This is a genomic window from Streptomyces sp. NPDC001204 (assembly GCF_053598035.1).
Genome location: NZ_JBSFJL010000002.1, coordinates 476478 through 534148, shown reverse-complemented (window position 1 = coordinate 534148; position 57671 = coordinate 476478). Strand labels below are relative to the sequence as shown.

The window sequence follows — 57671 nt, the reverse complement described above, 5'->3', positions numbered from 1 at the left end:
CGATTTCACTCGTATCGTCGTTTGTGACGCGGACACGGGGTCCGTACTCAGGCAGGGATTCGCGCCACATCCGGTGGAGACCCCGGAGGGCGGGGGGCGCTCCGCCGACGTCGATCCGCAGGCCTGGCTGCTGTCCCTCGGGGAGGCCGCGGGCGGCGGGCTCCTGGAGGGCGTGCAGGCGATCGGCGTCTCGGCCCAGCAGAACGCGCTGATCCCGATCGACGCCCAGGGCGCCACCGTGCGGCCCGCGCTGGTCGGCGGCGACCGGCGGGCGCAGGTCGCCGCGGCCGACCTGATCGACTCGCTCGGCGGCCGGGAGGCCTGGGCGCGGGCGGTCGGCTGTGTGCCGCAGGCCCCGCTGCCGGTGACCAAGCTGCGCTGGTTCGCCAAGAACGAGCCCGAGGCCGCCGGGCGCACGGCGCTCCTGCTCCAGGCGCACGACTGGCTGGTGTGGCAGCTGCTGGGGCGGCCGATGCGCCGCACCACCGACCGCGGCGGCGCCTCCGGCACCGGCTACTGGTCCGCCGCCACCGGCGTCTACCGGCCCGACCTGGTCGAGCTGGCGCTCGGCCGGCAGGCCGCGCTGCCCGAGGTGATCGGCCCGGCCGAGGCGGCCGGCACCACCCCGGAGGGACTGCTGATCTCGGCCGGGACCGGGGAGACCATGGCCGCCGCCTTCGGGCTGGGGCTGGGCCTGGGCGACGCGGTCGTCTCCCTCGGCGCCTCCGGTTCGGTGATGGCCGTTCACCCCGAGGCGCTCGTCGACCAGACGGGGATGATCACCTCGCTCGCCGACGCCACCGGCATGCACCTGCCGGTCGTGACCACGCTGAACGCGGTGCGGGCGCTGCGCGGCACCGCCGAACTGCTGGGCGTGCCCGACCTGGAGGGCCTGTCGGACCTGGCGATGAAGTCGACGCCGGGCTCGCACGGACTCGTGCTGCTCCCCTACCTGGAGGGCGAGCGGACGCCCAGCCTGCCGCACACCGCCGGGATGCTCGCCGGGCTCCGGCGCGAGTCGATGAAGCCGGAGCATGTGGCACGGGCCGCGTTCGAGGGCATGCTGTGCGGGCTCGCGGACGCGCTCGACGTGCTGCGCGGCCGGGGCGTGGAGGTGCGCCGCGTCTTCCTGCTCGGTCCCGCCGCGGAGCTGCCCGCCGTACAGGCCGTCGCGCCCCCGGTGTTCGGCGCGCAGGTCGTCGTACCGCAGCCGGCCGACTACGCCGCGATCGGCGCCGCCCGGCAGGCCGCCTGGGCACTCGGCGCCTCCCAGGGCACCCTGGACCCGCGCACCCCGCCGGCCTGGCAGGGCGCGGTGGCCCAGATCCTGGAGCCCGGCGAGGATCTGGCGGTGGGCCAGGCGGTGCGCCAGCAGTACGTGTCGGTGCGTGAGCAGGTTCACCCCGGGGCCTTCCTGGGGTGACGACCACCCTCACGAGCCCTTCTGTCCGCGCAAGCATTTTCCGGCTTATCGAACATAAGGGTCGGCCGTGCTGCCCATAAAATGCATCCTTACGAGGGCATTTGAGACATAACGGTTCGCTCGTGCGGTGGGTCCGACGACGTGGGGTCGAGGGGCGACCCGGCCTCGGCCGTTGACCCGCGGCCGAGTTAATCGGTTGAGGTAACGCGGGTGGAGTGTTCGACGATAGGTGCCAGGGGACATCGACCGCCCCCACCGCCGATCCGAGAGACCCAGCGTGCTCATTCGACTCCTGCGGACCTATCTCAGGCCCTACAAGAAACCCATAGCCCTCCTGGTGCTGCTGCAGTTCCTGCAGACCTGCGCCACGCTCTACCTGCCCACCCTGAACGCCCACATCATCGACAACGGTGTGGTGAAGGGTGACACCGGTTACATCCTGACGTTCGGCGCCGTGATGATCGGCATCTCGCTCGCGCAGGTCGTGTGCAACATCGGCGCCGTCTACTACGGTGCCCGCACCGCCTCGGCGCTCGGCCGGGACGTACGGGCGGCGGTGTTCGACCGTGTGCAGTCCTTCTCGGCCCGCGAGGTCGGCGGCTTCGGGGCGCCCTCCCTCATCACCCGCACGACGAACGACGTGCAGCAGGTCCAGATGCTGGCCCTGATGACGTTCACCCTGATGGTGTCGGCGCCCATCATGTGTGTGGGCGGTGTCGTCCTGGCGCTCGGCCTGGACGTGCCGCTGTCCGCGGTGCTGGTCGCCGTCGTCCCCGTGCTCGGCATCAGCGTGACCCTGATCGTGCGCCGGCTGCGTCCGCTGTTCCGGTCCATGCAGACCCGTCTGGACACCGTGAACCGGGTGCTGCGCGAGCAGATCACCGGCAACCGCGTGATCCGCGCCTTCGTCCGCGACGAGTACGAGAAGGACCGCTTCCGCGGGGCCAACGGGGACCTGACGGAGATGTCGCTGGCCACCGGCCGGCTGCTCGCACTGATGTTCCCGATCGTGATGACGGTGGTGAACCTGTCGTCCATCGCCGTGGTGTGGTTCGGCGCCCACCGCATCGACAGCGGCGGGATGCAGATCGGCGACCTGACCGCGTTCCTCGCCTATCTGATGCAGATCGTGATGTCGGTGATGATGGCCACCTTCATGTTCATGATGGTGCCGCGCGCGGAGGTGTGCGCCGAGCGGATCCAGGAGGTGCTGGACACCGAGTCCAGCGTCGTGCCGCCCGTCGCGCCCGTGACCGAGCTGCGCCGCCACGGCCATCTGGAGATCCGCGGCGCCGGCTTCCGCTACCCGGGCGCCGAGGAGCCCGTCCTGAGGGCCGTCGACCTGCTCGCCCGCCCCGGCGAGGTGACCGCCGTCATCGGCTCGACCGGCAGCGGCAAGTCCACCCTGCTCGGCCTGGTGCCCCGGCTGTTCGACGCGACCGACGGTGAGGTCCTCGTCGACGGCGTGGACGTACGCACCGTGGAGCCGGAGCTGCTCGCCAGGACGGTCGGCCTGGTGCCGCAGAAGCCGTACCTGTTCGCGGGCACGGTGGCGACCAACCTGCGCTACGGCAACCCGGACGCCACCGACGAGGAGCTGTGGCACGCGCTGGAGGTGGCGCAGGCCAAGGACTTCGTCAGCAAGCTGGAGGGCGGCCTGGACGCGCCGATCGCCCAGGGCGGCACCAACGTCTCCGGCGGCCAGCGCCAGCGCCTGGCCATCGCCCGCACCCTGGTGCAGCGCCCGGAGATCTACCTCTTCGACGACTCCTTCTCGGCCCTCGACTACGCCACCGACGCGGCCCTGCGGGCGGCGCTGGGGCACGAGACCTCCGAGGCGACCGTCGTCATCGTCGCCCAGCGCGTGGCGACCATCCGCGATGCCGACCGGATCGTCGTCCTGGACGAGGGACGGGTCGTCGGCACCGGCCGCCACCGCGAACTGATGGCGGACAACGAGACCTACCGGGAGATCGTGCTCTCCCAGCTGACGGAAGCGGAGGCTGCCTGATGGCCGGGCCGATGGGGCGGATGATGTCCGGGGCCGGGCCCGACAACCGCTCGATGGATTTCAAGACGTCGGGCAAGCGGCTCGTCACCCAGTTCAGACCCGAACGGATCACGATCGGCGCACTGGTGCTGTGCGTGGTCGTGAGCGTCACGCTCAGCGTGATCGGGCCGAAGATCCTCGGCAAGGCCACCGACCTGGTCTTCGCGGGGATCGTCGGCCGGCAGATGCCGGCCGGGGCGACCAAGGACGAGGTCCTCGCCTCCATGCGGGAGCGCGGCGAGGGCTCGATCGCCGACATGCTGAAGAGCGCCGACTTCACCCCCGGCAAGGGCATCGACTTCGGTGCCGTCGGCGAGGTCCTGCTGTTCGCGCTGGGTACGTTCCTGGTGGCCGGCCTGCTGATGGCGGTGGCGACCCGGCTGGTGAACCGTTCGGTGAACCGGACCATGTTCCGGATGCGCGAGGACGTGCAGACGAAGCTGTCGCGGCTGCCGCTGTCGTACTTCGACAAGCGCCAGCGCGGCGAGGTGCTCTCCCGCGCCACCAACGACATCGACAACATCGGGCAGACCCTGAACCAGTCGATGGGCCAGCTGATCAACTCGCTGCTGACCATCATCGGCGTGCTCGTCATGATGTTCTACGTCTCCTGGATCCTCGCGCTGGTCGCGCTGGTGACCGTGCCGCTGTCGTTCGTCGTCGCCACGCGCGTGGGCAAGCGGTCGCAGCCGCACTTCGTGCAGCAGTGGCGCTCGACGGGCCGGCTCAACGCGCACATCGAGGAGATGTACACCGGGCACACCCTGGTGAAGGTGTTCGGGCGGCAGGAGGAGTCGGCGAAGCAGTTCGCCGAGCAGAACGATGCGCTGTACGAGGCCGGGTTCAAGGCGCAGTTCAACAGCGGCGTGATGCAGCCGCTGATGATGTTCGTCTCGAACATCAACTACGTGCTGGTGGCCGTCGTCGGCGGTCTGCGGGTCGCGTCGGGCACGCTGTCCATCGGCGACGTGCAGGCCTTCATCCAGTACTCGCGGCAGTTCTCGATGCCGCTGACCCAGGTGGCGTCGATGGCGAACCTGGTGCAGTCCGGCGTCGCCTCGGCCGAGCGCGTCTTCGAACTGCTGGACGCCGAGGAGCAGACGGCGGATCCGGTGCCGGGCGTGCGGCCGGAGGAGCTGCGCGGGCGGGTCGCGCTGGAGCACGTGTCGTTCCGCTACGACCCCGACAAGCCGCTCATCGAGGACCTGTCGCTGACGGTGGAGCCGGGCCACACGGTCGCGATCGTCGGCCCGACCGGCGCGGGCAAGACCACGCTGGTCAACCTGCTCATGCGGTTCTACGACGTCACCGGCGGGCGCATCACGCTCGACGGCATCGACATCGGGAAGATGTCGCGTGACGAACTGCGGTCCGGGATCGGCATGGTGCTCCAGGACACCTGGCTGTTCGGCGGCACCATCGCGGACAACATCGCCTACGGCGCCTCCCGCGAGGTCACCCGCGGCGAGATCGAGGAGGCGGCGCGGGCCGCGCACGCCGACCGGTTCGTCCGTACGCTGCCCGACGGCTACGACACCGTGATCGACGACGAGGGCTCCGGGGTGAGCGCGGGTGAGAAGCAGCTCATCACCATCGCGCGGGCGTTCCTGTCCGACCCGGTGATCCTCGTCCTGGACGAGGCGACCAGCTCGGTCGACACCCGTACCGAGGTGCTGATCCAGAAGGCGATGGCCAAACTCCAGCACGGCAGGACGTCGTTCGTCATCGCGCACCGGCTCTCCACGATCCGGGACGCGGACACGATCCTCGTCATGGAGAACGGCTCCATCGTCGAGCAGGGCGCCCACGACGAGCTGCTGGCGGCCGACGGGGCGTACGCGCGCCTGTACAAGGCGCAGTTCGCGCAGGCGGTCGCCGAGGTGGACTGACCGTCGGTGCTTTTGCCAGGGGCCGCTCGCCCGGGGTGAGCGGCCCCCGGGGTCAGTCCAGGTAGCCGCGGAGCTGGTCGGCGAAGGCGTGGTCGCGCAGCTTGTTGAGGGTCTTGGACTCGATCTGGCGGATCCGCTCCCGCGTCACGCCGAAGAGGCGCCCTATCTCCTCCAGCGTGCGCGGGCGCCCGTCGACGAGCCCGTACCGCAGCTGCACGACCTTGCGCTCCCGCTCCCCCAGCGTGGACAGCACGGCCTCCAGGTGCTCGCGCAGCAGCAGGAACGCCGCCGACTCCACGGGCGAGGCGGCGTCGCCGTCCTCGATCAGGTCGCCGAGGGCGACCTCGTCCTCCTCGCCGACCGGGGCGTGCAGGGAGACGGGCTCCTGAGCGAGCCGCAGGACCTCGCTCACCCGCTCGGGCGGCAGGTCGAGGTGGGCGGCGACCTCCTCGGGGGCCGGCTCGTAGCCCCGCTCCTGGAGCATCCGCCGCTGCACCCGTACGACCCGGTTGATGAGTTCGACGACGTGCACGGGCACGCGGATGGTGCGGGCCTGGTCGGCCAGGGCGCGGGACATGGCCTGGCGGATCCACCAGGTGGCGTAGGTGGAGAACTTGTAGCCGCGGGCGTAGTCGAACTTCTCCACGGCCCGGATGAGCCCGAGGTTGCCCTCCTGCACGAGGTCGAGCATGGTGAGCCCGCGGCCGACGTACCGCTTCGCCACGGACACCACGAGCCGCAGGTTGGCCTCGATGAGCCGGCGCTTGGCCATCCGGCCGAGGACGACGATCCGGTCCAGGTCCAGAGCGAGCCGGCCGTCCAGGTCCGGGGTGGTGGTCAGCTTCTCCTCCGCGAACAGGCCGGCCTCCACACGCCGGGCCAGTTCGACCTCCTCGGCCGCGGTGAGCAGCGGGATCCGGCCGATCTCCCGCAGGTACTGGCGGAACAGGTCGGAGGAGGGACTGCCGCTCTCGGTGCGGGCGGGAACCGGCTCGGGAGCCTCGGACGGGGCCTCCGGCTCCACCTCGGGGTGGTGCGCGCCCCGGCCCCGCGGGGGTACGGCCGGGACTTCGTCGGCCTCCCCCATGTCCGGGTCCGGACCGGTGAGGCCCGGGCCGGTGGCGATGTCGGTCTGGGTGAGGGTCTGGGTCTGCACGGGGGCGACCTCCAGGATGATCGCTGCTGAGGTGTGCGGCAGCGGTACTGAGGGGGCGGAGTCGGCGGCCTCGCCGCCGTCCGTCCCGTACGCGAGGAGCACAGCCGCTCAGGTGTGGGACCCGTGGGGGACTCAGCGCTCCGAGGACTCAGGCAACCGGACCCAGTGTGGGGTACGACACATCGCCGCCACGAGGGGCGTGCGATGACTTTTTGCGTCCGGTCCGTGACCGGCCGGTTACTCGGACCGTCCGACAGTCGGGCCGACGCTCACAGCGCCGCCGTGCCGCGCTCCCGCAGAGCCTGGTCGTACTGCTGGAGGATCCACAACTCGTTCTGGGCAGAGGCCAGTTGTGCGGGGTCGCCGCCGGTGCCGAGGCGGGCGACCGTGCTCTGGAGGTCGCGGATGCGGCGTTCGACCGCGCGGCGGCGGACCGTCACCAGCTGGGCACCCGCGTAGGCGTCGTCGACCTCCCGGCGGAGCAGGATCGCCTCCACCGCCAGCTCGGTGACCATCGCGCGGACGGTGTCGTCCGGGGCGGCCTCGCGGACGCGGGCCAGGTACTCCTGCGGGTCGCCCACGCCGTACTCGGCGCCGCCCGCGTCCAGGACCGCCTGGCGTACGGCGGCGTAGGGCGGGGCGGTGAACTCGTCCACGCCGTAGGCGTCGAAGGCCGGCGAGACCAGCTCCGGGCGCTGCAGGGCGAGTTTGAGCAGTTCGCGCTCGGTGGCGAAGACCGGGTTGCGCAGGTTGAGCGCCGGGCCCCGGGACGCGGGACGCGTCGGCGCGTACTCCTGCTGCGGGCCCCGCTGCCGCTGGTCCGGCGCCGGGCCGCGGCCGCCGCGCTCACGTGCCCAGCGGGCCAGCTGGGCCACCCGCTTGACCACGAACTGGGTGTCGAGGATGCCGAGCAGTCCGGCGAGCTGCACCGCGACCTCGTGCTGGGCGCCGCTGTTCTTGATCCGGGCGACGACCGGCGCGGCCTCGTCCAGGGCGGCGGCGCGGCCGGCCGGGGTGTCGAGGTCGTAGCGGGCCACGATCTGGCGCAGCGCGAACTCGAAGAGCGGGGTGCGCGGTTCGACCAGGTCGGCGACCGCCTCGTCGCCCTTGGCCAGGCGCAGGTCGCAGGGGTCCATGCCGTCGGGGGCGATGGCGATGTAGGTCTCGGCGGCGAACTTCTGGTCGTCCTCGAAGGCCCGCAGGGCCGCCTTCTGCCCCGCCGCGTCGCCGTCGAAGGTGAAGATCACACGCGCCGAGCCGTTGTCCATCAGCAGCCGGCGCAGGATCTTGATGTGGTCGCCGCCGAACGCCGTGCCGCAGGTGGCGATGGCGATGGGCACGCCGGCCAGGTGGCAGGCCATGACGTCGGTGTAGCCCTCGACCACCACGGCGCGGGAGGTCTTCGCGATCTCCTTCTTCGCCAGGTCGATCCCGTACAGCACCTGGGACTTCTTGTAGATCGCCGTGTCGGGGGTGTTGAGGTACTTCGGCCCGTTGTCCGCCTCGTACAGCTTGCGCGCGCCGAAGCCCACCACGTCGCCGCCGATGTCGCGGATCGGCCACATCAGCCGGCCCCGGAAGCGGTCGATGGGGCCGCGGCGGCCCTCCTGGGCGAGGCCGGAGAGGATCAGCTCCTTGTCGGTGAAGCCCTTGCCGCGCAGAAAGCGGGTGAGGTGGTCCCAGCCCTGGGGGCTGTAGCCGACGCCGAAGTGGACGGCGGCGCCCTGGTCGAAGCCGCGCTCGGCGAGGAAGACCCGGCCGGTCTCGGCCTCGGCGGAGGCCGCGAGCTGCTCGGCGTACCAGTCGGCGGCCAGCTTGTGGGCCTCCACCAGGCGGATGCGCTCGCCGCGCTGGTGAGCGGGGTTGTACCCGCCCTCCTCGTAGCGCAGGGTGATGCCGGCCTGGGCGGCCAGCCGCTCGACCACCTCCGAGAAGGAGAGGTGGTCGATCTTCATCACGAACGTGATGGTGTCGCCACCCTCCTGGCAGCCGAAGCAGTGGAAGAGTCCCTTGCTCGGACTGACCTGGAAGGACGGCGACTTCTCGTCGTGGAACGGGCACAGGCCCTTGAGGTTGCCCCCGCCCGCGTTCCGCAGCTGGAGGTACTCGGACACCACGGCGTCGATCGGGACCGCGTCCCGTACCGCCTTCACGTCCTCGTCGTTGATCCGTCCTGCCACGCCAGAAGTCTACGGTGGTCCGCCGAGGCTCCCGTCCGGCTACGGGACCAGGCCGTCCAGCGGCACGTGCGGGTCCGCGAGCGCCTCCGTGTCCACGCGTGCCCTCGTGCGGATCAGGCGCTGGATCGGGTCCGTGACGTCCCACACGTTGACGTTCATCCCGGCCAGGACACGGCCCTCCTTCACCCAGAACGCGATGAACTCGCGCTTTCCGGCGTCCCCGCGGATCACCACCTCGTCGTACGAGCCGGGGGGTGCCCAGCCGCTGTACTCCATGCCCAGGTCGTACTGGTCGGTGAAGAAGTAGGGCACGCGGTCGTACACGGTCTCCTGGCCGAGCATCGCGCGGGCCGCGGCCGGGCCGCCGTTGAGCGCGTTGGCCCAGTGCTCCACCCGCAGCCGGGTGCCGAACAGTCCGAGCGGGAAGGAGGCCACGTCGCCGGCCGCGTGGATGTCCGGGTCGGACGTGCGCAGCCGCTCGTCCACCTTGATGCCGCCGCCGTGGGCCCGGTCGGCCAGTTCCAGGCCCGCCGACTCCGCCAGGGCGAGGCGCGGCGCGGCGCCGATCGCGGCGAGCACGTCGTGGCAGGGGTGCTCCTCGCCGTCGTCGGTCCGGACGGCGAGCACCATGCCGTCCTGCCCGACGATCTCGGTCAGCCGGGCGCCGAAGTGGAAGCGGACGCCGTGCTCGCGGTGCAGGTCGGCGAAGAGCTGGCCCAGTTCGGGGCCGAGCGCGCCGTGCAGCGGGGTGGCGGCCGGCTCGACGACGGTGACCTCGGCGCCGTACTCGCGGGCCGCCGCCGCGACCTCCAGGCCGATCCAGCCGGCGCCCGCGATGACGAGGTGGCCGTTGTTCCGGCCGAGGTGGGTCAGGACGTGCTTGAGGCGCTCGGCGTGGGCGAGGCGGCGCAGGTGGTGGACGCCGGCGAGGTCGGTGCCGGGGATGTCCAGGCGGCGCGGTTCGGCGCCGGTGGCCAGCAGCAGCTTGTCGTAGCGCACATGGGTGCCGTCGTCCCCGTAGTGGACGGTCCTGGCGGCGCGGTCGATCGCGACGACCGTCTGGCCGAGGTGCAGCTCGATGTCGTTCTGCGCGTACCAGGCGGGCTCGTGCACGAAGACGCTGTCGCGCTCCTCCTTGCCGAGCAGGTAGCCCTTGGACAGCGGCGGCCGCTCGTAGGGGTGGTCGCGCTCGTCGCACACGAGGATCACGCGGCCGCTGAAGCCCTCCGCGCGCAGGGTCTCGGCCGCCTTCGCGCCGGCGAGACCTCCTCCGACGATGACGAATGTCTGATCCGCGTCGACCACTTGATGCCTCCTCGTAAGGGTGCCGCCACATGGGAGCGTCCCGCACGGAGCGTGGTGCGGGAAGGGGGAGTGGCCCGATCAGGCCACGGAGGGTCACCTGGGGACCCGGTCGGGGTCACTGGGTTCACTCGGGTCCCACCCGTACCACGGGTGTCCGTAAACCTGCTGTCAATGTCATGCGCGCTCTCCCGAAGTCATGCGTGCCCTCTCAGACGCGCGTGAAGCGAACGGGCCGAGGCGTCGGTGAGGGAGGCGATCTGGTCGACGAGCACGCGCTTGCGCGCACGGTCGTCGGCGGCCTGGTCGAACAGGGCGCGGAACTGGGGGTCGAGGCCGTAGGGGGCGCGGGCGGTCAGCGCCTCGGCCAGTTCGGCGACCACGATCCGCTGGTCGGCGCGCAGCCGCTCCTGCTCGGCGCGCTGCATGACGTACCGGTCGGCGACGGCCTTGAGGACCGCGCACTCCATTCGGGTGGTCCGGGGGACGACGAGCTCCGCGCCGTAGCGCGTGAGACCGCCGCTGCCGTACGCCTGCCGGGTGGCACCCTCGGCGGCCAGGCAGAAGCGGCCGATGAGCTGGCTGGTGGCGTCCTTCAGACGGGCCTGGGCGACGGCCGACCCGTCGTACCCGTGCGGCCACCACTCCTGGTCCAGGAGGCGGTCGAGGGCCTCGGCGAGTTCCTCGGGGTCGGTGCCGGCCGGGACGTAGCGGCCGACGGCGACCGCGAACACCTCCTGCCGCTCGGGTTCGGCGTGCAGGCAGCCCGGGTCGATGTGGCCGGCGTGCAGCCCGTCCTCCACGTCGTGCACCGAGTACGCCACGTCGTCCGCCCAGTCCATGACCTGGGCCTCGAAGCAGGTGCGGGTGCCGGGCGCGTCCTTGCGCACCCAGTCGAAGACCGGCCTGTCGTCCTCGTAGACACCGAACTTGGGCGAGGCCGGGTCGGTGGGGTGGGCGCCGCGCGGCCAGGGGTACTTGGTGGCGGCGTCGAGGGCGGCGCGGGTGAGGTTGAGGCCGACGCTGACGAGTTCGTCCGTGGCGGCGTCGACGACGAACCGCTTGGGCTCGATGCGGGTGAGCAGGCGCAGGGACTGGGCGTTGCCCTCGAAACCGCCGCAGTCCCGCGCGAACTCGTTCAGCGCCTGTTCGCCGTTGTGCCCGAAGGGCGGGTGGCCCAGGTCGTGGGAGAGGCAGGCCGCCTCCACCAGGTCGGGGTCGCAGCCGAGGGCGGCACCCAGCTCACGGCCGACCTGGGCGCATTCGAGCGAGTGGGTGAGCCGGGTGCGGGGGCTGGCGTCCCAGGCCTGCCCGTACTCGCCGGGTGTGACCACCTGGGTCTTGCCGGCCAGCCGTCTGAGGGCCGCGGAGTGCAGTACGCGCGCGCGGTCGCGCTGGAAGGCGGTACGCCCCGGCCGCTTGTCCGGCTCGGTGGCCCACCGCTCGACGGCCGGCGCCTCGTAGCCGGCGGGCGGCATATGGTTCTCGGGCGGCCGGGGGGTGTGCTCGCGCGGCCGGGCTGCTTCGGATGCGGTCCCTTCCATGATTCGACAGTAAGCGCAGGTACCGACAATCGGGATGTCACCGTCCGTCTCCGGTCCGCGACGGTGTGCGTGTCCCGCCCGCCGGGCCCTGGCGGGCGCGGGCCGCCGCCCGGACTCCGCTGCTGTGTCTGCTCTGTCTGCCGTATCCGCCGCACCCGCCGCACCCGCCGTGCTCGCCGTCACGAGAATGGGGGCAGGGGCGGGTGAACCTGGGTGGCGTGCGCCGCGTCCTTGCTGATCGAGGGCCGTGGGGCCGCCTGGGGAGGGGACTGACCGATGCGCCTGACGCATACGCCGCGCCTGCCGCGCCGACCGTCGTGGACACGTCCGCGCCTGCCGCGCACCCGTGCCGGGCGGCGGCTGCTGGTGCGGGCGGTGATGGCCGGGTGCGTGCTGGCCCTGCTCCCGGCGACCTGGATGTACGTCGTGGCCGGCGACCGGCTGCGCACCACGGCGGACGCGCCGCGCACCGACGTGGCCGTGGTCTTCGGCGCGGGCCTGTGGGACGGGGAGCCGTCACCGTACCTGGCGCACCGGCTGGACGCGGCGGCGAAGCTGTACCACGAGGGCCGGGTCAAGGTGCTCCTGGTGACCGGCGACAACAGCCGCGAGGACTACGACGAGCCGGACGCGATGCGCACGTACCTGACCGAGCGGGGTGTGCCCGGTATACGGATCGTGAGCGACTACGCCGGCTTCGACACCTGGAACTCCTGCGTCCGCGCGAAGAAGATCTTCGGCGTGGACCGGGCGGTCCTGGTCACCCAGGGTTTCCACGTCCGGCGCGCGGTCGCCCTGTGCGACGCGGCGGGCATCGACTCCTACGGTGTCGGCGTCGACGCCAAGCACGACGTCACCTGGTACTACGGCGGCACCCGCGAGGTGTTCGCGGCCGGCAAGGCGGCCCTGGAGGCGGTGTTCCAGCCGGACCCGAAGTTCCTGGGCCGCACGGAGCACGGGGTGGCCAGGGCCCTGGCCGACGCCGGGTAGGGCCCGCCGCAGGACGGGCGGACGCGGCACGGCGGGCAGACGCCGCAGGGCGGACGGACGCCGCACGGCCGAGCGGACGCCGCACGGCGGACGGACGCCGCAGGGCCGGGCGCCTGTCGGCCGGGGGTGAACCGGCCGGCGCCGAGAGGGACTTCCCGCACGCCATGCTCCTGCCCACGGCGGGCGGTCTTCGCACCCGGAAGGTCGCCGACCCGGCCCCCGGCCGCGTCGCCGTCCGTCAGACCCGGTGCCGCGCGTGCCGCGCTCGCCAGTCCCCGCCCTCGATGCGCACGCCCTCGGTGCGCAGTTGCCGGGTGACGGACGGTCCGGCGACGTAGACCCAGGCGCGTACGGTCGCTCCGTCGGTCTCGCGGACCACCTCGCGCTCGATGCGCTCGTAGAGGCTGCGCGGATCGCCGGCCACGTAACCCTCCAACCGGTCCAGGGCGGTGAGCACCTCGCCGTACTCGTCCGGCCGGGCGGCGACGAGGTCGCCCCGCACCAGCCCGCCGGGTTCCTCCACGGCGTAGGGATAGCCGGGTCCGTCGTAGAGCACCACGCCGGACAGCCGGGCGGGCTCCTCGGAGCGGGTGCGGCCGCGCAGGAACAGGCCGTGGTTGCCCTCGCCGGGGCGCAGGGTGCCGTAGACGAAGAACGGAAGCGGTGCGGGCGGCGGCGTCGGAGCAGTCGAAGTCGTCACGGAAACGATTCTCTCTCCCCACACACCCATCCTGTGGACGCTATGGACATGACATGTCATGAGCACTTAAATCTCTGGGAAATGCCAGCGCAACCCCCAAGCGCCCCCCGGGGCGCCCGCGCTCAAGGAGACCGATGAGTCGGACACGGCACATCCGAGCTTCCCGCCTTGCCACGGCCGGCGTGGCCGCCACCACCGCCACCCTGCTGGCCGCAGCCCTCTCCCCCGCCGCGCACGCGGAGGGCAGACCCGACCGGGCCGCCGCGATCCACAACGCCGCGTCGGCGCTCGTGAACCACTCCACGGCCCTGGGCCTCACCTCCGCCGAGGCCACCACCGTACGGGACGTGATCGTCGACGAGAACGGCGCGCAGCACGTCCGTTACGACCGTACGTACCACCAACTACCCGTGCTGGGAGGTGACTTCATCGTCCATCTGGCTGCGGACGGCAGCTACCGCGGCGCCAACCGGGCCTCGAAGGGCACGGTCTCCCTCGCGAGCACCACGCCCCGGCTCCCCGCTCCGAAGGCGGCCGACCTCGCGGTGAACGCGCTGCGCACGGAGAACCAGGGAACGAAGCTGCAACAGGTCAAGGCCAAGCCGGAGTTGATCGTCGACGCCCTGCACGGCGCCCCGCGCCTGGCCTGGCGCACCAACGCGGTCGGGCTGGACTCGCTCGGCAACCCGGTGGCCCGTACGGTGCTGACCGACGCCCGCACGGGCGCGCAGATCGACGCCTGGGACAGCATCGAGACGGCGACGGGCGACGGCCAGTCGCTCTACAGCGGAACGGTGCCCCTGGAGACCACGCTCTCGGGCTCGACGTACCAGCTCAAGGACCCGACGCGGGGCAACACGTACACGGGCGACGCGGAGAACAAGACCGACCTGTGCTTCTTCGGCGTCTGCTTCCAGCGCGCCCCCGCAACGCTGTTCACGGACGCCGACAACCACTGGGGCACGGGCACGACCGCGGACCGCGCGACGGCGGCGGTCGACGCGCAGTACGGCACCAACGAGACCTGGGACTACTACAAGAACGTCCACGGCCGCAACGGCATCGCGGGCGACGGCAAGGGCTCGTACAACCGCGTCCACTACGGCAGCAACTACAACAACGCCTTCTGGGACGACAGTTGCTTCTGCATGACGTACGGCGACGGTGACGGCACCACGTTCGGCCCGCTGGTCGCCCTCGACGTGGCCGGACACGAGATGAGCCACGGCGTGACGTCGAAGACGGCGGCACTGACGTACTCGGGCGAGTCCGGCGGTCTGAACGAGGCCACCTCGGACATCCTGGGCACGCTGGTGGAGTGGTACGCCGACAACCCCTCGGACCCCGGGGACTACCTGATCGGCGAGAAGATCGTCCGCTCCGGCTTCGGCAAGTCGGCCCTGCGCTACATGGACAAGCCCTCCAAGGACGGCAGTTCGGCCGACTGCTGGAGCAGTTCGGTGGGCAACCTCGACGTCCACTACTCCTCAGGCGTCGCCAACCACTTCGCCTACCTGCTCGCCGAGGGCAGCGGCACCAGGACCGTCAACGGCGTCGCCTACGACTCCCCCACCTGCGACAACTCCTCGGTGACGGGCATCGGCCGCGACAAGCTCGGCAAGATCTGGTACCGGGCCCTGACGGTCTACATGACGTCCTCCACGAAGTACGCGGGCGCGAGGACGGCGACCCTGAACGCCGCCAAGGACCTCTACGGCGCCGGCAGCACCGAGTACAACGCGGTGGCAGCGGCCTGGAGCGCGACCAACGTGAACTGACCGCCCCGTTCCAAGCGTCACGGCCGCCCCCGCCTTCCCGGCCGGGGCGGCCGCAGCCGGGTCACGCCGCATGACCGTACGGCTGGTCGTGCTGCCGGACGAGGGCCCCGGCTCCACCCTGCCGGCGCAGGCGGACGGGCGTCCGGGCCTGCCCGGAGCCGGTCAGGCCCTGGTGATGTTCCTGCCCGGCATCGGCTCCGCGAGTGCCGTCCGCCATTCGGGTGCGCCGAAGGCGTCCGCGAAGTACTGCGTCTCGTGCACCACTTGTCCGTGGACGAACTCCATGATGCTCACCGAGTAGGTGGGCACCCCGTCGTAGGTGATGACACACTCGCTCACCCACAGAGTCCCGGTGCCGGTGATCCGGTGGACGGTGAAGTGCCGACTGGCGGGGTGCCCGCCACGCTGCGCCGAGATCGTCGCGCGGCCCCGGAACCGTTCACCCGACTGGGGGTAGTCGAGGATCGCGTCCGCGGCGTAGATGGCGTGCTCGGCTTCGGTGTCCCCACGTTCCGACGCCCGCCAGTGTTCCTCGATCGCGGCCCTGGTCCAGATGTCAGGAGCCATCGCATCGTCCCTTCCTCGGGCGGCCGGAGCGATCCGGGTACCCGGGAACGCTTCGAGGCGTACTCCCAGGGCGCTCGGCCGTCGAACGTCATGGGCAACGGTGGCAGCGTAGACCGCCCGGCGCGGCGACCCGGGGACCCTGCGCGTGGCGCTGGGAGTCAGGGGGTCACGGCGCCCGTGGGCGGCACCCGTTCACCCCCACGCGCCGCGCCCTTCCGGGTGGTCTCCGACGCGCCGTCAGCAGATCGGCCCTGGCCTGCGGAAATGTCGACCGCGGGGCGGTCCGGGGCGGGTGGTCCGGCCACCCGTTCGCCGCATTTCTGACGGACCTTCAGCAAGCGGGAACGGCGCCGGGCCACTTACCTCGTCAGGGCAGGGGCACGGCCGACGGCGGCACACCCGGGTGTCGCGGGCCGTCGCCCCACCGCAGAGCCCGGAGGAGCACCGATGCGACGTATCGCCCGCCGGCCGGCCAGGGCCGTGGCCGGGGCCGTGCTCACCGCGGCCGCCGTGGGCGGTCTGGCCGCGCCCGCGTACGCCGCGGCCGGTGGCCGCCTGGAGGTGAATCCGTACTCGGTCCAGCCGGGCGCCCAGGTCACGGTGAACACCACGGGGTGCGGCAAGAAGGCGTCCGCGGCGGGTGACGCCAGCGCGGTCGGCGCGGGTCCCTTCACGCTGGTGCCCAGCGCGCGCGAGGGCGAGGCGGTCGGGCGGTTCCGGGTTCCGGAGAGCGCGCAGCCGGGGACGTACGAGATCGTCGCGCAGTGCGCCGAGGGCGACCAGGAGGTCAGGGGCGACCTGGTCGTCACGCTGATGGCCGCGCAGGGGCAGGTGGAACCCCGGGGAAGCATGAAGACAGGGGTCGGCGGCGCGCAGGACCGCGACCCCGTGAAGACCGCGGCAGGTGTGGCGGCTCTCGCCGTCGCCGCCGCGGGCGGTACCTGGCTCCTGCATCGCCGGGCGAGAGGCGACGGGATCTGACGGACACCCTCCGCTGTCCGTCCGCCGGTACCGCATGTCCCCGCCCCCTTCCGGGTGCGACGCCCCTCGCGGCCCGGAGGGGGGTGCGGGACACCGAGTCCGGGAGGGGTCCCAGGGGCCGAAAGGGGGGCCGGAAGGAATCCCGCGGGGTTCCGAGAGGGGTCGTCCGTATGCGCATAGGCAACACCGCGATAGCGACCGTCACCGTGGTCGCCTTCTGCTCCGGCGCCTGGCTGCTGCACAGCGGCGCCGAGACGCACGCCCCGCCCCAGCCCGGTGCGGCGGAGGGCGTGCTCGACCCCGGTGAGGAAGCCCGCGCCGCCCCCGCGCTGCCGCCGTCCCCGCCCCTGCGCATACGCATCCCCTCCATCCGGATCGACGCCCCCCTGACCGGCCTCGCCCTGACGAAGTCCGGCAGCCTCGAAGCCCCGCCCGCCGACAACAAGAACCTGGCCGGCTGGTACGAGGCCGGCACCACCCCCGGTGAGCGGGGCACGGCGATCGTCGCCGGCCATGTCGACAACGCCCGGGGACCGGCCGTCTTCTACAACCTCGGCGCCCTGAAGAAGGGCAGCACCGTCGAGGTGGACCGCCGGGACGGCGGGGTCGCCGTCTTCACCGTGGACGCCATCGAGGTCTACGAGACCGAGGACTTCCCCGACGAGAAGGTCTACGGCGCCGCCAAGCGCCCGGAACTGCGCGTCATCACCTGCGGCGGCGGCTACTCGAGGACCACCGGCTACCGGGGCAACGTGGTCGTCTTCGCCCACCTGACCGGCAGCCGCTGAACCCGGCGCCGGGCGCCGGCCGGTGCCTGTCGGGGTACTAGGCCACCCACTGCTGGTAGGCCATGTTCGCCACCAGCGCGAACACCACCGTCAGCAGCACGATCCGGACGAAGCCGCTGCCCTTCTTCAGCGCGGTGTGCGCGCCCAGGGCGCCGCCCGCCAGGTTGAACACCGCCAGGACGGCCGCCAGTTGCCACAGGATCGCGCCCTGCCAGGCGAAGGTGGCCAGGGCGCCCGCGTTGGTGCAGCAGTTGACGATCTTGGCGGTGGCGGAGGCGGTCACCAGGTCCAGGTGCAGTACGGCGGTCAGCGCCAGGACGAGGAACGTGCCGGTGCCGGGGCCGATGAGGCCGTCGTAGAAGCCGATGCCGAGGCCCGCGAGGCCGATCGCCGCGAGGATCCGGCGGCGGGTGGCCGGGCCGGGCGCCGGGGCGGTGCCGAACGAGGGACGCAGGATCACGAAGGTTCCCACCCCGAGCAGCACCACCATGATCACCGGCTTGAGCACCTCGGTGCTCATCCCGGCCGCGAAGAACGCCCCGGCGGAGGAGCCGGCGAGCGCGGCCAGCCCGATGCGGACGGCGGTGCGGACGTCCACGGGCGCCCGGCGGACGTAGGTCACGGCCGCGCCGGTGGTGCCGACGATGGCGACCGCCTTGTTGGTGCCGAGCGCGGCCGCGGCCGAGGTGCCGCCGGGCAGTCCCAGCAGCAGCGCCGGCAGCAGCAGGAGCCCGCCCCCGCCGACCACGGCGTCGATCCACCCGGCCGCGAACGCGGCGAGGCACAGAAGGACGACCATGGTCAGCGATATGTCGGGCATGATCGCGACCCTAGGCAGGGATCCGTGCGCGGTCCACGTATCTGAGGGACTTTTGAGGTCCGAGGGGTGTGTGAGGTGCGGCCTGGTCAGTCCTCTGAATGCTTCAGCCTTCAGGACGCCTCAGTCCTCCAGGGCGCCTCAGCCCCTCAGGACGCCTCAGTCCTTCAGCGCGTCGTACGACACCCCGGTGAGCCGCTCGGACGCCTCCCAGAGCAGTCGGCCGCCCCTGTCGTCGAGGGTCCAGGGCGCCCGCCAGGACGGGGCCGGGGCGCCGCGCCACATGGCGAAGGACGGGCCGTGGAAGGAGTCGGGACGCACCCCGGGGGCGGTGGCCGCGTACAGCGTGGGCAGGGCGCCCGCCTCGGCCCGCTGGGCGAGGACGAGGTTGCCGGCCTCCATGAGCCGTTCGGCCGTCCGGCGGCCCTCGGCCCGGGGTCCCGCGGTCTGGAGGTTGGTGGCGGCGTAGCCGGGGTGGGCGGCGGCCGCGACCACGTCGGACCCGGTGGCCGCGAGCCTGCGCGCCAGCTCGTGCGTGAAGAGCAGGTTCGCGGTCTTGGAACGGGCGTAGGCGATCCAACGGCGGTAGCGGCGCTCGCTGTTGAGGTCGTGCAGATCGACGTTGGCCAGCACGTGCATCATGCTGGAGACGGTCACGACGCGGGCGCCCGGCGTGTCGAGCAGCCTGGGCAGCAGCAGTCCGGTGAGGGCGAAGTGCCCCAGGTGGTTGACCCCGAACTGGGTCTCGAACCCGTCCGCCGTCGTCCCGTGCGGCGGCGCCATCACCCCGGCGTTGTCGACGAGCAGATCGAGCCGCTCGTACGGGTACGCGTCCGCGAACTCCCTTACGGATAACAGGTCTCCGAGATCCAGTCGCGCGAACTCGACTTCCGATCCCGGTACTTCACGCGTCACCAGGTCGGCCGCCGCCCTCCCCCGCGCCTCGCTCCGGCACGCCAGCACCACCCGGGCGCCCCTGCGCGCCAGTTCACGCGCGGTGACGAGACCGAGCCCGCTGTTGGCCCCGGTGACGACGGCGGTACGGCCGCTCTGGTCGGGCATGTCGTGCGTGTTCCAGCCGGGCATGGACGGCTCCCTGGTGAGGGTGGGACGGCGGACACCTGAGATCCAACGTAGGAGAGGGGCGGCACCCCCGCACGGGATGCCGCCCCTCTTCTTTCGCGGACCGGAGTCCTCGTCGCAATCGGTAGTGAGGGTCGGGGACCACGACGAGGACTCCGGGGTCTTTACCGGTGGTCGCTGCCCTCCGCCTCGACCGAGGCCCGGCCGGCCTCCAGGCGTGCCACCGGGATACGGAAGGGGGAGCAGGAGACGTAGTCCAGACCCACCTCGTGGAAGAAGTGGACGGACTCGGGGTCGCCGCCGTGCTCGCCGCAGACGCCGAGCTTGAGATCCGGGCGGGTGGCCCGGCCGGCCTGGACGGCGGACTTCACCAGGGAGCCGACGCCGTCCTTGTCGATGGTCTCGAACGGCGACACCCCGAAGATGCCCTTCTCCAGGTAGGCGGTGAAGAACGACGCCTCGACGTCGTCGCGGCTGAAGCCCCACACCGTCTGGGTCAGGTCGTTCGTGCCGAAGGAGAAGAACTCCGCCGCCTCGGCGATCTGGCCCGCGGTCAGCGCGGCGCGCGGCAGCTCGATCATCGTGCCGATCGCCAGCTTGAGCCGCGTACCGGTCGCCGCCTCGACCTCGGCGATGACCTGGTCGGCCTCCTCGCGGACGATCTCCAGCTCCTGGACGGTGCCGACCAGCGGGATCATGATCTCGGCGCGCGGGTCGCCCTTGGCGGCCCTGCGCTCGGCGGCCGCCTCGGCGATGGCGCGCACCTGCATGGTGAACAGGCCGGGGACGACCAGTCCGAGGCGTACGCCGCGCAGTCCGAGCATCGGGTTCTGCTCGTGCAGGCGGTGCACGGCCTGGAGCAGGCGCAGCTCGTTCTCGTGCGGCTCCTGGCGGGACTCGGCGAGGGCCACGCGCACCGACAGCTCGGTGATGTCGGGCAGGAACTCGTGCAGCGGCGGGTCGAGCAGGCGGACCGTGACCGGCAGGCCGTCCATGGCCTCGAACAGCTCCACGAAGTCCTTCTTCTGGAGCGGCAGGAGCTGCTTGAGGGACTCCTCGCGCTCGGCCTGGGTGTCGGCCAGGATCAGCCGCTCCACCAGCTCGCGGCGGTCGCCGAGGAACATGTGCTCGGTGCGGCACAGGCCGATGCCCTGGGCGCCGAAGCGGCGGGCGCGCAGCGCGTCCTCGGCGTTGTCGGCGTTGGCGCGCACCCGCAGGCGGCGCTTGCGGTCGGCGAAGGCCATCATCCGGTGGACCGCCTCGACGAGTTCGTCCGCGTCGTCGGCGCCCGGGTGCATCCGGCCCTCGAAGTACTCGACGACCGGGGACGGGACGACCGGGACCTCGCCGAGGTACACCTTGCCCGAGGAGCCGTCGATGGAGATCACGTCGCCCTCCTCGACGACGTGCCCGCCGGGGACGGTCATCCGGCGGCGCTTGGTGTCGACCTCCAGGTCCTCCGCGCCGCAGACGCACGTCTTGCCCATGCCGCGGGCGACCACGGCGGCGTGGGAGGTCTTGCCGCCGCGGGAGGTCAGGATGCCCTCGGCCGCGATCATGCCGTCCAGGTCGTCGGGGTTGGTCTCCCGGCGGACCAGGATGACCTTCTCGCCCGAGCGGGACCATTTGACGGCGGTGTACGAGTCGAAGACCGCCTTGCCGACCGCCGCGCCCGGGGAGGCGGCGATGCCGCGGGCGACCTGCTCGACCTTGGCCTGCTCGTCGAACCGCGGGAACATCAGCTGCGCGAGCTGGGCCCCGGTGACCCGCTTCAGCGCCTCGGCCTCGTCGATCAGGCCCTGGTCGACGAGCTGGGTGGCGATGCGGAACGCGGCGCCGGCGGTCCGCTTGCCGACGCGGGTCTGCAGCATCCACAGCTGCCCGCGCTCGATGGTGAACTCGATGTCGCAGAGATCCTTGTAGTGGTTCTCCAGCGTCTCCATGATCTGCATCAGCCGGTCGTACGACTTGCCGTCGATCCGCTCCAGCTCCGCCAGCGGGACGGTGTTGCGGATGCCCGCGACCACGTCCTCGCCCTGCGCGTTCTGAAGGTAGTCGCCGTAGACGCCCTGCTGGCCGGAGGCGGGGTCGCGGGTGAAGGCGACGCCGGTGCCGGAGTCGGGGCCGAGGTTGCCGAACACCATCGAGCAGATGTTGACGGCCGTGCCGAGGTCGTGCGGGATGCGCTCCTGACGGCGGTAGAGCTTGGCGCGCTCGCCGTTCCAGGAGTCGAAGACCGCCTTGATGGCGAGGTCCATCTGCTCGCGCGGGTCCTGCGGGAAGTCCCGGCCGGCCTCCTTCTTGACGATCTTCTTGAAGGTGGTGACCAGCTTCTTCAGGTCGGCGGCCTCGAGCTCGGTGTCGACGGTGACCTTCTTGGTCTCCTTGGCCTTGTCGAGGGCGTCCTCGAACAGCTCGCCGTCGACGCCGAGGACGGTCTTGCCGAACATCTGGATGAGGCGGCGGTAGGAGTCCCAGGCGAACCGGTCGTCGCCGGCCTGCTTGGCCAGACCCTGGACGGACTTGTCGGACAGGCCGATGTTCAGGACGGTGTCCATCATGCCGGGCATGGAGAACTTCGCGCCGGAGCGGACGGAGACCAGCAGGGGGTCGTCGGGCTGGCCGAGCTTCTTGCCCATCTTCTGCTCGAGCGCGTCGAGGTGCGCGCTCACCTCGTCACGGAGTGCCGCGGGCTCCTCGCCGCTGTCGAGGTAGACCTTGCAGGCCTCGGTGGTGATCGTGAAGCCCGGCGGGACCGGAAGACCCAGGTTTGTCATCTCGGCCAGGTTGGCGCCCTTGCCGCCGAGGAGGTCCTTGAGGTCCTTGTTGCCCTCGGTGAAGTCGTAGACGAACTTCACGCCCTCAACACTGTTGCCGCGATCGGCTACCTGGAGATCTTTGTTTTCCGACACGGGTCTCGACTCCTCGAGGACGCGGTGGCTGCCCTGACGGCGAGGAACATACCCAGATCAAAGGCCGATGGGTACGTCCACTTGTGGGTCATGCGCCCGTAACCAGTCGTCCGCCAGCGGATCGAAAGTCAAGGCTTGGCAAGCCGTCGGGTGCAGATGTTTTCACTTCTTGAACGAATCAACGCTCGCAGACTCGCCCAGCCGCTCAAATGAGCGACTCCCAGCACGTCTGTTTTCGATCGATGAACGATCAAGGTGTGGCACTGAGTGCCACACCTTGGAGAAGTGCAGCCGCTCAAGATCCGCTCATCTGAGCGCAACCCTTATCAAGGGTGGCGAGAATCACGCTGCCACAGGCGCTCGGATTTCACCATGCGGACGGCTCCCTGCCCCTCGGTCGGGGCTCCGTTTGCCGGGTGTTTGCCCGGCACCGGTGAACACGGGTGAGGGCCCGGCCGTACGGGAGTGCGGTGGGGGGCCCCAGCGTGGCCCACCTCCTCAGCGACGCCGCGCACGGAAGGACCTTCGGGTGCCTCAGCACACGGATACACGCCAGTCATCGGGTGCACCATCGGACCCGGCCGGAGAACCGGCGTCGCACGGAGGCGGGACCGAGGCGGCCGCTCTGCACCCGGCGGAGGCGGAGGCGGGCGCGGAGGCGGGGGGCGCCCAGGCGGACGCGGGCACTGAGACGGGCGCGGGCGCGGAGGCGGACGCGGGCACTGAATCGGGGGCGGACGCGCAGATCGAGCCGGGGTCCGAGGCGCCCGCTGCCGCACCGGCCCGGACCGCCGGGTCCATCCCCGTCCCCGCCGCGCGCAAGCCGGGGGCAGCGGAAAACGGAACCACCGAAGCCCCTGCTCCCCCGACGCAGGAAGACGCAACCTCCCGGGCCGCCGATTCCCTCGCGTCCTCGGGCGAAGGCGCGGTGTCCGCCGAGGACACGCACGACGCCGCATCCGCCAGGGCCGACGAACCCACCCGGGCCGCCGGACCTGCACAGCGCGCCGAACCCGCCGAACCCATCGAATCCGCCCAGCCCACCGAACCCGCAGAACCCGCAGAACCCACCGAACCGACCGACGCCACCGACTCCGCCGAACCCGCCCAGCCCACCGAACCCCCAGAACCCACCGAACCGACCAACGCCACCGAACCCGCCGAGGCCTCCGCATCCGGCGCACCCCCGGCAGGGGCCCCCGCCTCTCCGTCCCTCCCCCTCCGTGTCCTGCGGGCGATACGGCCCCGGGCCGTTCGCAGGGTCTGGCGTGGCTGGAAGGGGGCGCATCCCGTGGCCGCGCGAAGGGTGTCCCACGGGGGCACCCTTCTCGCGGTCCTGCTCGTCGCCGTCGCGCTTCTGCTGCCGAACAAGGAGGCGCAGTTCCAGGTCGCGGCGTTCACGCGGCTGCCGGTGGAGGGGCTGCTCCTGGCGGCCGTGCTGCTGGTGCTGCCGCGCCGGCCGCGGGTGGCCGTGGCGGTGCTCGGCGGGCTGGCCCTCGGCGGGCTGACCGTGCTGAACCTGACGGACATCGAGTTCAACCAGTACCTGGGCCGCAGCTTCAACGTGGTCCTCGACTGGGAGCTGCTGGACGACGCCCAGTCGTACCTCGCGGACACCCTCGGCGGAACGACGGCCCTGCTCGCCGCCGCCGGGGTCGTCCTCCTCGTACTGGCGGTGCTCGCCGTGATGGCCCTCGCGCTCGTGCGCGTCGGCGACTTCCTGGGCCGCGACAAGGCCCGCTCGACGCGCGGACTGCTGCTCGCCAGCGTGGTGTGGATGACGTGCTCGGCGCTGGGCGTCCAGGTCTCCGGCGTCCCGGTGGCCTCCGAGCACACGGTCGCCATGGTCAAGTACCACGAGGAGGCGCTGCGCTCCACGATCCGGGACGAGCGGGAGTTCGCGAGGACGGCGGAGGCCGACCCGTTCCGCGACACCCCCGGCAGCGAGCTGGTGCCGGACCTGCGCGGCAAGGACATGATCTTCACGTTCATCGAGAGCTACGGCCGCACCGCGATCGAGGACCCGATCACCGCGCCGGGCGTCAACAAGACCCTGGACGCCAGTACGCGGGCCCTGGCCGAGGCGGGCTTCCACGCCAGGAGCGGCTGGCTGACATCGGCGACGTACGGCGGCGGCAGCTGGCTCGGCCACTCCACGTTCATGTCGGGCCTGTGGGTCGACAACCAGAACCGCTACCGCACGGTGACCTCCGGCGACCACCTCACCCTGACCGAGGCGTTCAGGAAGACCGGAGCCTGGGACACGGTCGGCGTCATGCCGGGCGTGCAGAAGGGCTGGCCGGAGGCGAAGTGGTACGGCCTGGACAAGGTCTACAACGCCTTCGGGATGGGGTACGAGGGGCCGAAGTTCAGCTGGTCGACCATGCCCGACCAGTACGCGCTGGAGGCCTTCCAGCGTCTGGAGCACGGCAGGAAGCGCGACAAGCCGCTGACCTCGTTCCTCATCCTGACCTCCAGTCACCAGCCCTGGGCGCCGGTACCGGAGATGGTCGGCTGGGACCAGCTCGGTGACGGCTCGGTCTTCAAGGGCATCGAGGCGGCAGGCACCAGGCCGGCGGACATCCTCACCAGCTCCACCCGCTCCCGCGAGGGGTACGGCAAGTCGATCGAGTACTCGGTGACCGCCCTGACCCAGTGGCTGGAGCGCTACGGCAAGGACGACACCGTGCTCGTGGTCCTCGGCGACCACCAGCCCAACGCCCGGGTCAGCGGCGACCACGCCAGCCGTGACGTGCCCTGCGCGATCCTCGCCAAGGACCCCGAGGTCCTGGACAAGATCGACGACTGGGGCTGGACCGAGGGCCTGCGCCCCGACCACGACGCGCCGGTCTGGAAGATGAGCGCCTTCCGCGACCGCTTCCTGACGGCGTACGGCTCCACCCCGCACCCGTCGAAGGGCTGACGGCGGGCGGGAGGCGCGACGGTGCGGGCCGGGCTCGGTCCTGGTGCCCCAGCGGCAACGTTCGCACCGTCGCGGCGGTCGAGACCGTCAGCCGCCGGAGGTGTCCAGTTCGGCGTCCTCGCCGACGCCCGCGCAGTCGTAGGGGTCCTTCAGCCAGCCGTCCGGCAGTACCACCCGGTTGTTGCCGGAGGTGCGGCCGCGGGGCCCGTCGGCGCCGGCGGGCCAGGGCTGGTCGAGGTCCAGCTCGTCCAGGCCGGCGCGCAGCTCCTCCAGCGAGGAGGTGACCGCCAGCCGCCTGCGCATCTCGGAGCCGACCGCGAAGCCCTTCAGGTACCAGGCGACGTGCTTGCGGAAGTCGACGACACCGCGCGACTCGTCGCCGATCCACTCGCCGAGCAGCGTGGCGTGCCGGACCATGACGTCCGCGACCTCGCGCAGGGACGGGCGGGCCAGGTCCTGGACCCGCCCCTCGAACGCCGCCACCAGGTCGGCGAACAGCCACGGCCGGCCCAGGCAGCCGCGGCCCACGACCACACCGTCGCAGCCGGTCTCCCGCACCATCCGCAGCGCGTCCTCGGCCGACCAGATGTCGCCGTTGCCGAGCACCGGGATCTCGGGCACGTGCTCCTTGAGACGCGCGATGGCGTCCCAGTCCGCCGTGCCGCCGTAGTGCTGGGCGGCCGTGCGGCCGTGCAGCGCGATCGCCGTCACGCCCTCCTCGACCGCGATCCTTCCGGCGTCGAGGTAGGTGATGTGGTCGTCGTCGATGCCCTTGCGCATCTTCATCGTGACCGGCAGGTCGCCGGCCCCGCTGACCGCCTCGCGCAGGATCGCCCGCAGCAGGTTGCGCTTGTAGGGGAGGGCCGAGCCGCCGCCCTTGCGGGTCACCTTGGGCACCGGGCAGCCGAAGTTGAGGTCGATGTGGTCGGCGAGGTCCTCCTCCGCGATCATGCGGACAGCCTTGCCGACCGTGGCCGGGTCCACGCCGTACAGCTGGATGGAGCGCGGGCGCTCGCTCGCGTCGAACCTGATGAGCTGCATGGTCTTGTCGTTGCGCTCGACCAGCGCCCGGGTCGTGATCATCTCGCTGACGTACAGGCCCTTGCCCTGGCTGAACTCCCGGCACAGGGTGCGGAAGGGCGCGTTGGTGATACCGGCCATGGGGGCCAGCACCACGGGCGGCCGGACGGTGTGCGGGCCGATCTGGAGGGGGGACTCGGGCTTGGGCATTCCCTCATTGTCGCGTATCGGCACGGATCATGTAACAGTCATTAGTTAACCGCACTATTGAAATCCCGTACCATGGGACGCATGCCCGAGCTCAGCCACCGACGACGGCTCCTGGTTCTCGCGATCTGCTGCATGAGCCTGCTGATCGTGAGCCTCGACAACACCGTTCTGAACGTCGCTCTGCCCTCGATGCAACGCGAGCTGCACGCGAGCACCTCCGGCCTTCAGTGGACGATCGACGCGTACACGCTGGTGCTCGCCGCGCTGCTGATGCTCGCCGGTTCCACCGCCGACCGGATCGGCCGCAAACGCGTGTTCATGGCGGGTCTGGTCGTCTTCGGCATCGGCTCCCTGCTGTGCTCCCTCGCCCCGGACCTGGAACTGCTGGTCGTGTTCCGCATGGTGCAGGCGGTCGGCGGCTCGATGCTCAACCCGGTCGCCATGTCGATCATCACCAACACCTTCACCGACCCGCGCGAGCGCGCCCGCGCCATCGGGGCCTGGGGCGCGGTGGTCGGCATATCCATGGCCGCCGGTCCGCTCGTCGGCGGCCTGCTGGTGGAGTCGGTCGGCTGGCGCTCGATCTTCTGGGTCAACCTGCCGGTGGCCCTGGCCGCGCTGGTGCTCACCGCGCGCTTCGTCCCCGAGTCCCGCGCCCCGAAGGCCCGCCGACCCGACCCGGTCGGCCAGATCCTGGTCATCGCCCTGTTCGGCGCCCTGACGTACGCGATCATCGAGGCCCCGGTCTCCGGCCTCGCCACGGTCCTGCCCTTCGCCGTCGTCGCGCTCGCGGCCCTGCTCGGCCTGCTGTGGTACGAGCCGCGCCGCACCGAACCGCTCATCGACCTGCGCTTCTTCCGCTCGGCGCCGTTCAGCGGGGCGACCGTCATCGCGATCAGCGCGTTCGCGGCGCTCGGCGGCTTCCTGTTCCTGTCCACGCTGTACCTGCAGAACGTGCGCGGCCTCGACGCCCTGCACGCCGGCCTGTGGATGCTGCCGATGGCGGCACCGACCTTCCTGTGCGCGCCGCTGTCCGGGCGACTGGTCGGCACGCGAGGGCCGCGGCTGCCCCTGCTGATCGCCGGAACGGCCATGACGGTGAGTTCGGTGCTGTTCGCCGCGTTCGAGGCCGAGACCTCCGACGTCACGCTCGTCGTCGGGTACGTCCTGTTCGGCATCGGCTTCGGCTTCGTCAACGCGCCGATCACCAACACGGCCGTCTCCGGGATGCCGCGCGCCCAGGCCGGGGTCGCCGCCGCGGTCGCCTCCACCAGCCGCCAGCTCGGGCAGACCCTCGGGGTCGCGGTGGTCGGCGCGCTGCTGGCCGCGGGCGTCGGCTCCTCGTCCTACCGGGACGCGTTCGTCCCGGCGGCCCGGTACGGATGGTGGGTGCTGGTGGTGTGCGGCGCCGCGGTCCTGGCACTGGGCGCGGTCACCAGCGGCCGGTGGGCCCGGCGGACCGCCGAGCGCACGGCCGAACGGCTCCAGGAGCACGAGGTGCGGCAGGCGGCGGGCGTCGGCGCCTGAGCTCCCTGAACGCGCGAAAGAGGGGCCGGCGGTCACGTCGAAAAAGCCCCCGAGAACCGCTTACGTATCGTACACGCATGTTTGCGGGGCGTGAGAACCGGTTCGGAGCGGGGCGCCGCCGGAGAGCTTGGTAAGAAAGAAGTAAGCGCGATCAAGCCCGCTGAGCTGCGGATTCTCATCAAAGCGCCGCTCGCTCACCGCCTCGCGTTACTCCTCCCGAGTCGCCGCGCGGGCGATCAGAGGCAAATCTGGAGAAGCGCGATGAGCCCCCTGCGGGGCACGCGTGACACAGGGGGGAACCACCAACGGGAGACCACCATGCATCTCACACTGCGCCGCTGTGCCCGTGGAGTCGCCGCGGGCGCCCTGTCCGCCGCGCTGGTGTCGGCCGGTTCTGCCGGAGCCTTCGCCGCGACCAGTCCGAGCCCGATGCCGACCCGCACGCACAAGGCCATGCCGACCAAGGCGGCCGCGTCGATCACGGTCAGGGCCAGCCACTCCTCGATCAGGTCCGGGGAGAGCGTGACACTCACCGGGCGCACCGCGCACCTGGCGGCCGGCACGAAGCTGACCATCCAGCACCTGAACAACGGCAAGTGGACCACGCTGCGCGAGACCACCGCGGTCAAGAAGGGCGACACCTTCACGGTGTCGACGAAGCTCGCGCTCAAGGGCAAGCAGGAGCTGCGAGTGGTGCACGGCGACACGCACTCCAAGACGGTCACCGTGAACGTGACCTGACCCGGGAGATGACGGTGCTAACGGGCTCGTAGCCCGCCCAGCACCAGTTCGAGCACCGCCTCGAACTCCTCCTCGATCACCGGCCGCTTCCACTCCCGGGCATGACCCGGGTCGTGGAAGCGGCCGGTGGCATGAAACAGGGCCCGGGCCGCGACGGCCGGGTCGGCGGCCGTGAAGGCACCGGCCGCGACGCCGTCCCGGACGATGCGGGCCAGCTGGCCGGTCAGGTCGGCGATGTGCTCGCCGACCGCCACGCCGTTCTCCCCGGTGAGCACCGAGTACGTGGCGAACAGCTCGGGGTCGTCGCCCGCCTTGCGGCGCTTGGCCTCGAACAGCCCGCGCAGCCAGTCGCGCAGCCGCGCCTCGGGGTCACGGTGCTCGGCGGCGATGCCGGCGAGGGCGTCGGACGTGCGGTCCAGCCACCGTTTGGTCACCGCCTCGCGCAGCGCGGCCTTGGTACGGAAGTGCCGGTAGACGCTGCCGTGACTGACACCGAGCGCGCGGGCCACGTCCACCACGGTGGCCTTGGCCGGCCCGTGGCGGCGCAGCACCTCCTCGGTCGCCTCGAGGATGCGCTCGGCGGTCAGGGTCTCGGTGGTGGGTGGCATGCCCTAGACCGTACCCGGCGGCCGGGTCAGCCCTCGCTGTCCAGGTGGGCCATCTGCGCCTCGGGGTAGCGCGCGCCCGCGGCCGCGTCCGCCGGGACGGCCTCCTCGATGGCCGCCAGGTCGGCCTCCTCCAGCGTGACGGCCGTGGCGCCCAGTGCCTCCGCCAGCCGCTCCCGGGTGCGGGCGCCGATCAGCGGGACGACGACCGTGTCGTGCCGCGGGCCCCGGGAGAGCACCCAGGCGATGGCGGTCTGCGCGACCGTGACGCCCTTGCCCTCGGCGACCTTGCGCAGGGCCTCGACGAGGTCCAGGTTGTGCTGGAGGTTCTCGCCCTGGAAGCGGGGCGAATGGGCCCGGAAGTCGTTCGCGGCGAGCTTCCGGTCGCGGGCGAAGTGCCCGGAGATCAGACCGCGCGAGAGCACCCCGTACGCCGTGATGGCGATGCCGAGTTCGCGGGTGGTGGGCAGGATCCGGTCCTCGACGCCACGGGAGACGAGCGAGTATTCGATCTGGACGTCCGAGATCGGCGCGGTGGCGGCGGCCCGGCGGATCGTGTCGGCTCCGACCTCGCTGAGGCCGATGTGCCGGACGTGCCCCTTCTCGACGAGTTCCGCGATGGCGCCGACCGTCTCCTCGATCGGCACGTCCGGGTCGACCCGGGCGATCCGGTAGACGTCGATGTGGTCGACGCCGAGGCGCTGGAGGGAGTAGGCGGCGAAGTTCTTCACGGCGGCCGGACGGCCGTCGTAGCCGGCCCAGTTGCCGTCCGGATCGCGCAGGGCGCCGAACTTCACGCTGAGCAGGGCCTGTTCGCGGCGGGCCGCGGGGGCGGTGCGCAGCGCCTCGCCGACCAGCATCTCGTTGTGGCCCATGGCGTAGAAGTCGCCGGTGTCGAGCAGGGTCACGCCCGCTTCGAGAGCGGCGTGCACGGTGGCGATGGACTCGGTCCGGTCCGCCTCGCCGTACAGCGCGGACATGCCCATGCAGCCGAGGCCGAGGGCGGAGACCTGGGGGCCGGTGGTTCCGAGGTGGCGGGTGTCCATGAGGGAGGGCTCCTTGGGGGCTCGGAGTGCGGGTGGGACGGGTACCCCGAAACAGCCTGACATGACAGCTGACAGATTTCAATATCTGTCAGCTGTCATCTGTCACACGAGGCGACGCCCAGCGGTGCGGCGATTTGGTCCAGACCTATTGACGAGAGGTCTGGACCACGAGCACTGTCATGCCTACGACACCTCACCGCACCCCCACCGGGAGGCTCCGCATGATCCGCCGCAGACTGCGTCTGCTCGCCGCCGCCCTGGCGACCGCCTGTCTCACCCAGCTCTCCGTCGCCCTGGCCCCCACCGCCTCCGCCGCCGACACGTGCGCCGTCAAGTCCCGGCCCGCCGGCAAGGTGCTCCAGGGCTACTGGGAGAACTGGGACGGCTCCGCCAACGGCGTCCATCCACCCTTCGGCTGGACACCGATCACCGACTCGCGCATCGCCGCACACGGCTACAACGTGATCAACGCGGCCTTCCCGGTCATCCGCTCCGACGGAACGGCCCTGTGGGAGAACGGCATGGACACGGGCGTGAAGGTGGCGACGCCCGCGGAGATGTGCGCGGCCAAGGCGTCCGGACAGACGATCCTGCTGTCCATCGGCGGCGCGACGGCCGGTATCGACCTCAACTCGACGGCCGTGGCGGACCGGTTCGTCGCGACGATCGTCCCGATCCTGAAGAAGTACAACTTCGACGGCATCGACATCGACATCGAGACGGGCCTGACCGGCAGCGGGAACATCGGCCAGCCGTCCGCGTCCCAGGCCAACCTGATCCGGATCATCGACGGAGTCCTCGCGCAGATGCCGTCGAACTTCGGTCTGACGATGGCCCCGGAGACCGCCTACGTCACCGGCGGCAGCGTCGCCTACGGCTCGATCTGGGGCGCGTACCTGCCGATCATCAAGAAGTACGCCGACAACGGCCGCCTGTGGTGGCTGAACATGCAGTACTACAACGGCAGCATGTACGGCTGCTCCGGCGACTCCTACCAGGCCGGCACGGTGGCCGGCTTCACCGCCCAGACCGACTGCCTCGCCAAGGGCCTGGTGATCCAGGGCACGACGATCAAGGTCCCCTACGACAAGCAGGTCCCGGGCCTGCCCGCCCAGCCCGGCGCGGGCGGCGGCCACATGGCGCCCGCGCTGGTCTCCGAGGCCTGGCGCCACTACGGCACCAGTCTGAAGGGCCTGATGACCTGGTCGATCAACTGGGACGGGTCGAAGAACTGGACCTTCGGCGACAACGTGAAGGTCCTGCAAGGCCGTTGAGCAACGGCGAACGCCGGACGGCCGCCGAGTGAGATCTCGGCGGCCGTCCGGCGCTGAGGGACTGCCGGGTTACCGGGTCAGCAGCCGACGAGGCGGCCGGCCAGGTAGCCCTCGATCTGGTCGAGGGAGACGCGCTCCTGCTTCATGGTGTCGCGCTCGCGGACGGTGACCGCGTTGTCCTCGAGGGTGTCGAAGTCGACCGTGACGCAGTACGGCGTGCCGATCTCGTCCTGGCGGCGGTAACGGCGGCCGATGGCGCCGGCGTCGTCGAACTCGATGTTCCAGTTCTGGCGCAGGGTCTGGGCCAGGCCCTTGGCCTTGGGCGACAGCTCCGGGTTGCGCGACAGGGGCAGCACCGCGACCTTCACCGGGGCCAGGCGGTGGTCCAGGCGCAGCACCGTGCGCTTCTCCATCTTGCCCTTGGCGTTGGGCGCCTCGTCCTCGACGTAGGCGTCGAGCAGGAAGGCGAGCATCGCCCGGCCGACACCGGCCGCCGGCTCGATGACGTACGGCGTCCAGCGCTCGCCGGCCTCCTGGTCGAAGTAGGAGAGGTCCTGGCCGGAGGCCTTGGCGTGGGAGGAGAGGTCGTAGTCGGTGCGGTTGGCGACACCCTCCAGCTCGCCCCACTCGCTGCCGCCGAACTGGAAGCGGTACTCGATGTCGGCGGTGCGCTTGGAGTAGTGGGAGAGCTTCTCCTTCGGGTGCTCGTACCAGCGCATGTTCTCCTCACGGAGACCCAGGCCGGTGTACCAGTTCCAGCGCTGCTCCATCCAGTACTCCTGCCACTTCTCGTCCTCGCCCGGCTTGACGAAGAACTCCATCTCCATCTGCTCGAACTCACGGGTGCGGAAGATGAAGTTGCCCGGCGTGATCTCGTTGCGGAACGACTTGCCCATCTGGGCGATGCCGAACGGAGGCTTGCGGCGCGAGGTGGTCTGCACCTGGGCGAAGTTGGTGAAGATGCCCTGGGCGGTCTCCGGACGCAGGTAGGCGACGGAGCCGGAGTCCTGGGTGGGGCCGAGGTGGGTGGAGAGCAGGCCCGAGAACTGCTTGGGCTCGGTGAACTGGCCCTTGTTGCCGCAGTTGGGGCAGTTGATGTCCGCGAGACCGTTCTCCGGGGCGCGGCCCTTCTTCTCCTCGTAGGCCTCTTCCAGGTGGTCGGCGCGGAACCGCTTGTGGCAGGACGTGCACTCCGTCAGCGGGTCCGTGAAGGTGGCGACGTGACCGGAGGCGACCCAGACCTCGGGCGCCAGGATCACGGACGAGTCGATGCCGACCACGTCCTCGCGGGACGTCACCATGTAGCGCCACCACTGACGCTTGAGGTTCTCCTTGAGCTCGACACCCAGAGGCCCGTAGTCCCAGGCGGCACGCTGACCGCCGTAGATCTCACTGCAGGGGAATACGAAGCCACGGCGCTTGCTCAGGCTGACGATGGTGTCGATCTTGTCGGCGGCCACGGTGCTCTCTTCATTACGACGACGGGCGACGAAGCGAGACGCTTCACGAGCGAATGCTTCAGGGTACCGGCGGTGGCTCCCCCTCGACCAAATCGGTGCCGGGTAAGGGCCCTTTTCGGGCTTGTCGCGAGCCTTGTTGACAACGGTTTCCATCTTCGTTGAAAATGAGTGTCATGAACGTACGACGACGCCTCATATCCGGTTCCACGGCCCTGACGGTCACCGCTCTCGGCCTCGGAGCGCTCTCCGCCTGTTCCTCCGCCGGCGCGGCCGGCGGCAGCGGCGGGAAGTACGACGTCGTCGCGTCCTTCTACCCGATGGCCTTCCTCGCCGAGCGGATCGGCGGGAGCCACGTGCACGTCACCAGTCTCACCCAGCCCGGCCAGGAGCCGCACGAGCTGGAGATCAGCGCCCAGCAGACCGTGCAGCTCGAGAAGTCCGACGCGGTGCTCTACCTCAAGGGCCTCCAGCCCAACGTCGACAAGGCCGTCGCCCAGTCCGGGATCGCGACGAAGGTCGACGCCGCGTCCCTGACCACGCTGGAGGAGCACGGCACCGACGTCGGCGGCCACGCCGACGAGCACGACGCCCACCACGACGAGGAGCACGGCGGCAAGGACCCGCACGTCTGGCTCGACCCGGTGCGCTACGCGCAGATCGCCGAGGGCGTCGGCAAGGCCTTCGAGAAGGGCGACCCGGACCACGCGGCCGACTACCGCAAGAACACCGCGGCCCTGGTCAAGGAGCTCGGCGAGCTCAACACCCGGTACGAGACCGGGCTGAAGGACGCCAAGAGCAAGGTCTTCATCACTACCCACGCCGCCTTCGGCTACCTCGCCGAGCGCTACGGCCTGACCCAGGAGGCCATCAACGGCCTCGACCCCGAGTCCGAGCCCAGCGCCGCCCGGGTGAAGGACCTCCAGGAGACCGCGAAGTCCGACGGGGTCACGACCGTCTTCTACGAGACGCTGGTCAGCGACAAGACCGCGAAGACCCTCGCCGAGGACGCGCATCTGAAGACCGACGTCCTCGATCCCCTCGAGGGCATCACCGACAAGTCCCGCGGCACCGACTACTTCCAGGTCATGGACGCCAACCTCGAGGCGCTGCAGAAAGCCCTGGGCGCCAAGTGAGCGCGCCGGAGGGCGTCATGGACGCCGGGAGCGAACCCGCCGAACCCGTCATCTCCCTGCGCGGTGTGCGCGCCGACCTGGGCTCGCGTCCCGTCCTGCGCGGCATCGACCTCACCGTGCGCCGGGGCGAGGTCGTCGCGCTGCTCGGCGCCAACGGCTCCGGCAAGTCGACGGCCGTGCGCAGCGTCATCGGCCAGGTGCCGGTGAGCGCCGGTGAGATCGAACTGTTCGGCACCCCGCACCGCCGCTTCCGCGACTGGGCGCGCGTCGGCTACGTACCGCAGCGCACGACCGCCGCGGGCGGCGTCCCGGCGACCGTCACCGAGATCGTCTCCTCGGGCCGGCTCTCCCGTACCCGCTTCGGGGTCTTCCGCAAGGCCGACCACGCGGCCGTACGGCACGCCCTGGAGCTGGTCGGCATGGCGGACCGCGCGAAGGACTCGGTCGACGCCCTCTCCGGCGGTCAGCACCAGCGCGTGCTGATCGCCCGCGCCCTCGCCGCCGCACCCGAGCTGCTGATCATGGACGAGCCGATGGCCGGCGTCGACCTGGCCAGCCAGGAGGTGCTGGCGAGCACGCTGAAGGAGCAGGTGGCGGCCGGGGCGACGGTGCTGCTCGTGCTGCACGAGCTGGGCCCCCTGGAGCCCCTGATCGACCGGGCGGTGGTGCTGCGCGACGGCTGCGTCCTGCACGACGGGCCGCCCCCGAAGGCCGTGGGCCAGCATGCCCTGCCCGGCCACGACCACGTACACCCCCACGACGCCACGGGCGCCGATCCGATCCGCACGGGACTGCTGAGCTGATGGACCTGTTGAACTACGCCTTCATGCAGCGGGCCCTGCTCGCGGCCGTCCTGGTCGGCATCACCGCCCCCGCCGTCGGCATCTACCTCGTCCAGCGCCGCCAGGCCCTGATGGGCGACGGCATCGGCCACGTCGCCATGACCGGCGTCGGCCTGGGCTTCCTGCTGTCCACCTCCCCGGTGTGGATGGCGACGGCGGTCTCCGTCCTGGGCGCGGTCCTCATGGAGCTGATCCGCTGGTACGGCCGCACCCGCGGCGACATCGCCCTCGCGATGCTCTTCTACGGCGGCATGGCGGGCGGCGTCATGTTCATCAACCTCGCCCCCGGCGGCTCCAACGCGAACCTGACGTCGTACCTGTTCGGCTCGCTCTCCACGGTCTCGCAGTCCGACGTCACCGCGATCTGCCTGCTGGCCGCCTTCGTCGTACTGGTCACCCTGGGCCTGCGCCGCCAGCTGTTCGCGGTCAGCCAGGACGAGGAGTTCGCCCGGGTGACCGGGCTGCCGGTGCGCGCCCTGAACCTGCTGACGGCGGTCACCGCGGCGGTGACGGTGACGGTCGCGATGCGCGTGGTCGGGCTGCTGCTGGTCAGCGCGCTGATGGTGGTCCCGGTGGCCGCGGCCCAGCAGCTCAGCCGCAGCTTCGCCGCGACCTTCGCCATCGCCGTCGCCATCGGGGTGAGCGTGACGATCGGCGGCACGGTCACGTCGTACTACCAGGACGTGCCGCCCGGCGCGACGATCGTGCTGCTCACCATCGCCGCGTTCATCGCGCTCACCGCACTGGCCACGCCGCTGGCCCGGCGACGCGCGCGGGCACTCGCCGCCGCGCGGCCCGCCGGGGACCCCGCGGAGTGCGCGATTCCGGCCACCCGGGCCGCCGGCGACGGGGCCGGCGCCTGACCGCGCACGGCCCGGGCTGGCACAATGGCCCGCAGGCGAGACGTGAGGAGGCCGACCGGTGACCACCGCTGGACCGCCCGTGAAGGGCCGCGCCACCCGGCAGCGTGCCGCTGTCGCGGCGGCCCTCGACGAGGTCGACGAGTTCCGCAGCGCGCAGGAGCTCCACGACATGCTCAAGCACAGGGGCGACTCGGTGGGCCTGACGACGGTCTACCGCACCCTTCAGTCCCTCGCCGACGCGGGCGAGGTCGACGTCCTGCGCACCTCCGACGGCGAGTCGGTCTACCGCCGCTGCTCCACCGGCGAACACCACCACCACCTCGTCTGCCGCATCTGCGGCAAGGCGGTCGAGGTGGAGGGGCCGATGGTGGAGAAGTGGGCGGAGGCGATCGCCGCGGAGCACGGCTACGTCAACGTCGCCCACACGGTGGAGATCTTCGGCACCTGCGCGGACTGCGCGGCGGCCTCCGGCGGCTGAGCCGGATCCTGTGCGGGTGGTCCGGGGCGGCCGGCCCTGGGGGGCTGCCGCCCCCCGGACCCCCGCTTTTCGGCCTGAACGGCCTCGTCCTCAATCTCCCCCGAGCTCTACGAGCAGGGGGCGCCCCCGAGCGGGCTGATTTACTCGCCGTCGCCGTTCATGGCGAGGAGTTCCTCGTTCGGGATCGCGCCGCCGAAGCGGCGGTCGCGGGAGGCGAACTCGATGCAGGCCCGCCACAGGTCGCGGCGGTCGAAGTCGGGCCACAGGACGTCCTGGAAGACCATCTCCGCGTACGCGCTCTGCCAGAGCAGGTAGTTGGACGTGCGCTGCTCACCGCTCGGGCGCAGGAACAGGTCGACGTCCGGCATGTCCGGGTAGTACAGGTACTTCTGGACGGTCTTCTCGGTGACCTTGGACGGGTCGAGCCGGCCCGCCCTGACGTCCTCCGCCAGCGCCTTGGCCGCGTCCGCGAGTTCGGCCCGGCCGCCGTAGTTCATGCAGAAGTACAGCGTGAGCCGGTCGTTGTCCTTGGTCTGCTCCTGGGCGACCTGGAGCTCCTTGGCGACCGACTTCCACAGCTTGGGCATACGGCCCACCCAGCGCACCCGGATGCCGAGTTCGTCGAGCTGGTCGCGGGTCTTGCGGATGAAGTCGCGGTTGAAGTTCATCAGGAAGCGCACCTCGTCGGGCGAGCGCTTCCAGTTCTCGGTGGAGAAGGCGTACAGGGAGATGTTGCCGACGCCGATTTCGATCGCGCCCTGCAACACGTCCAGCACCCGCTCGGCACCGACCTTGTGCCCCTCGGTGCGGGGCAGCCCGCGCTCCTTGGCCCAGCGCCCGTTCCCGTCCATGACGATCGCCACATGCTCGGGGACAAGCTCGCCGGGGAGCTTCGGCGCGCGGGCGCCGGACGGATGCGGCTCGGGCGCCCTGTACTCCGGGCGCCGGCGCCCCAGGATCCCGCGTACGGCCATGTGCTTCTCGTCTCCCTTGTTTCGGGCGTACTGACGTACTGCTTGGTGGGCGTACTACTTTTCCACGTACCGAAGTGAGCGCAGCCCGCGCTCCAGGTGCCAGTGCAGGTAGGCGGAGACCAGTCCGCCGCCCTCCCTGACGTACCGCGGCTCGCACGCGTCCGCGGTCTCCCAGTCCCCCGTGAGCAGCGCGCCGAGCAGCGCGAGCGTCTGCGGCGAGGGTACGACGCTGCCGGGCACCCGGCAGTCGGCGCAGACCGAGCCGCCGGAGGCCACCGAGAAGAAGCGGTTCGGACCGGGCATCCCGCACCTGGCGCAGTCGCCGAAGGTGGGCGCGTAGCCGTTGACGGCCAGCGACCGCAGCAGGAAGGCGTCGAGCACGAGGTGCGGGGCGTGCTCGCCCCGGGCGAGGGTGCGCAGGGCGCCCACCAGCAGCAGGTACTGCTGGACGGCCGGCTCGCCCTCGTGGTCGGTGAACCGCTCGGCGGTCTCCAGCATGGCCGTCCCGGCGGTGTAGCGGGCGTAGTCGGTCACGATCCCGCCGCCGTAGGGGGCGATGGTCTCGCTCTGCGTGCACAGCGGCAGCCCCCGCCCCACCAGCTCGCTCCCCCGCGCGAAGAACTGCACGTCCACGTGCGAGAACGGCTCGAGCCGGGCCCCGAACTTCGACTTCGTCCGCCGCACCCCCCGCGCCACGGCCCGCACCCGCCCGTGCCCGCGGGTGAGCAACGTGATGATCCGGTCCGCCTCACCCAGCTTCTGGGTGCGCAGCACGATGCCGTCGTCGCGGAACAGACTCATGGGGTCCATTGTCACTCACGGCGGATGCGGGCGTGGCCGCGCCCGCGCCCCCTTCGGGCTCCCGGCGCGGCGCAACCGCGATGTCCCCGGCGACGTCGGTCACTGTGGAGATCGTCCTGTCCGCACCGACCGATCGTCCCGTCCGCACGGACCGATCGTTCCGTCCGCACCGACCGGAGGAGAGCGCCATCCGAGCCCCGAGGAAGTCCGCGCCGACCCGACGTGCCCTGCTGACCACCGCCGCCGCTCTCGCCGTGGCGACGGCCGCCGCCACGCCCGCGCACGCCCTGCCGGACGACGGCACCACCGCGCGCCTGCGCGCCCTGGAGCAGGGGCACGGCGCCCGGCTGGGCGTGCTCGCCCACGACCCCGCCACCGGCCGGACCGTCCGGTACCGGGCCGACGAACGCTTCCCGATGTGCTCGGTGTTCAAGACCCTGGCGGCGGCAGCGGTCCTGCGGGACCTGGACCGCCACGGCGAGGTCCTCTCGCGCCGCGTCCACTACACCGAGGCCGACCTGGTGCTGGAAGGCTCCGACCAGACCCGTGCGCACCTGGCCACGGGCATGACCATCGCCGAACTCGCCGACGTCGCCATCCGCTTCAGCGACAACACCGCCGGCAACCTGCTCCTGCGCGAGCTCGGCGGCCCCACCGCCGTCACCCGCTTCGCCCGCTCGCTCGGCGACCCGGTGACCCGCCTGGACCGCTGGGAGCCGGACCTCAACACCGCCGAGCCCTGGCGGCTCACGGACACCACGAGCCCGCGCGCGATCGGCCGCACCTACGCCCGTCTCGTCCTCGGGGACGCGCTGGACCGTCACGACCGCCGGCTGCTGACGCGCTGGCTGCTGAACAACACCACCAGCGCGAACCGCTTCCGCGCGGGCCTGCCGCCGACCTGGACGGTCGCGGACAGGACGGGCTCCGGTGCCCACGGCACCACCAACGACGTGGGCATCGCGTGGACCGAGTCCGGTTCCCCCGTGGTCCTGGCCGTGCTGTCGGCCAAACCGGCCCGGGACGCCCCCTACGACGACGCCCTCGTGGCCCGGACCGCCGCCGCGGTGGCGGAGGCACTGGCATAGGCACGGCGCACGGCGCTCAGGGCGCCTCGCCGCGGCTGCGGGCGTTGGCGTACGCCGCCGCGTGAGCCGCTGGGTCGGGGTCGCGATTCCCGGGGAACGCCCGCCGGCGCGGGAGCAGTCACAGCGACGGTCACAGCGACGGCGTGAAGTGCCGTACGTACCGCTTCTGCCACGGTGTCTCCACCGCGTGCCGGTCGTAGTGGGTTCTGACGTAGGCGACGGCCTCGTCCGCCGGTACGCCGTCGAGGACCGCCAGGCAGGCCAGGGCCGTGCCGGTGCGGCCCCGACCGCCGGCGCAGGCCAGTTCGACGCGTTCGGCGGCGGCGCGGGCCCAGGCGTCGGTGAGCACCGAGCGGGCCTCCTCACGGTCCGCCGGGAGGCGGAAGTCCGGCCAGCGCAGCCAGCGGGACGCCCAGGGGGTCGCGGGCGGCTGTTCGCCGAGGAGGTAGACGCCGTACGACGGGGTCTGCGCCGACGGGTCGAGGTCATGGCGCAGGCCTCTGCCCCGTACCAGCCGTCCGGACGGCAGTCGCAGGACGCCCGGGGTCCGCTCGTCCCACGGCTCCTCCTGTCCGGCAAAGTGCTCGTGCTCCCCGTTCACGGCTCCGGCGTCCCCTTCCGACATGTCCGTCGCGGCGCGGCGACTATACAAGCCGGGTGTCCGAAGCCGCTGCCTCCAGGAAGTCGTCCCCGCTCACGGGACAGACAGCCGGCGAGTGGTCGGCAAGGCCAGGGCAGGCCGCCGAGGAGCACCGACCGGGGGATTGCGCAGGCAGGACCCGCACCCCCTGTACATCACACATTCGATCTGTAGGATCCCCCCACACTCCGACCGGCTGAACGGACCCCATGGACATGGCCGCATGGTCTACCCGGATGGCCCTCCCCGCTGATCTCGCCCAGCTCCGAGCCCTGTTGGCCGATGCGTGTGACGCGGCCGTCGTGCCGTCGCCGGCACTCCTTGCCGAGGCCCTTGAGCGCAGGCTGGTTCGAGTGGCCGAATCCTCGGGCGAGTTGGTGGGTTGCGTCGCCGCGGAGATGCCTTCCCCGGGACACGTGCGCCTGTCGGTGATCGCGGTCCGGGCCGGGATGCGCCGGAACGGCGTGGCATCACAGCTCCTGGCCGAGATGCTGCGGCAGGTTCCACAAGGGTCCGGCGAACCGCCGCTGGTCTCCGCCATAGCGAACACCGAGCAGCCGACGGTGACGCGCCTCTTACTGGCGTGCGGCTTCATAGGAACTCGGGTCATGCACACCGGCGGTACGGATGACGTGCTTTCCATCCACTTCCAGCACACGACGCGCGTCGAATACATCGATCCGGATGCGCGGCATCTCGTTCACACAAGCGCCCGTGAACAGCTCATGGAATCCTTGACACCCGCCGACCACGCCGTAACGGCCCTGGTCACCCTGTCCGGTGCGCCCGCATTCGAAATCGCACGCTTCGAGCGGGACGACCCGGCGACCCTGCAGTCCGGGGAAGCCGCAGCGGGCATAGCCTTCTCCGGTTCCATTCTCGCCGCTGTGACGTTCCTCCTGGGCTTCGCCTTCGCATCGAAACGATTCCCCGACGATGTCCGTCTGCTGCTCATCGGAGCAACCTTCAGCACCGTGCTCTCTCTGATCGTGTACGCGAGCGCCTCCGGTGAACTTGCCCGAATACGCTCGAACTCGTTCGGCAAGATCATGAAGTGGGGGAATGTGCTGTCCGAGTACGGCGGCGTGTTGCCTTTCGTGATCTCGCTTCCCGTCACTTACGCCCAGGTCAGCAGCAATCCATGGACGACCATGGTTCTGGCCGTCGTGCTGAGCGCCGCAATCGCCTGGTACGAGCATTCCGAGTTTTCCATCGCTTTCCGATTTCGCCGGAGCCGGAGCGAAATCGCTTTGATGGTGTTCACCGCCGTCTCGCCGGTACTCGGCGCGGCGCTCGTGACAACGAAGACCACCAGCTGGCCGTGGACCGCCGCCCTGGCCGCCGCGCTGGCGATACGGACCTGGTTGTACCTCTTCCGCAGAGGCTCGGAGCAGGGAATCACGGAGCGCCGGCAGTGGCAGATCAGGGAATGAGCCCGGTCGCCCTGCGGACCCGCTCGGCGACCTCACGGGCGCACCCCCACGACAGGGTCAGTCCAGCTCCGCCATGACCGTAGTTGTGCAGGAGCAGTGTGCCCTTGCGGGGCTCCCCTTCGAGCCGCACCTCCTCCCGCGCCGGCCGCAGCCCGACCCGGTGCGCGAGTACGCGGGCGCCCGCGAGGGACGGTTCGATCGCGACGCAGCGCTCAACGATCTCCCGAGCCGCGGCCTCGTCGGGGCGCAGGTCCCAGTTCCCGGACACCGCCGTCCCCCCAAGGACCACGGCGTCGGAGTGCGGGTAAATGTAGGTGAGCTCGTCGGCCCCCGGGGTGTCGTCGCAGAAGAACGACCGAATACCCGGATTCTCGACCACCACCAGCTGACCGCGCACCGCCTCGACCGAGGGGTCCGCCGCCAGCGAACGGGCCCCCGAACCCGAGCAGTTGACGACCACCGGCGCTTCGTGCACCGCTTCTTCGAGCGTGTTGTAACGGCGACGGCGGAGGTGACCGCCGGCCCGCTCGAGCCGGCGGGCCAGGTAGCGCAGGTATCGCGGCATGTCGACGACGGGGGCACGATAACGCCACCCGGACAGGAAACCCGGGCGCAGTTCACCGCGTTCACAGACGCGCGCTCCGACCAGGCCGCCCCACTCCGGCATCCCGCGGGAAATCCGGGACTCGTGCGTCCCTTCCACCCGTCGGATCCCCGTGTCCGCGTCGGCGCTCAACGTGTTCAGCACCGACAGGGTCACACGGCTCCACCGGTCGACCAGGTGAGCGGGTTCCACCAGGTACGGATCCCACATCGCGCCCGCGGCTGCCGAGGTCGTCTCGTCCGGGGACCGATCCGTGTCCACGCGTACGTCCATTCCGGACTCCGCCAGACACACCGCTGTGGTGAGTCCCACGACTCCGGCACCGATCACCACCACGCCGGCCGACAATGCACACCTCCGTGTGGTTGTTCTCCTCGCCCCCGCCCGGGCGGCGTCCCCGCGTCCGCAACTGTTCGAACCACCGTACGCCCCACGTCTGCCACGACGTCTTCGCGGTGTGCCCGACGTGGCGGCAACACGTCTCCCCGCCCCCGCGAGGTGACCGCGCGCCATGAGAGTCAGGGGGTGGTCCGGGCCGCGGACGCGAGCCTGGTCGTCGGCCGGCCGTGTGCACTCGGCGAGGGCCACGCGCACCCGCCCGGCACGGCGGGCCGCGACCGCCACGAGGCGGCGCGCGTCGGACGTCCACAGATGGTCGGGACCGTACAGCCGCTCACAGTCGACGACCCGCGCTCGGGCCACCCGCGGTGCCGCTACGAAGGTGTGCGCGCCGCCGTCAGCAGCCGGGTCACCTCGTCCGTGCAGATGGTCAGGGCCGCGCCGACGGTGCTGAGGGTGTCGTGTTCGGCGGGGGTGTAGGGGCCGTCGGCCAGGGCGATGCGGGCGGCCTGGAGGAGGATCGACTCCCGGCCCGCGGGGGCCAGGTGCGGGGCGAGCGGGTCGAGGGCCTCGTGCAGCTCTATGGCCAGGCCCGCGCCGCACGGCTGGTCGCCGTAGGCGCGCCCGGTGTCCGCGGCCAGCGCCTCGACCAGGGCGGCCAGCTGCTCCTCGGTGCAGTCGGCCAGGCCGGCCGCGCGGACGGTGGCCGCGGCGGTCTCCAGGGCCGTACGGGAGCCGGTTCCGCCCGCGGACAGCACCGCCAGGGCGACCGTGTGCACGGCGTCGCGGAGCATCGCGGAGAAGCGGGTGGTCGTCGGATGGTCCAGGACGTCCGTGCCGAAGTGGCCGCCGCAGGCGGCGCACTCGACGACCGGCCCGGCCGTGCCGCGCGGCAGCAGCGGTACGCCGAGGACGGTGAAGCGCCGACGCCCGCTCAGCCGCTGGTAGTTGCGGTCCCCGCCGCAGCCGGGGCAGAAGAACTCGCCGTCGCCGACCGGCGTCCACGCGGTACGGGTGCCCAGCAGTCGGGCAAGCCAGGTGACACGGCCGTTTCGTCCTCGTACTGGCAGCACGTCCCACCTCCGTAACGGCACGGCAACATCGCCGCACTGGCGTGATGTTAGCCACATTGTCGAGGTGTCGTCAGCACCCCGGAGGAGACCTTTCCGTGACCTGCGGCGGAGACTGGCCGATAGTCGTCGGGCGCACGACGGGGCCCCGACCGCCTCAGCAGGCGGCCGGGGCCCCGAAAGCGCCGGTCAGAGCGGTCAGCGCGCCGCGCGGTTGACGGCCGAGACGACCGCCTTCAGCGACGCACGTGTCGTGTTCGCGTCGATGCCGATCCCCCACAGGACCTTGTCGTCGATCGCGCACTCGATGTACGAGGCGGCCTGGGCGGAGGCGCCCTCGCTCATCGTGTGCTCCTGGTAGTCCAGCAGGCGTACGTCGACGCCGATGGAGTGCAGGGCGTCGAAGAAGGCCGAGATCGGACCGTTGCCGGAGCCGGTGAGAACGGTGTCCTCGCCGTCGACGGTGGCCTCGACGGTGAGCGTGTCGACCCCGTCGGTGTCCGTCGTCGACTGGCCGGTCCTGACCTGGATGCGGCCCCAGGGGTTCTCCGGAATGGGCAGGTACTCGTCCTGGAAGGCCGCCCAGATCTCCTTCGGCGTGACCTCGCCGCCCTCGGCGTCCGTCTTCGTCTGGATGATCTTCGAGAACTCGATCTGCATCCGGCGCGGCAGGTCCAGCTTGTGGTCGTTCTTCAGGACGTAGGCGACACCGCCCTTGCCGGACTGCGAGTTGACGCGGATGACGGCCTCGTAGGAGCGGCCGACGTCCTTGGGGTCGATGGGCAGGTAGGGCACCGCCCACTCGATGTCGTCGACCGTGACGCCCTTGGCCTTCGCGTCGGCCTCCATGGCGTCGAAGCCCTTCTTGATGGCGTCCTGGTGGGAGCCGGAGAAGGACGTGTAGACCAGGTCGCCCACGTACGGGTGGCGCGGGTGGACCTCCATCTGGTTGCAGTACTCCCACGTACGACGGATCTCGTCGATGTCGGAGAAGTCGATCTGCGGGTCGACGCCCTGCGAGAACAGGTTCACGCCCAGCGTGACCAGGTCGACGTTGCCGGTGCGCTCGCCCTGCCCGAACAGGCAGCCCTCGACGCGGTCGGCGCCGGCCATCAGCGCCAGTTCGGCGGCGGCGACGGCGGTGCCGCGGTCGTTGTGCGGGTGGACGGACAGGCAGACGTACTCGCGGCGGGACAGGTTGCGGTGCATCCACTCGAAGCGGTCCGCGTGCGTCGACGGCGTCGAACGCTCCACCGTGGCGGGCAGGTTGAGGATGATCTCGCGGCCCGGGCCCGGCTGGTACACGTCCATCACCGCCTCGCAGACCTCCAGGGCGAAGTCCAGCTCGGTGTCGGTGAAGATCTCGGGGCTGTACTGGTAGCCGAACTCCGTTTCCGGGCCCAGCAGTTTCTCGGCGTACTCCATCACCAGGCGGGTGCCGTCGACGGCGATCTGCTTGATGTCGTCCCTGGAGCCGCGGAAGACGACCCGGCGGAAGACCGGGGCGGTGGCGTTGTAGAGGTGGACGGTGGCGCGCCGGGCGCCCTTCAGGGACTCCACGGTCCGCTCGATCAGGTCCTCACGGGCCTGGGTCAGCACGGAGATCGTGACGTCCTCGGGGATCGCGCCCTCTTCCTCGATGATCGAGCGCACGAAGTCGAAGTCGGTCTGGCCCGAGGCCGGGAAGCCGACCTCGATCTCCTTGTAGCCCATCCTGACCAGCTGGTCGAACATCCGGCGCTTGCGCTCGGGCGACATCGGGTCGATCAGGGCCTGGTTGCCGTCGCGCAGGTCGGTGGAGAGCCAGCGGGGGGCGGCGGTGATCCGGCGGCCGGGCCAGGTGCGGTCGGGGATGTCGACCTGCTCGTAGCGGCCGTACTTGTGGATCGGCATGGAACTGGGCTGCTGGCGGTTGACCATGTTTGCGTGGGCTCCTCGAAAATTCCGCGGGTCCGCGGGTGCCGGTGAACGGCCGACGGCGCAACGCCGAACTCCGCGGGGAGGGGGTCGGCCTCGACTACAGGCCCTCGCCGCGGCAGCTAAGGAGAAGCAGCCCGAAACGCATGATGCTGCGCAGCCTAGCCGAGCCGCGCCGGATGCGCGGGCCCGTCCCAGTATGCGAAACCGAAGGGGCAAACAGGGCAAATAGTGCGCGATGTCACCGGTACCACCTCCCGACCACCCCCGGCCGCCCGCCACTCCGTCACGGACATCTATCACTCCGTGACGGAAGCACGGACCCCTTGCCCCGATATTTCACCAATCATGGTTGCGGGTGGTGACAGCGCGACCACACAGTGCAAGTGTGCCCGCTATGACGACCACGACGACCAACGGGGGCTTCGAGCCCGTCTTCTGCACCATCGTGCCGCCGCACGTCCTGGACCGCCTCGCCCGCAACGACGACCCCGCGCTCTCCGGACCCGCCCGCCGGACCCTGGAGCGCGACGCCTTCGAGCGCACCCGGCGGCGGCTGACCACCGTCATCGGCGCACCCGCCGTCGCCGCGCCCGCGGGCAAGCGGGACGGGCAGCCGCACCGCACCGTCTACGACGCCCGGCACGGCACCGACCTGCCCGGGAGGAAGGTGCGCGGCGAGGGCGAGGAGCCCGGCGGGGACGCCACGGTCAACCGCGCCTACGCCGGCCTCGGCGCCACCTTCGAGCTGTACCGCACGGCCTACCGGCGCGACTCGATCGACGGCAGCGGCCTGCCGCTGGACGCCACCGTGCACTACGACGAGAAGTACAACAACGCCTTCTGGAACGGCGAGCAGATGGTGTTCGGCGACGGCGACGGCGAGATCTTCCTGGACTTCACCATCCCGGTCGACGTCATCGGCCACGAGCTGACCCACGGCGTCACCCAGCACACCGCCAACCTGGCCTACTTCGGGCAGTCCGGCGCGCTCAACGAGTCGCTCTCCGACGTCTTCGGCTCGCTGATCAAGCAGTACACGCTCGACCAGACCGCCACCGAGGCCGACTGGCTGATCGGCGCCGGGCTGCTGGCCCCGGGCGTCAGCGGCACCGCGCTGCGCTCCATGAAGGCACCCGGCACGGCGTACGACGACGACGTGCTCGGCAGGGACCCGCAGCCGGCCACGATGGACCACTACGTCCACACGGGCAGCGACAACGGCGGCGTGCACATCAACTCCGGCATTCCCAACCACGCCTTCTACCTGGTCGCCACCGCGCTCGGCGGCCACGCCTGGGAGAGGGCGGGGCAGCTCTGGTACGACGTGCTGACCGGCGGCGAGCTGCACGAGGACGCGCAGTTCACCGACTTCGCCACGCTCACCGTGCGGGCCGCGCGGGAGCGGTACGGCACCGACGGCGGCGAACTCGAGGCCGTACGGAAGGCCTGGGAACAGGTGGGGGTGCGGACGCTGTAGTTCCGTACTAGACACGGACCATGCGGATTCGAGTGAGGCGCACAGGAGGGTTCGCGGGCATCGAGCGCCGCGCCGAGGTGGACGTCTCGGGGCGGTCCGACGCCCCGCAGTGGAGGGACCTGGCCGAGCGGGCGCTGGCCGCCGGCAAGGCCGCGCCGCCGGCCGGGGTGCCCGACGGCTTCAGCTACGAGATCACCGTGGACGGCCGGACGGTGTACGCGGCCGATCCCCGGCTGACCGGGGAGCAGCGCGAGCTCATCTCCCGCGTGCTCAAGGAGGGGGCGTGAGGTCCTTTTGCCGTCCGGGCGTTGACTTCCGTTACCTACGGTAAGGATGATCCCGCCCATGGCTACGAACCCGATACCCCGGTTCCCGGTCGGCTTCCTGTGGGGCGTGTCGACCTCGGCCCACCAGATCGAGGGGGCGGCCGACCGGCGCGAGCCGTCCGTGTGGGACACGTTCTCGGCCGAGCCGGGACGGGTCAAGGACGGCTCGACGGCGGCGGTGGCCTGCGACCACTACCACCGCCACCGTGAGGACGTGGCGCTGCTGGCCGGCCTCGGCGTGGACGGGTACCGCTTCTCCGTCTCCTGGCCCCGGGTGGACTCCCCCGGCGGCCTGGACTTCTACGACCGGCTGGTCGACGAGCTGTGCGCGGCGGGCGTCCGCCCGGTCCCGACCCTCTTCCACTGGGACCTGCCCGCCCGCCTCGACTGGCTGGAGCGGGACACGGCCGCGCGGTTCGCCGACCATGTGTCGGTGGTCGCCGAGCGCCTGGGCGACCGCGTGACGAAGTGGATCACGCTCAACGAGCCCGCCGAGCACACCCTGCTCGGCCATGCCCTCGGCGTGCACGCACCGGGGAAGCGGCTGCTGTTCGACGCGCTCCCGGCCGCCCACCACCAACTGCTCGCCCACGGCCTGGCGGTCCGCGCGCTGCGCGCGGCCGGGGCCGCGGACATCGGCATCGCCAACTCGCACAGTCCCGTCCGGCCGGCGTCCGGGGAGCAGGCGGACGTCGAGGCGGCCGGCTTCTACGACCTGCTGCTGCACCGCCTGTTCGCCGACCCGCTGCTGCTCGGCCGGTACCCCGAGGGGCTGGGCGAGCTGATGCCGGGCGCCCCCGCGGACGTCGACTCGGATCTGAAGGTCATCGCGGAGCCCCTGGACTGGTACGGCGTCAACTACTACGCCCCGACGCGGGTGGGCGCTCCGAGCGGCGAGGAGATCGAGTTCGGCGGTCTCACCCTGCCCGCCGAACTGCCCTTCTCGGTAAGGGAGATCGAGGGCCACCCGGTCACGGACTTCGGCTGGCCCGTGGTCCCGGAGGGGCTGACCGAGCTGCTGACCGGCCTGCGCGACCGCTACGGCGACCGGCTCCCGCCCGTCGTCATCACCGAGAACGGGTGCTCCTACGAGGGCCTCGACGACCAGGACCGCATCGCCTACCTGGACGGCCACATCCGCGCCCTCCACCGGGCCCTGGAGGCGGGCGTGGACGTGCGCGGCTACTTCGTGTGGTCGCTGCTGGACAACTGGGAGTGGGCGGAAGGCCTCGCCCGCCGGTTCGGCCTGGTGCACGTCGACTACGAGACCCTGGAGCGCACCCCGAAGGCGTCCTACCGCTGGTTCCGGGACCTGCTGCGGGCCCAGCGCGGGGCCGGGACGGAGGCCGGCGCGTCCCCCGTGCCGGACTGATCCAGCGCCGGGGTCGGCAGGGTCGCCCAGGTCGCCGAAAAGCCCTACGGCGTTGTCACTCCCCCGTCGTACCCTGGAAGCGCGAGGCCGCCCTCACTTGTGCGGCCGTGACGAGGAGGAACCGCAGGCCTTCAGCGCCGGCCCATGACTCAGACACCCGCAGCCAAGACCCCCGCGCAGGGGCAGGCCAGAGCACAGTTCACCGTCCCCGCCCAGCACCCCATGGTGACCGTGCTGGGGTCCGGCGATTCTCTCCTGCGCGTGATCGAGAAGGCCTTCCCGGGGGCCGACATCCATGTCCGGGGCAACGAGATCAGCGCGGTCGGCGACCCGGCGGACGTCGCCCTGGTCCAGCGCGTGTTCGACGAGATGATGCTGGTGCTCCGCACCGGGCAGCCGATGACGGAGGACGCAGTGGAACGCTCCATCGCCATGCTCAAGGCGAGCGAGAACGGCGAGAGCGACGGCCACGAGACCCCCGCCGAGGTCCTCACGCAGAACATCCTGTCCTCGCGCGGCCGCACGATCCGCCCCAAGACGCTCAACCAGAAGCGGTACGTCGACGCGATCGACAAGCACACGGTCGTCTTCGGCATCGGCCCCGCCGGCACCGGAAAGACCTACCTGGCCATGGCCAAGGCGGTGCAGGCGCTTCAGTCCAAGCAGGTCAACCGCATCATCCTGACCCGCCCGGCGGTCGAGGCCGGCGAGCGCCTGGGCTTCCTGCCCGGCACGCTCTACGAGAAGATCGACCCGTACCTGCGCCCGCTGTACGACGCGCTGCACGACATGCTCGACCCGGACTCCATCCCGCGTCTGATGGCGGCGGGGACGATCGAGGTCGCGCCGCTCGCCTACATGCGCGGCCGCACCCTCAACGACGCCTTCATCATCCTGGACGAGGCCCAGAACACCAGTCCCGAGCAGATGAAGATGTTCCTCACCCGGCTCGGCTTCGACTCGAAGATCGTCATCACGGGTGACGTCACCCAGGTGGACCTGCCCAACGGCCAGAAGTCCGGACTGCGGCAGGTGCAGGAGATCCTGGAGGGCGTCGAGGACGTCCACTTCTCCCGGCTGTCGTCGCACGACGTCGTACGGCACAAGCTCGTGGGCCGTATCGTCGACGCGTACGAGAAGTACGACAGCAGTCACGGCACCGAGAACGGCGCGCCGAGGACCGGCGGCCACGGCAGGGCCGGGCACGCGCACGGACACGGGCACAAGGGGAAGTAGACCAGCACCACCATGTCGATCGACGTCAACAACGAGTCGGGAACCGAGGTCGACGAGCGGGCGATCCTCGACATCGCCCGCTACGCACTCACCCGCATGCGCATCCACCCGCTCTCCGAGCTCTCGGTGATCGTCGTGGACGCCGACGCCATGGAGCAGCTGCACGTCCAGTGGATGGACCTGCCGGGGCCCACGGACGTCATGTCCTTCCCGATGGACGAGCTGCGGCCGCCCTCCAAGGACGACGAAGAGCCCCCGCAGGGCCTCCTCGGCGACATCGTGCTCTGTCCCGAGGTGGCCGCGAAGCAGGGTGCCGAGGCTCCGACACAGCACTCCATGGACGAGGAGCTCCAGCTGCTCACCGTCCACGGCGTGCTGCACCTGCTCGGCTACGACCACGAGGAGCCGGACGAGAAGGCCGAGATGTTCGGTCTGCAGGCAGCGATCGTGGACGGCTGGCGTGCCGAGCAGGGCCTGCACGGCCCGTCCCCGGCGCCCACCGTCTCGTAAGCCCGCCCATGAACCCACAGATCGTCGTCGGCGCGATCGCGCTCGTCGTCGTCGCCTGGCTCGCCGCCTGCGCGGAGGCGGGCCTCGCACGGGTGTCCAGCTTCCGTGCCGAGGGGGCCGTGAAGTCGGGCCGCCGCGGCAGCGCCAAGCTGGCCCAGGTCGCCGCCGACCCGACCCGCTACCTCAACCTGGCGCTGCTGGTCCGCGTGACCTGCGAGATGGCGGCGGCCGCCCTGGTCACCTACGCGTGTCTGGAGGCGTTCTCCGGCACGGCCCAGGCGCTGGTCGTCGCCATCGCGGTCATGGTGCTCGTCTCGTACGTGGCCGTCGGGGTCTCCCCGCGCACCATCGGCCGCCAGCACCCGCTGAACACGGCGACCGCCGCGGCGTACGTGCTGGTGCCGCTCGCGCGGGTGCTGGGCCCGCTCCCCTCGCTGCTGATCCTCATCGGCAACGCGCTGACCCCCGGCAAGGGGTTCCGGCGCGGCCCGTTCGCCTCCGAGGCGGAGCTGCGCGCCCTGGTCGACCTGGCCGAGCAGGAGTCGCTCATCGAGGACGAGGAGCGGCGCATGGTGCACTCGGTCTTCGAACTGGGCGACACCCTCGTGCGCGAGGTCATGGTGCCGCGCACCGACCTCGTGGTGATCGAGCGGTACAAGACCATCCGCCAGGCCCTCACGCTGGCGCTGCGCTCCGGCTTCTCTCGGATCCCGGTCACCGGCGAGAGCGAGGACGACATCGTCGGGATCGTCTATCTGAAGGACCTGGCCCGCAAGACGCACATCAACCGGGACGCCGAGAGCGAGCTGGTGTCGACGGCGATGCGTCCGGCCGTCTTCGTGCCGGACACGAAGAACGCCGACGACCTGCTGCGCGAGATGCAGAAGGAACGCAACCACGTCGCCGTCGTCATCGACGAGTACGGCGGCACGGCCGGCATCGTCACCATCGAGGACATCCTCGAGGAGATCGTCGGCGAGATCACCGACGAGTACGACCGCGAGCTGCCGCCGGTGGAGCCGCTCGGCGACGACCGCTACCGCGTCACCGCGCGCCTGGACATCACGGACCTGGGCGAGCTGTACGGCCTGGAGGAGTACGACGACGAGGACGTGGAGACGGTCGGCGGGCTGCTCGCCAAGGCCCTGGGCCGGGTTCCCATCGCGGGCGCGTCGTCGGTCGTGGAACTGCCCGACGGCCGGGAGCTGCGGCTGACCGCGGAGGCCGCGGCCGGCCGCCGGAACAAGATCGTGACCGTGCTCGCGGAGCCGGTGGGGCCTGCGGCCCCCGCCGGGGACGGGGGGGGGAAGCCGGAATGAGCCCGGAGGAGCTGCGCGCCCTCTGCCTGTCGTTCAACGCGGTGGTGGAGGACTTCCCCTTCAACCCGGAGACCTCGGTCTTCAAGGTCCAGGGCAAGCTGTTCGCGCTGTCGGCCCTGGACTCCCGGCCGCTGAAGGTCAACCTCAAGTGCGACCCGGAGGACGCGATCCGGCTGCGCGCCGAGTACGAGGGCCTGATCGTCCCCGGCTGGCACATGCACAAGCGCCACTGGAACACGGTCACGGTCGACGCCGGACTCCCGGACCGCCTGGTCCGCGAGCTCGTCGAGGACTCCTACGACCTGGTCGTGGCGGGGCTGCCGCGCGCGGACCGGCTCCGTCTCGACCGGGCCTGAGCACCCGGACTCCGCGGCCGCCGGGGTGATCTCGGCGGCCATCGGGGCGGCTCTTATGCTCGGGGCATGACCGAGACCAACGCGCTTGATCCCGAGGACCTCAAGATCGTCACCCTGGCCCGTTCGGCCCGGGCCCGCAACGGTGTGCCGGAGGGCGCGGCCGTGCGGGACGAGACGGGGCGTACGTATGTCGCCGGGTCGGTGCACCTCGCCTCCCTGAAGCTGAGCGCCCTCCGGACGGCGGTGGCGATGGCCGTCGCGTCCGGGGCGACGTCCCTGGAGGCGGCGGCGGTGGTCAGCGAGGCGGAGGAGATCGCCCCGGAGGACCGGGCCGCCGTACGGGATCTGGGCGGCGCCGCCACACCGGTCCTGCTGGCCGGCCCGGACGGCACCGTACGGCTCACCCTGCCGGCGGGCGAGGACGGCTGAGGCCTGACGGACGGGGCCCGGTGAGCGGGGCCTACCGGCCGGAGCCTGGTGACGGGGGCCTGACGCCCGGGGCTTGATGACGGGAGCCTAACGCCCAGGGCTCGGTGACGGGGGCCTGATACCCAGGGCTCGGTGACGGCGGCCTGATACCCAGGGCTCGGTGACGAGGCACCGCTCTCCGGCCGGCCGGCCGCGCCGCGCCGCGAGTGGTCGTGCGGCGTGGGTCAGCCGGTGCCGGCCTCGGAGGCCTCCTGGGCGGTGCGGCAGGCCGTCAGGCCGCCGTCGACGCGGATGTCGGTGCCGTTGATCCAGGCCGCGGAGTCGCTCAGCAGGAAGGCCACGACACGGGCGATGTCCGCCGGCTCCCCGAACCGACCGAGCAGCGCGCCGGCTCCCTCGACCTTGGCGACGCCGTGGTCCCGCTTGAAGTCGTCGAGGATCGGCGTGGCCACGGGCCCCGGGCTGACGGAGGTCACCCGGACCTGCGGGGCAGGTATTCGGCCGCGAGGTGTTCGGTGAGGTACCGCACGCACTGCTGCTACCTGGTCAACGGGATGACCACGGTCGGACAGCGCGGCGCCGTCCTCCAGGTGACCAACGCCCTGCGCAGCACCGGTGGCCTGTTCGCTCCGGCCGTCAGAGGACGCGTGTGCAGGCGTGGTCCGTGGATCAGGGACAATGGGCGCCATGAGCGTTCGCACCCAGTCATCCGAGCAGTCCGTCGAGGCTGCCCATCGGGCAGGCTTCGCCTGCTTCGTGGGCCGTCCCAACGCGGGCAAGTCCACCCTCACGAACGCTCTGGTCGGGCAGAAGGTGGCGATCACCTCGAACCGGCCCCAGACCACGCGGCACACCGTGCGGGGCATCGTCCACCGCCCGGACGCCCAGCTGATCCTGGTGGACACACCGGGCCTGCACAAGCCGCGCACGCTGCTGGGGGAACGGCTGAACGACGTCGTACGGACCACCTGGGCCGAGGTCGACGTGATCGGCTTCTGCCTGCCGGCCGACCAGAAGATCGGTCCCGGTGACCGGTTCATCGCGAAGGAACTGGCCGGGATCAAGAAGACGCCCAAGGTCGCGATCGTCACGAAGACGGACCTGGTGGACCCCAAGGCGCTCGCCGAGCAGCTGATCGCGATCGACCAGCTGGGCGAGGAGCTGGGGATCACCTGGGCGGAGATCGTTCCGGTGTCGGCGACGGCGAACAAGCAGGTGGACCTGCTGGCCGATCTGCTGGTCCCGCTGCTGCCCGAGGGGCCCGCGCTCTACCCCGAGGGCGACCTCACGGACGAGCCCGAGCAGGTCATGGTGGCCGAGCTGATCCGGGAGGCGGCGCTGGAGGGTGTGCGGGACGAACTGCCCCACTCCATCGCGGTGGTGGTGGAGGAGATGCTGCCCCGCGAGGACCGGCCTGCGGACAAGCCGCTGCTCGACATCCACGCCAACGTGTTCATCGAGCGGCCGAGCCAGAAGGGCATCATCATCGGGCCCAAGGGGAAGCGGCTCAAGGAGGTCGGGATCAAGTCCCGCAAGCACATCGAGGCGCTGCTGGGGACGCCGGTGTTTCTCGACCTTCACGTGAAGGTCGCCAAGGACTGGCAGCGCGACCCCAAGCAGCTCCGCCGCCTCGGCTTCTGACGGCTCGGTTCACCGGGGGCCCCTTCCTCCTGGGCCCCGCCCCCGCTTTGCCACCCGCCCGCCCGACTCGGTGGATTGAAAGTCCCGGCCCTGGGGCTCCGCCCCGGACCCCGGCGGGGGCTCTGCCCCCTGCACCCCAGGTCCGCCCACCCGCCGACCCGTCTCGGTGGATCGAGAAGGCACCTCCCTGGGGCCTCGGCGGGCCCTTCGCCCGCCCGGCGTCCTGTGGTTGTCAGCGCAGGGCACGTAGGGCCTTCTTCGCTTCCTTTGTGTTCAGGTTGACGAAGACCGGGGTGGCGTTCAGGGGGGTGGTGTAGGCCGGGATGGTTCGGGGGCCGCGCAGGGTGCGGGCGTGGGTGACGTCGTACCAGGTGCCCGGCGGGAGGTGGACGGCGCGGGCGGGTGCGTCGGTCAGTTGGGGGGCCGCCAGGATCGCGGGGCCCAGCATCCACTCGTCGGTGATCGTGTACGCCCGCTCGTCGTGCGGGAAGTCGAAGAAGAGCGGGCGCATGATCGGGTCGCCGGTGCGCAGCGTGTGCCGGACCTGGTCGCGGATGTAGGGGGCGAGGCGGCCGTGGCGGGCGATGGCCTCGCGGTAGAGGGCGGCGGTCCGCGCGTCGTACACCACCTTCCTGCCGGTCGTCACGTCGACGGTGTCGACGGGGGACGTGGAGGCGTACATGAGCGGCATCAGCGACGCGGCCTGGGCCCAGCGGACCAGGACCTGCCGGGTGGGGGCGGGCTGACCGCTGGAGCCGCCGATCATGTCGGTGGTGACGAAGGGGTAGCCGATGGTGGAGATGGCGAGGTTCTGCGTGACGGCGGCCCGCAGGGAGTTCCAGCCCGTGCCCTTGTCCAGCTGACGGGTGACGAACCCGGCCCGGTGGGCGGTGGTGTCCCAGTGGACGCGGATGCCGACGCCCTGGAGGTCGAACTTGTCGGCGAGTTGAGCGCCCAGGCGCTGGTAGTCGGTGGGTTCGGCGCCCGCGCGGGGAACGCACCGCTCGTCGAAGAAGCGGGTGTCGAACTTCAGCCCGTCCACGCCGTAGGTGCTCATCAGGCCGCGCAGCCGCCGCTCGTACCAGGCCCTGGCCTCCGGGTTGGCGAGGTCGACGATGCCGGCGGTGCCGTTCCACCAGGTGACGCGGCACGGCTCGGCGGGATCGGTGGCGGCGCCGAGCAGATAGCCGTGGTCGGCGGCGTACCGGTACTGGTCGGAGTCCAGGTTGATCCACAGCGTCACCCAGAGGCCGAAGCCGAAGCCGAGGGCGTGGATCCGGCGGGACATCGCCCCGGGGTCCGGGTAGGCCTTCGCGTCGAAGGTCATGTTCCCGTAGTCGGACTCCCACTTGTCGTCGAGCTGGAGCGTGTGCCCGGTGATCCCGTGGTCGTGCAGGTCCTGGGCGTAGCCGAGGAGCCGCGCCTGGTCGACGTGGGTGTAGAACTGCGCCCAGGAGTTCCAGACCGGCTCGGCGTACTGCCGCTGGGTGGCGTCGCTCTTGGCCGGCCTGCCCACGACGCCGACGTAGTCGCGGTAGACCTCCAGCGGCGTCGACTCGACGAAGACCGTGGCCCGGTAGGGGTCCGCGGACTCGATGTCGAAGCGGCCGAGACCGTCCTTGTCCTGGTTGATCGCGACGTTCATGACGTGCCCGGTGTCCACGTGCAGTCCGGCCGCCGAGGACGTGTACCAGAACGGGTCGACCATGTAGTAGGAGGCGGGCCCGAAGGCCGGGTCGGCGACCTGCCCGCTGTCGAGCGGCCAGGGCTGGTCGGTGGCGGGTCCGCCGTGCGGGGTCCGGGTCTCGCCGTGGCCGTACCAGTGGCCGGCGGACGGCAAGTCGTAGGCGAGGCCGAGGTGTTCGGGGGTGGTTCCCACGACCTGCCAGTCGAGCCGGTAGCGGTCGGCGGACGGGGTGACCCGGGCCCGTACGGTGACACCGGGCGTCGTCGTGGCGGCGGTGAGGGCGAGTGTGCCGTTCCGCCAGGTCCAGTCGGTGACACGGGTGGCGTGCTGCCATCTGCCGGCGTTCTGGAAGCGCAGTGCGCCGGTGTCGCCGCCCGCGGTGGCCAGAACCGTGCCGCCCGAACGGCTCGTCGTCAAGGAGAGTTGATTCCTCGCCACCCGTAATGCGTAACCGGGGGTGTTGCGGCCCGCCGGTACGGTCAGGGTGAGTTGACGCGCGGAGTGGGTGAACCGGGGCGCTCGGCGGTCGGGGGCGGCCCCGGTCCGCGGCCGCGCCTGGGCCGGTTCCGGCGTGGTCAACGCGACGGGCAGCGCGAGGACGAGGCCGGAAACGGCGAGGAGCACTCCGAGTCTGCGTGTTGATCTGCCCACGACGCGTGTCCTTCGACGGAGGGAGTCAGGAGGCCGGAGGCTGCTTGCCTCACCGTGCTCGGTCGCCGCCGATGATCGGGCGGCGGACGTCACCTGTCAACGACGTTCCCGGTCTTGGAGTCGTGGCGGAATCCACCGAATTCGCCGAGGACGTGGAATCCGCCGCAGCGGGCGGGCCGGCGCTCGGTCCCGGCACCGCGCGGCACCGGTCACGCCGGCCTGCGGAACCCGATGGTCGGCACGGCCCGGCGCCGCGGCCACGGCTCGACACTCGCCTCCGGAACCAGGTCCTCCAGGAACGCGTACCGCCGCAGGGCCGCCGGATCCTGGCCCTCGACCGACTGGACCCGGCGCCACCAGGCGGCGATCTCGGACCAGCCGGGGGCCGACAGGGAGCCGCCGAACTCCTGCACGGACAGGGCGGCGGTGAGGCCGGCGAAGGCGAGGCGGTCGGCCAGCGGCCAGCCGGCCAGGGTGCCGGTGACGAAGCCGGCCACGAAGACGTCGCCCGCGCCGGTCGGGTCCAGTGCCTCCACCGCGATGGCGGGCACCTCGGCGCTCTCCCCCGTGCGCCGGTCGACCGCGTAGGCGCCCTCGGAGCCGAGGGTGACCACCGCGAGCGGGACGAACGCGGTGAGCGCGTGCGCGGCGGCGCGCGGGCAGTCGGTGCCCGTGTAGCGCATCGCCTCCTCGGCGTTGGGCAGGAACGCCTCGCAGTGCTCCAGGTCGGACAGGCCCGCCAGGTCCCAGGCACCGGTGTCGTCCCAGCCGACGTCCCCGAAGATGCGCGTGCCCTCGCCCGCGGCCTGGGCGATCCACGGGGAGCGCCGGCCCGGCGTCAGGGAGGCCACGGCGGCACGCGCGCGGGGAGGGCACTCCGGGACGCCCTCCTGGAGGAACACGGCCTCCGGGGGCGGCTCGTGGCCGTGCGAGACCATGGTGCGCTCGCCCTCGTACGCCATGGAGACGGTGACCGGCGAGTGCCAGCCGGGCACGGTGCCGGACGGGGACAGGTCGATGCCCTCGCCCTGTTCCAGCGCGTCCCAGCAGTAGTCGCCGTAGTGGTCGTCGCCGAAGGCAGCCGCCAGGGACGTCCGCAGTCCCAGGCGGGCCAGCGCGGTCGCCATGTTGGCCACCCCGCCGGGGCTCGACCCCATCCCGCGCGCCCAGGACTCGGTCCCGCGCACCGGGGCGGAGTCGAGTCCGGTGAAGATGATGTCGAGGAAGACGGTGCCCGTGAGGTACACGTCCCAGGGCGGATCGTCCGCGGAGCGCAGCCCGGCCAGCGGGTCGACCTGGGCGTCGACGTGGGCGTGCGGTGCCCCGACGATGTACTCCCGGTCCTCCCGGTCCGCGAGGTTTCCCCGGTCCTCCCGGTCCTCCCGACCCTCCCGGTCCGCGAGGTTTCCCCGGTCCTCCCGGCGCGCGAGGTTTCCCCGGTCCTCCCGGTCCGCGAGGTTTCCCCGGTCCTCCCGGTCCGCGAGGTTTCCCCGGTCCTCCCGGTCCTCCCGGTCCT

At 71.3% G+C, this 57671-nt stretch carries 48 protein-coding genes (1 of these 48 only partly in view); 26 read left to right on the top strand and 22 right to left on the bottom strand.

Annotation, left to right across the window (positions count from 1 at the left end; translation table 11 throughout):
• The 3 genes from ACWC91_RS05205 to ACWC91_RS05195 all read left to right on the top strand — a co-directional run.
• Positions 1-1423, top strand: the 3' portion of a protein-coding gene (locus ACWC91_RS05205) for a xylulokinase (protein ID WP_450643484.1). The gene continues 32 nt to the left of window position 1, outside the view; 1423 of the gene's 1455 nt are visible here — the last part of the coding sequence; its start codon lies beyond the left edge, outside the window; it ends in the stop codon at positions 1421-1423.
• 277 nt (positions 1424-1700) lie between these two features.
• Positions 1701-3434, top strand: a complete 1734-nt coding sequence (locus tag ACWC91_RS05200) for an ABC transporter ATP-binding protein (protein ID WP_376500964.1) — start codon at positions 1701-1703, stop codon at positions 3432-3434.
• Positions 3434-5362 carry an ABC transporter ATP-binding protein gene (locus tag ACWC91_RS05195; protein ID WP_225075042.1) on the top strand — a complete coding sequence of 643 codons (1929 nt, stop codon included), beginning with the start codon at positions 3434-3436 and terminating at the stop codon, positions 5360-5362. The genes ACWC91_RS05200 and ACWC91_RS05195 overlap by 1 nt, the downstream gene beginning before the upstream one ends.
• A gap of 52 nt (positions 5363-5414) precedes the next feature.
• Here the strand turns inward: ACWC91_RS05195 and ACWC91_RS05190 are convergent, their stop codons facing one another.
• The 4 genes from ACWC91_RS05190 to ACWC91_RS05175 all read right to left on the bottom strand — a co-directional run bounded on the left by ACWC91_RS05190 (position 5415) and on the right by ACWC91_RS05175 (position 11544).
• The gene (locus tag ACWC91_RS05190) at positions 5415-6620 is read right to left on the bottom strand and encodes an RNA polymerase sigma factor (RefSeq protein WP_225075043.1); all 1206 of its coding nucleotides are present in this window, start codon (positions 6618-6620) and stop codon (positions 5415-5417) included.
• Positions 6621-6787: 167 nt separating this feature from the next.
• Positions 6788-8698 carry a DNA primase gene (gene dnaG / locus ACWC91_RS05185; RefSeq protein ID WP_225075044.1) on the bottom strand — a complete coding sequence of 637 codons (1911 nt, stop codon included), beginning with the start codon at positions 8696-8698 and terminating at the stop codon, positions 6788-6790.
• 39 nt (positions 8699-8737) lie between these two features.
• Positions 8738-10003, bottom strand: a complete 1266-nt coding sequence (locus ACWC91_RS05180) for an NAD(P)/FAD-dependent oxidoreductase (RefSeq protein WP_225075045.1) — start codon at positions 10001-10003, stop codon at positions 8738-8740.
• Between the two features lie 194 nt (positions 10004-10197).
• Positions 10198-11544, bottom strand: coding sequence for a deoxyguanosinetriphosphate triphosphohydrolase (locus ACWC91_RS05175; RefSeq protein WP_225075046.1), 1347 nt, complete (start codon positions 11542-11544; stop codon positions 10198-10200).
• Positions 11545-11820: 276 nt separating this feature from the next.
• Here ACWC91_RS05175 and ACWC91_RS05170 point away from each other — a divergent pair, with 276 nt between their 5' ends.
• A complete protein-coding gene (locus tag ACWC91_RS05170; protein ID WP_376500970.1) occupies positions 11821-12534 on the top strand; it encodes a SanA/YdcF family protein in 714 nt (237 codons plus the stop codon).
• Between the two features lie 238 nt (positions 12535-12772).
• Here the strand turns inward: ACWC91_RS05170 and ACWC91_RS05165 are convergent, their stop codons facing one another.
• Positions 12773-13234 carry a gamma-glutamylcyclotransferase family protein gene (locus ACWC91_RS05165; RefSeq protein ID WP_225075048.1) on the bottom strand — a complete coding sequence of 154 codons (462 nt, stop codon included), beginning with the start codon at positions 13232-13234 and terminating at the stop codon, positions 12773-12775.
• 134 nt (positions 13235-13368) lie between these two features.
• On the opposite strand from ACWC91_RS05165, the gene ACWC91_RS05160 reads away from it, so the two are divergent.
• Positions 13369-15012: a M4 family metallopeptidase gene (locus ACWC91_RS05160; protein WP_225075049.1), complete on the top strand. Its 1644-nt coding sequence runs from the start codon at positions 13369-13371 to the stop codon at positions 15010-15012.
• A 162-nt stretch (positions 15013-15174) separates the two neighbouring features.
• Here the strand turns inward: ACWC91_RS05160 and ACWC91_RS05155 are convergent, their stop codons facing one another.
• Positions 15175-15579 (bottom strand): nuclear transport factor 2 family protein, encoded by a 405-nt coding sequence (locus ACWC91_RS05155; RefSeq protein ID WP_225075050.1) that lies wholly within the window; start codon positions 15577-15579, stop codon positions 15175-15177.
• A gap of 447 nt (positions 15580-16026) precedes the next feature.
• On the opposite strand from ACWC91_RS05155, the gene ACWC91_RS05150 reads away from it, so the two are divergent.
• Entirely contained in the window at positions 16027-16560 is a 534-nt protein-coding gene (locus ACWC91_RS05150) for a hypothetical protein (protein WP_225075051.1), read from the top strand.
• A gap of 170 nt (positions 16561-16730) precedes the next feature.
• Positions 16731-17348 (top strand): class F sortase, encoded by a 618-nt coding sequence (locus ACWC91_RS05145; protein ID WP_225075052.1) that lies wholly within the window; start codon positions 16731-16733, stop codon positions 17346-17348.
• A 37-nt stretch (positions 17349-17385) separates the two neighbouring features.
• Here the strand turns inward: ACWC91_RS05145 and ACWC91_RS05140 are convergent, their stop codons facing one another.
• The 3 genes from ACWC91_RS05140 to ppdK form a co-directional block, all read right to left on the bottom strand.
• Positions 17386-18168 (bottom strand): sulfite exporter TauE/SafE family protein, encoded by a 783-nt coding sequence (locus ACWC91_RS05140; RefSeq protein ID WP_225075053.1) that lies wholly within the window; start codon positions 18166-18168, stop codon positions 17386-17388.
• Between the two features lie 156 nt (positions 18169-18324).
• The gene (locus tag ACWC91_RS05135) at positions 18325-19251 is read right to left on the bottom strand and encodes an oxidoreductase (protein WP_225075054.1); all 927 of its coding nucleotides are present in this window, start codon (positions 19249-19251) and stop codon (positions 18325-18327) included.
• 161 nt (positions 19252-19412) lie between these two features.
• The gene (gene ppdK / locus ACWC91_RS05130; RefSeq protein ID WP_376500974.1) at positions 19413-22160 is read right to left on the bottom strand and encodes a pyruvate, phosphate dikinase; all 2748 of its coding nucleotides are present in this window, start codon (positions 22158-22160) and stop codon (positions 19413-19415) included.
• 928 nt (positions 22161-23088) lie between these two features.
• Here ppdK and ACWC91_RS05125 point away from each other — a divergent pair.
• Positions 23089-25083, top strand: a complete 1995-nt coding sequence (locus ACWC91_RS05125) for a CDP-alcohol phosphatidyltransferase (RefSeq protein ID WP_450640908.1) — start codon at positions 23089-23091, stop codon at positions 25081-25083.
• An 87-nt stretch (positions 25084-25170) separates the two neighbouring features.
• On the opposite strand, the gene dusB is transcribed toward ACWC91_RS05125, so the two are convergent.
• Entirely contained in the window at positions 25171-26313 is a 1143-nt protein-coding gene (gene dusB, locus ACWC91_RS05120; protein ID WP_225075057.1) for a tRNA dihydrouridine synthase DusB, read from the bottom strand.
• Positions 26314-26394: 81 nt separating this feature from the next.
• Here dusB and ACWC91_RS05115 point away from each other — a divergent pair, with 81 nt between their 5' ends.
• A complete protein-coding gene (locus tag ACWC91_RS05115) occupies positions 26395-27840 on the top strand; it encodes an MFS transporter (protein ID WP_225075058.1) in 1446 nt (481 codons plus the stop codon).
• 318 nt (positions 27841-28158) lie between these two features.
• Entirely contained in the window at positions 28159-28581 is a 423-nt protein-coding gene (locus tag ACWC91_RS05110; RefSeq protein ID WP_225075059.1) for a hypothetical protein, read from the top strand.
• 17 nt (positions 28582-28598) lie between these two features.
• On the opposite strand, the gene ACWC91_RS05105 is transcribed toward ACWC91_RS05110, so the two are convergent.
• Both ACWC91_RS05105 and ACWC91_RS05100 read right to left on the bottom strand, forming a co-directional pair.
• Entirely contained in the window at positions 28599-29189 is a 591-nt protein-coding gene (locus tag ACWC91_RS05105) for a TetR family transcriptional regulator (RefSeq protein WP_450640905.1), read from the bottom strand.
• Between the two features lie 26 nt (positions 29190-29215).
• Positions 29216-30232: an aldo/keto reductase gene (locus ACWC91_RS05100; protein ID WP_225075061.1), complete on the bottom strand. Its 1017-nt coding sequence runs from the start codon at positions 30230-30232 to the stop codon at positions 29216-29218.
• Between the two features lie 221 nt (positions 30233-30453).
• Between ACWC91_RS05100 and ACWC91_RS05095 the strand changes: the two genes are divergently transcribed.
• Entirely contained in the window at positions 30454-31506 is a 1053-nt protein-coding gene (locus tag ACWC91_RS05095) for a chitinase (RefSeq protein ID WP_376500982.1), read from the top strand.
• Between the two features lie 77 nt (positions 31507-31583).
• On the opposite strand, the gene ACWC91_RS05090 is transcribed toward ACWC91_RS05095, so the two are convergent.
• Positions 31584-32966 (bottom strand): glycine--tRNA ligase, encoded by a 1383-nt coding sequence (locus tag ACWC91_RS05090; protein WP_225075063.1) that lies wholly within the window; start codon positions 32964-32966, stop codon positions 31584-31586.
• A 173-nt stretch (positions 32967-33139) separates the two neighbouring features.
• Between ACWC91_RS05090 and ACWC91_RS05085 the strand changes: the two genes are divergently transcribed.
• The 4 genes from ACWC91_RS05085 to ACWC91_RS05070 are packed head-to-tail and all read left to right on the top strand — an operon-like array spanning position 33140 to position 36282.
• A complete protein-coding gene (locus ACWC91_RS05085) occupies positions 33140-34099 on the top strand; it encodes a metal ABC transporter substrate-binding protein (RefSeq protein WP_225075064.1) in 960 nt (319 codons plus the stop codon).
• Positions 34100-34116: 17 nt separating this feature from the next.
• Entirely contained in the window at positions 34117-34902 is a 786-nt protein-coding gene (locus tag ACWC91_RS05080) for a metal ABC transporter ATP-binding protein (RefSeq protein ID WP_225075065.1), read from the top strand.
• Positions 34902-35804 (top strand): metal ABC transporter permease, encoded by a 903-nt coding sequence (locus ACWC91_RS05075; protein ID WP_225075066.1) that lies wholly within the window; start codon positions 34902-34904, stop codon positions 35802-35804. Before ACWC91_RS05080 ends, ACWC91_RS05075 begins: the two co-directional genes overlap by 1 nt.
• Positions 35805-35862: 58 nt before the next feature.
• Entirely contained in the window at positions 35863-36282 is a 420-nt protein-coding gene (locus ACWC91_RS05070; protein WP_225075067.1) for a Fur family transcriptional regulator, read from the top strand.
• A gap of 140 nt (positions 36283-36422) precedes the next feature.
• Here ACWC91_RS05070 and ACWC91_RS05065 read toward each other — a convergent pair whose 3' ends face one another.
• Both ACWC91_RS05065 and recO read right to left on the bottom strand, forming a co-directional pair.
• The gene (locus ACWC91_RS05065) at positions 36423-37256 is read right to left on the bottom strand and encodes an isoprenyl transferase (RefSeq protein WP_225075068.1); all 834 of its coding nucleotides are present in this window, start codon (positions 37254-37256) and stop codon (positions 36423-36425) included.
• A 54-nt stretch (positions 37257-37310) separates the two neighbouring features.
• Positions 37311-38057 carry a DNA repair protein RecO gene (gene recO / locus ACWC91_RS05060; protein ID WP_172632975.1) on the bottom strand — a complete coding sequence of 249 codons (747 nt, stop codon included), beginning with the start codon at positions 38055-38057 and terminating at the stop codon, positions 37311-37313.
• 80 nt (positions 38058-38137) lie between these two features.
• On the opposite strand from recO, the gene bla reads away from it, so the two are divergent.
• Positions 38138-39145, top strand: coding sequence for a class A beta-lactamase (gene bla, locus ACWC91_RS05055; protein ID WP_450640901.1), 1008 nt, complete (start codon positions 38138-38140; stop codon positions 39143-39145).
• 130 nt (positions 39146-39275) lie between these two features.
• Here the strand turns inward: bla and ACWC91_RS05050 are convergent, their stop codons facing one another.
• Positions 39276-39746, bottom strand: coding sequence for a protein-tyrosine phosphatase family protein (locus ACWC91_RS05050; protein ID WP_450640900.1), 471 nt, complete (start codon positions 39744-39746; stop codon positions 39276-39278).
• Positions 39747-39994: 248 nt separating this feature from the next.
• Between ACWC91_RS05050 and ACWC91_RS05045 the strand changes: the two genes are divergently transcribed.
• Positions 39995-41218, top strand: coding sequence for a GNAT family N-acetyltransferase (locus ACWC91_RS05045; RefSeq protein ID WP_281154727.1), 1224 nt, complete (start codon positions 39995-39997; stop codon positions 41216-41218).
• On the opposite strand, the gene ACWC91_RS05040 is transcribed toward ACWC91_RS05045, so the two are convergent.
• From ACWC91_RS05040 to leuA, 3 genes are all read right to left on the bottom strand, one after another.
• Complete coding sequence (locus ACWC91_RS05040) at positions 41208-42152, bottom strand: FAD-dependent oxidoreductase (protein WP_450640916.1); 945 nt, start codon at positions 42150-42152, stop codon at positions 41208-41210. The genes ACWC91_RS05045 and ACWC91_RS05040 overlap by 11 nt on opposite strands.
• A gap of 383 nt (positions 42153-42535) precedes the next feature.
• Positions 42536-43234: a TerB family tellurite resistance protein gene (locus ACWC91_RS05035; RefSeq protein WP_225075073.1), complete on the bottom strand. Its 699-nt coding sequence runs from the start codon at positions 43232-43234 to the stop codon at positions 42536-42538.
• Between the two features lie 195 nt (positions 43235-43429).
• Positions 43430-45151: a 2-isopropylmalate synthase gene (leuA, locus tag ACWC91_RS05030; RefSeq protein ID WP_281154729.1), complete on the bottom strand. Its 1722-nt coding sequence runs from the start codon at positions 45149-45151 to the stop codon at positions 43430-43432.
• 394 nt (positions 45152-45545) lie between these two features.
• On the opposite strand from leuA, the gene ACWC91_RS05025 reads away from it, so the two are divergent.
• From ACWC91_RS05025 to ACWC91_RS04990, 8 genes are all read left to right on the top strand, one after another.
• The gene (locus ACWC91_RS05025) at positions 45546-46628 is read left to right on the top strand and encodes a M4 family metallopeptidase (RefSeq protein WP_450640899.1); all 1083 of its coding nucleotides are present in this window, start codon (positions 45546-45548) and stop codon (positions 46626-46628) included.
• A 20-nt stretch (positions 46629-46648) separates the two neighbouring features.
• Entirely contained in the window at positions 46649-46915 is a 267-nt protein-coding gene (locus tag ACWC91_RS05020) for a protealysin inhibitor emfourin (protein ID WP_141361088.1), read from the top strand.
• Positions 46916-46961: 46 nt separating this feature from the next.
• Positions 46962-48326: a GH1 family beta-glucosidase gene (locus ACWC91_RS05015; RefSeq protein WP_374113898.1), complete on the top strand. Its 1365-nt coding sequence runs from the start codon at positions 46962-46964 to the stop codon at positions 48324-48326.
• A gap of 144 nt (positions 48327-48470) precedes the next feature.
• Positions 48471-49562: a PhoH family protein gene (locus ACWC91_RS05010; protein WP_141361084.1), complete on the top strand. Its 1092-nt coding sequence runs from the start codon at positions 48471-48473 to the stop codon at positions 49560-49562.
• Between the two features lie 12 nt (positions 49563-49574).
• Positions 49575-50072 (top strand): rRNA maturation RNase YbeY, encoded by a 498-nt coding sequence (ybeY, locus tag ACWC91_RS05005; protein ID WP_141361081.1) that lies wholly within the window; start codon positions 49575-49577, stop codon positions 50070-50072.
• 8 nt (positions 50073-50080) lie between these two features.
• A complete protein-coding gene (locus ACWC91_RS05000) occupies positions 50081-51391 on the top strand; it encodes a hemolysin family protein (protein WP_450640896.1) in 1311 nt (436 codons plus the stop codon).
• On the top strand, positions 51388-51747 hold the full coding sequence (locus ACWC91_RS04995; protein WP_225075078.1) for an MmcQ/YjbR family DNA-binding protein: 360 nt from the start codon (positions 51388-51390) through the stop codon (positions 51745-51747). The genes ACWC91_RS05000 and ACWC91_RS04995 overlap by 4 nt, the downstream gene beginning before the upstream one ends.
• Positions 51748-51813: 66 nt before the next feature.
• Entirely contained in the window at positions 51814-52176 is a 363-nt protein-coding gene (locus ACWC91_RS04990; RefSeq protein ID WP_225075079.1) for a cytidine deaminase, read from the top strand.
• A 224-nt stretch (positions 52177-52400) separates the two neighbouring features.
• Here ACWC91_RS04990 and ACWC91_RS04985 read toward each other — a convergent pair whose 3' ends face one another.
• Complete coding sequence (locus tag ACWC91_RS04985; RefSeq protein WP_450640894.1) at positions 52401-52865, bottom strand: SDR family oxidoreductase; 465 nt, start codon at positions 52863-52865, stop codon at positions 52401-52403.
• Between ACWC91_RS04985 and era the strand changes: the two genes are divergently transcribed.
• Positions 52864-53817, top strand: coding sequence for a GTPase Era (era, locus tag ACWC91_RS04980; protein WP_225075081.1), 954 nt, complete (start codon positions 52864-52866; stop codon positions 53815-53817). The genes ACWC91_RS04985 and era overlap by 2 nt on opposite strands.
• Before the next feature lie 232 nt (positions 53818-54049).
• Here the strand turns inward: era and ACWC91_RS04975 are convergent, their stop codons facing one another.
• Both ACWC91_RS04975 and ACWC91_RS04970 read right to left on the bottom strand, forming a co-directional pair.
• Complete coding sequence (locus ACWC91_RS04975; protein ID WP_225075082.1) at positions 54050-56155, bottom strand: glycoside hydrolase family 31 protein; 2106 nt, start codon at positions 56153-56155, stop codon at positions 54050-54052.
• A 209-nt stretch (positions 56156-56364) separates the two neighbouring features.
• Complete coding sequence (locus ACWC91_RS04970) at positions 56365-57486, bottom strand: carbohydrate kinase family protein (RefSeq protein WP_450640914.1); 1122 nt, start codon at positions 57484-57486, stop codon at positions 56365-56367.
• Between the last annotated feature and the right edge of the window lie 185 nt (positions 57487-57671).

Excerpts from the sequence above, each read along its gene's own strand:
- ACWC91_RS05150 (WP_225075051.1), top strand. The coding sequence starts at position 16,027 with ATGCGACGTATCGCCCGCCGGCCGGCCAGGGCCGTGGCCGGGGCCGTG.
- ACWC91_RS05115 (WP_225075058.1), top strand. The coding sequence starts at position 26,395 with ATGCCCGAGCTCAGCCACCGACGACGGCTCCTGGTTCTCGCGATCTGC.
- ACWC91_RS04985 (WP_450640894.1), bottom strand. The coding sequence starts at position 52,865 with ATGGCGCCCATTGTCCCTGATCCACGGACCACGCCTGCACACGCGTCC.
- ACWC91_RS05000 (WP_450640896.1), top strand. The coding sequence starts at position 50,081 with ATGAACCCACAGATCGTCGTCGGCGCGATCGCGCTCGTCGTCGTCGCC.
- ACWC91_RS05160 (WP_225075049.1), top strand. The coding sequence starts at position 13,369 with ATGAGTCGGACACGGCACATCCGAGCTTCCCGCCTTGCCACGGCCGGC.
- recO (WP_172632975.1), bottom strand. The coding sequence starts at position 38,057 with ATGAGTCTGTTCCGCGACGACGGCATCGTGCTGCGCACCCAGAAGCTG.
- ACWC91_RS05065 (WP_225075068.1), bottom strand. The coding sequence starts at position 37,256 with ATGGCCGTACGCGGGATCCTGGGGCGCCGGCGCCCGGAGTACAGGGCG.
- leuA (WP_281154729.1), bottom strand. The coding sequence starts at position 45,151 with ATGGTCAACCGCCAGCAGCCCAGTTCCATGCCGATCCACAAGTACGGC.
- ybeY (WP_141361081.1), top strand. The coding sequence starts at position 49,575 with ATGTCGATCGACGTCAACAACGAGTCGGGAACCGAGGTCGACGAGCGG.
- ACWC91_RS05075 (WP_225075066.1), top strand. The coding sequence starts at position 34,902 with ATGGACCTGTTGAACTACGCCTTCATGCAGCGGGCCCTGCTCGCGGCC.
- ACWC91_RS05170 (WP_376500970.1), top strand. The coding sequence starts at position 11,821 with ATGCGCCTGACGCATACGCCGCGCCTGCCGCGCCGACCGTCGTGGACA.
- ACWC91_RS05045 (WP_281154727.1), top strand. The coding sequence starts at position 39,995 with ATGGACATGGCCGCATGGTCTACCCGGATGGCCCTCCCCGCTGATCTC.
- ACWC91_RS05025 (WP_450640899.1), top strand. The coding sequence starts at position 45,546 with ATGACGACCACGACGACCAACGGGGGCTTCGAGCCCGTCTTCTGCACC.
- ACWC91_RS05095 (WP_376500982.1), top strand. The coding sequence starts at position 30,454 with ATGATCCGCCGCAGACTGCGTCTGCTCGCCGCCGCCCTGGCGACCGCC.
- ACWC91_RS05145 (WP_225075052.1), top strand. The coding sequence starts at position 16,731 with ATGCGCATAGGCAACACCGCGATAGCGACCGTCACCGTGGTCGCCTTC.
- dusB (WP_225075057.1), bottom strand. The coding sequence starts at position 26,313 with ATGCCCAAGCCCGAGTCCCCCCTCCAGATCGGCCCGCACACCGTCCGG.
- ACWC91_RS05155 (WP_225075050.1), bottom strand. The coding sequence starts at position 15,579 with ATGGCTCCTGACATCTGGACCAGGGCCGCGATCGAGGAACACTGGCGG.
- ACWC91_RS04995 (WP_225075078.1), top strand. The coding sequence starts at position 51,388 with ATGAGCCCGGAGGAGCTGCGCGCCCTCTGCCTGTCGTTCAACGCGGTG.
- ACWC91_RS05135 (WP_225075054.1), bottom strand. The coding sequence starts at position 19,251 with ATGCCCGGCTGGAACACGCACGACATGCCCGACCAGAGCGGCCGTACC.
- ACWC91_RS04990 (WP_225075079.1), top strand. The coding sequence starts at position 51,814 with ATGACCGAGACCAACGCGCTTGATCCCGAGGACCTCAAGATCGTCACC.
- ACWC91_RS05105 (WP_450640905.1), bottom strand. The coding sequence starts at position 29,189 with ATGCCACCCACCACCGAGACCCTGACCGCCGAGCGCATCCTCGAGGCG.
- ACWC91_RS05100 (WP_225075061.1), bottom strand. The coding sequence starts at position 30,232 with ATGGACACCCGCCACCTCGGAACCACCGGCCCCCAGGTCTCCGCCCTC.
- ACWC91_RS05010 (WP_141361084.1), top strand. The coding sequence starts at position 48,471 with ATGACTCAGACACCCGCAGCCAAGACCCCCGCGCAGGGGCAGGCCAGA.
- ACWC91_RS05175 (WP_225075046.1), bottom strand. The coding sequence starts at position 11,544 with ATGGAAGGGACCGCATCCGAAGCAGCCCGGCCGCGCGAGCACACCCCC.
- ACWC91_RS05110 (WP_225075059.1), top strand. The coding sequence starts at position 28,159 with ATGCATCTCACACTGCGCCGCTGTGCCCGTGGAGTCGCCGCGGGCGCC.
- ACWC91_RS05020 (WP_141361088.1), top strand. The coding sequence starts at position 46,649 with ATGCGGATTCGAGTGAGGCGCACAGGAGGGTTCGCGGGCATCGAGCGC.
- ACWC91_RS05195 (WP_225075042.1), top strand. The coding sequence starts at position 3,434 with ATGGCCGGGCCGATGGGGCGGATGATGTCCGGGGCCGGGCCCGACAAC.
- bla (WP_450640901.1), top strand. The coding sequence starts at position 38,138 with ATGTCCCCGGCGACGTCGGTCACTGTGGAGATCGTCCTGTCCGCACCG.
- ACWC91_RS05015 (WP_374113898.1), top strand. The coding sequence starts at position 46,962 with ATGATCCCGCCCATGGCTACGAACCCGATACCCCGGTTCCCGGTCGGC.
- ACWC91_RS05080 (WP_225075065.1), top strand. The coding sequence starts at position 34,117 with ATGGACGCCGGGAGCGAACCCGCCGAACCCGTCATCTCCCTGCGCGGT.
- ACWC91_RS05085 (WP_225075064.1), top strand. The coding sequence starts at position 33,140 with ATGAACGTACGACGACGCCTCATATCCGGTTCCACGGCCCTGACGGTC.
- era (WP_225075081.1), top strand. The coding sequence starts at position 52,864 with ATGAGCGTTCGCACCCAGTCATCCGAGCAGTCCGTCGAGGCTGCCCAT.
- ACWC91_RS05140 (WP_225075053.1), bottom strand. The coding sequence starts at position 18,168 with ATGCCCGACATATCGCTGACCATGGTCGTCCTTCTGTGCCTCGCCGCG.